This window comes from Brachybacterium sp. SW0106-09 (genome assembly GCF_001293905.1).
Taxonomy (GTDB): Bacteria; Actinomycetota; Actinomycetes; order Actinomycetales; family Dermabacteraceae; genus Brachybacterium; species Brachybacterium conglomeratum.
This window is the reverse complement of record NZ_BCAK01000001.1, coordinates 226,503-283,455: the sequence shown is the minus strand read 5'-3', so window position 1 is coordinate 283,455 and position 56,953 is coordinate 226,503. Positions and strand designations below refer to the sequence as shown.

Genomic DNA, 56,953 nt, shown 5'->3' with positions numbered 1-56,953 from the left:
TCCTACGTGGACCAGGACCGGTGGGCGCTGCCCGGCGGACGCTACCGGTCTACCCGGGAGACCCCCTCCGACGCGGCGCGCCGCGAGGTGCACGAGGAGCTCGGCCTCCGCATCCGGGACGATCTCGCGGAGCTGAGGACCCTCGAGGCGAGGACCGAGGGCAAGCGCGACACCCTCACGCTCCTGTCGGGCAGCGCCGACGGGGTCGAGGCGCGCGCCTCCCTCGAGCTGCGCGAGGTCCGCTGGCTGCGCACCGACCTCGCCGACGTGCCGGCCGGGGACCCGGTCTCCCGCTGGCTCCGCCTTGCGCTCGAGGTCGGCACCGACCGGGCCGACGACGGGACACCGGGACCGGACTGAGCCTCACCCCTCCAGCTGCGCGCGACGGGGTCGACATGTCGCAGCGGCGGGCCCAGGCGGGGCGCCGCCTCGTCAGCGCTGCGGATCCTCGGCGCGCTCCCAGCTCTCGACCGGCCCGGGGACCACCTCGAACAGCGGATGCGCCGTCGGCCCCGCGAGCGAGTTCGCGCACTCCCAGCGCTCCGGACTGCGCTCCTCGAGCTTGTGGAGCAGATGCCGCCACTCGAGGTCGAGCTGCCCGCTGGTGACCGGGATCCTCGGCACCTCGACCCTGCTGACGACCGCGCCGGCAGAGGCGCCGGGGGCCGCCTCTGCGCTGGCTGCTCCGTCCTTGACCGACCGGGCGGGCCGGTGGTCGATGCGCGAGCGGTCGAAGCGGTACCCGCGCGTCGACGCCTCCTCGGCGAGGACCTCGAGATACGCGCCGACCGATACGAGGGGATCGGCCTGCGCGCGGAAGCGCTCGAGCTGGGGATGGGATCGGTAGCCTCGCGTGCGCCCGGCCAGCACCGCCTGGGCCAGCAGCGACTCGCGCCAGCAGCCCGTGAGGCCCTGGCGGTCGAGGTGGCGGGGGTGCAGTGACCACAGACGCATCGGGCCATCCTCCCTCATCCGCCGAGCCGAGGCGAAGGTCGTGCGCCGAGCGCGACGATCGTCTCCCCGCACGCACAGGAACCCCCGATAGCGTCGTGAGCACGCCGCACGCCGCGGCGCGCGACGCATCCCGCCGCGAGAGAAGGAGGACCCCGTGCCCCAGTCCCAGCGCTCCCGGTTCGTGTCCCTGGCCGTCGGCACCGCCGCCGCGTCCGGCCTCGGGATGATCCCGGTGCACCGCCTCCCGCGCCCGGTGCGCGCCGGCTATGTCGCGCTCCCCGCGGTGCTGACCACCGGCGTCAGCCTCCTGGCGCAGCAAGGGCGCCTGGACCTGTCGGCCGAGGACGAGCCGAGTGCTCACGGCCTGCGGCCGCCGACGGGGCTCGAGACCGCGATCTCGCTCGCCCTCGGCGGCCTGATGGTCGGGGCGGGTGTGGCGGGTCTGCGTCTGGACCGCGGGGCAGAGAGCTTCCTCCGGCGCCGCGGCGTACCCGCCCCGCGCGTCTGGATCGGCCTCGCCACCGGCGCGGTGACCCTGGCCTCGACCCTGCTCGAGGAGCGAGGCTCCGCGCCGGGCACCACGTCGACGCAGGAGCGAGTCCTCGCCCTCCTGACCCGCGAGGATCCGATGGGCCTCGCCCCGGGCACGAACGGCATGCCCGAGGACGAGTACGGGCCCGAGGCGGAGGCGATCGCGGAGCTGCTGGACACCGGCGCCGTGCCCACGGCCGCACAGCTCGACGAGGTCTGGGAGCAGTGGTTCTCCCAGCCGCTCAGCCCGCTCCTCGGCGCCGGCCGCATGGACTCCCTGCTCGCGGCGCTCTCCGCACTGGCCCCTGAGGATCCCGGCGCGTAGTGCCCGCGGCGAACTGCGGAGGTCTGCCAGGATCGGGCGATGACGAACCTTCGCAGCGCGCCGCCGTTCGTCGTCGTGCGCGGCAACTCCGCCTCGGGGAAGTCGACGGTCGCACGCCGGGTCCAGCGCGCCCTGCCGCGCGGGGAGGTCGCGGTGATCGGGCAGGATCATGTGCGCCGGGAGCTGCTGTGGGAGCGCGACAGCGGCCAGGGCGACACGATCGGCCTGCTCGAGTCGATGGTCCGGCACTGCCTCGGGATCGGGCGCCTCACGCTTCTCGAGGGCATCTTCGGCGCCGAGCGATACCATTGCATGTTCGCGCGGATGCTGCGTGATGCCCCTGGTCCGACCCTGGTGTACTACCTCGACGTGAGCCTGCCGGAGACCCTGCGGCGCCACGCCGGCAAGCCGATCGCGGGGCATGTGGCCCCTGAAGAGGTCGCGTCCTGGTACCGGCCCCACGACGTGCTCGGCGTCCCCGGGGAGCAGGTCCTCGCCGAGGCGCTCGACGAGGACCAGATGGTCGCGCGGGTCCTCGGGGACCTCCCGATGCTCCGCACCGGCCCCGGAGAGCGTGGGGGCCCGGCCCTGTCAGCTCCTGAGGAGTTCACTTCTCCGCCGAGCGCTCCGTGATCGCGAGATCCAGCGGGAAGTCGATCGAGCTGCCGGGGAAGAGCAGCCGCCCGGCGGCGTCGGCGCTCTCGCGGATCGCGGCGGCCGCGGCCTGCGCCTGGTCGGCCGGGGCGTGGACGATCACCTCGTCGTGGAGGAAGAACGCCAGATGCGCGCGGCGGGAGAACACCGGTCCCGAGGCGTCGGCCCGCTCGTCGGGGGCGACCTCCGGGAGCTGCGCGAGCCGAAGGCGTAGCGCCGCCATCCAGGACAGCGCCCATTCCGCCGCGGTGCCCTGCACCACGAAGTTGCGGGTGAACCGGCCGCGGTCGCGGGCCGAGCGACGGGCCCGCTCCTGCTCGCCGCTGGCCGCCTCGGGGCCGTTCGCCGAGCGCTGCGCCTGCACCCAGCCGGGCTCGGGAGAGGGGGAGGAGCGGCCGAGCCAGGTCGTGACCGTCCCGCCGCGCTCCCCGGTCGCAGCCGCGCCGTCCACGAGCGCCATCGCGTCGGGGAACGTCCGGCGCAGCCGCGGGACGACGCGCCCGCTGTCCCCGGTGGTCCCGCCGTACAGGGCGCCGAGCACCCCGACCTTCGCCTCCTGCCGGCTCGCGACCACGCCCGCCTCGACGATGCCGGAATAGAGGTCCTTCCCGGCCCCTGCCGCGATCATCTCCCCGTCGTGCGACATCGCCGCGAGCACCCGCGGCTCGAGCTGGGAGACGTCGGCGCTGACCAGCCGCCAGCCAGGATCGGCACGGAGCGCGGGCCGCAGCCGGCGCGGGATCTGCAGCGCCCCGCCGCCGCTGGAGGCCCAGCGCCCGGTGACCACGCCGCCCGGCACGTAGACGGGCCGGTAGCGGCCCTCCCGCACCCACTCGTCCAGCCACGTCCAGCCGTTGGCGGTCAGCAGGCGGGACATCTTCTTGTACCGCAGCAGCGGCTCGATCGCCGGATGCTCGTGCTCCTGCAGCTCCCACTGGGAGGTGGAGGAGACGTCGATGCCGGCGCGGTGCAGGGCGCGCAGCAGCTTCGGCGGCGAGTCCAGCGACACGGTCGGGTCCCCGAGAGCGGTGCGCACCTCGGCGGCGACCTGCACCATCTGCGCGGGGAGCGTCCCGGGGGAGGGGCGCGGCCCCAGGGCCTCGGTGAGGATCCGGTCGTGCTCGGCCACGTCCCAGGGGATGCCCGCCGTCTGCAGCTCGGCCGCGATCAGCGCGCCGGCGGACTCCGCCGCCAGCAGCAGGCGCAGCCGCGTCGGGTCCTCGGCGCCCGCGATCGCCGAGAGCTGTCGCTCGAGCTCCGCACAGGTCTCCTCGATCCCGTCGGGCACGCCGTGGGCGGCAGACGGCCGGGCATCGAGGTCGAAGAGGGTCGCGCCGAGGTCGCGTCGCGGCTCCTCCGGCTCGAGCGGGGTGTCCCATCCCGTCGCCTCGCGCAGAGGACCGGGCTCCGTCACCAGGTCGGAATGGCGCAGGATCCGGTGCACCAGGCGCAGGTCGTGGCAGCGCTCGAGGGTCACCCCGGCCGCGAGCAGACGCGGGTACCAGGCGGCGGCGTCGCTCCAGACCCAGCGCGGCCGGTGCGCGGCCTCGAGCTCGGCGACGAGGGAGGGGAGCTCCTGGACGGCACGGGTCCGCTCCTCGAGGACGGAGCCGTCGGCCGCGAGCTCGCGCAGCACGACCGCTCCGCCCGCCCCGCGACCGAGCACGCACCTCGCCGGGACGGGCGCGGCGGTGCCCGGCGGGGGAGAGGTCACCAGCCCCGCTCGCGCCAGGCCGGCAGGGAGGCCCGCTCGGCCCCGAGCGTGGTGTCGTCGCCGTGGCCCGGGTACACCCAGGTCGCATCGTCCAGCCGGTCGAAGATCCGCTGTTCGACGTCGTCGATCAGCTGCGCGAAGCGCTGCGGGTCCCGGTCGGTGTTGCCCACCCCGCCGGGGAAGAGGGAGTCGCCGGTGAAGAGGTGGTCGCCCTCCTCGCCGCCGCGCCACAGCACCGCGACGGAGCCGGGGGTGTGGCCGCTCAGGTGGATGATCTCCACCCGCTGCTCGCCGAACTCGATCACGTCGCCGTGGGCGAGGGGGAGGTCGATCTTCTCCGCGATCTCCTTCGCGTCCTCCGCCCCGGCGGCGGTGCGGGCGCCGGTCGCCGCGATCATCTCCGCCAGCGCGCCCACGTGGTCGTGGTGGCTGTGGGTGGTGAGGATGACGTCCAGCCAGTTGTGCTCGGCGCCCGCCGCGATCATCCGGCGCAGGGCGTCCGGCTCCGCCGCCGCGTCGATCAGCAGCTGGGCGCCGGTCGACCGACAGGTCAGCAGGTAGGCGTTGTTGTCCATCGTCCCGACGGACAGCTTGCGGATCTGCAGGTGCTCGAGGTCTCGCACGGCGGGCTCGCCGCCCGGCTCGACATGTCCGGTGTACTCGTGATCAGCCATGGGGACAGTATGTCGTCCTTATCTCCCCCGAACAACTGTTCGAAGGTCGGTGTGCGCCCCTAGAATGCCGGGGTGACTGATTCCCTGGTCGTCCGTGGTGCGCGCGAGCACAACCTCAAGAACATCGACATCGACATCCCCCGCGACAAGCTGGTGGTGTTCTCCGGCCTGTCCGGCTCCGGCAAGAGCTCCCTGGCCTTCGACACCATCTTCGCCGAGGGGCAGCGGCGCTACGTCGAGTCGCTCTCCAGCTATGCGAGGCAGTTCCTAGGACAGATGGACAAGCCCAGCGTCGACCTCATCGAGGGGCTCTCCCCGGCGGTCTCGATCGACCAGAAGTCCACCAACCGCAACCCGCGCTCCACCGTCGGCACGATCACCGAGATCTACGACTACCTGCGCCTGCTGTTCTCCCGCACCGGCGAGCAGCACTGCCCCGTCTGCGGCGAGCTGGTCACCTCCTCCTCGGCCGAGCAGATCGTGGACACCCTCCTCGAGGAGGAGGCCGGCACCCGCTTCCAGCTGCTGGCACCCGTGGTGCAGGGGCGCAAGGGGGAGCACCAGGACCTGCTCAGCTCCCTGCGCTCCCAGGGCTACGCCCGCGCGCGCATCGACGGGGACAACCGCCGCCTGGACGAGGAGATCAGCCTCGACAAGCGCTACAAGCACACGATCGAGGTGGTCGTCGACCGCCTCGCGGCGAAGCCCGACGCGCGCCGTCGCCTCACCGACTCGGTCGAGACCGCCCTGCGGCTGGCCGAGGGGATCCTGCTGGTCGACTACGTGGACCGCGACGACGAGGACCCGCAGCGCACCCGCCGCTTCTCCGAGAAGCGCGCCTGCCCGAACGACCACCCCCTCGCGATCGACGACATCGAGCCGCGCACCTTCTCCTTCAACGCCCCCTACGGCGCCTGCCCCGAGTGCACGGGCCTGGGGCAGCGGCTCGAGGTCGATCCCGAGCTCGTGATCCCAGACGACGACCTCTCCCTCGCAGGCGGCGCGATCGCCCCGTGGACCATGGGCTCCTCCGACCACCACCAGGAGGTCATGTCCGGCCTCGCCGAGGAGCTCGCCTTCTCGATGGACACCCCCTGGCGCGCGCTGCCCGAGCGCGCGAAGGAGGCGCTGCTGCACGGCAAGGACTTCAAGGTCCACGTGAAGTACCGCAACCGCTTCGGCCGCGAGCGCACCTACTCCACGGGCTTCGAGGGCGTCATGCACTTCCTCGAGCGTCGCCACAGCGACACCGAGTCCGACTGGGCCAAGGAGCGCTACGAGCAGTTCATGCGCGAGGTGCCCTGCCCCGCCTGCCAGGGCGCGCGCCTGCGCCCCGAGGTACTCGCCGTGACCGTCGGCGGGAAGTCCATCGCCGAGGTCTGCGAGATGTCGATCGGCGACGCGCTCGCCTTCCACCAGGGCCTCGAGCTCGGGGTGCGGGAGGCCGCGATCGCCGACGAGGTGCTGCGGGAGATCCGCTCCCGCCTGGGCTTCCTGCTCGACGTGGGCCTGGACTACCTCTCCCTCGCCCGCGCGGCCGGCACCCTCTCCGGCGGCGAGGCGCAGCGCATCCGCCTGGCCACCCAGATCGGCTCGGGGCTCGTGGGCGTGCTCTACGTCCTCGACGAGCCCTCCATCGGCCTGCACCAGCGCGACAACGAGCGCCTCATCGCGACCCTCGAGCGCCTGCGCGACCTCGGCAACACCCTCATCGTCGTCGAGCACGACGAGGACACGCTCAACTCGGCCGACTGGGTCGTGGACATCGGCCCGCTCGCCGGCGAGCACGGCGGGAAGGTGGTCCACTCCGGCCCCGTCGAGGGCCTGAAGCAGAACCCCGACTCCCTCACCGGCCGCTATCTCTCCGGCGAGCTGGAGATCCCCGTGCCCGCGGTGCGCCGCCCCGTGGACAAGGAGCGGATGCTGAAGGTCGTCGCGCCCCGCGCGAACAACCTCACCGGGCAGGACGTCTCCTTCCCGCTCGGCGTGCTCACCGCCGTCACCGGCGTCTCCGGCTCGGGCAAGTCCTCCCTGGTCAACGACATCCTGTACTCGGTCCTGGCCAAGGAGCTCAACCGCTCCCGCGTCGTGCCCGGGCGGCACAAGCGCGTCACCGGTCTCGAGCACCTCGACAAGGTCGTGCACGTGGACCAGTCGCCGATCGGCCGCACCCCGCGCTCGAACCCCGCCACCTACACCGGGGTGTGGGACCGGGTGCGCACCCTCTTCGCCCAGACCAACGAGGCGAAGATCCGCGGGTACACCGCCGGGCGCTTCTCCTTCAACGTCAAGGGCGGGCGCTGCGAGGCCTGCTCCGGCGACGGCACGCTGAAGATCGAGATGAACTTCCTGCCCGACGTGTACGTGCAGTGCGAGGTCTGCAAGGGCCAGCGCTACAACCGCGAGACGCTCGAGGTGAAGTTCAAGGACAAGAACGTCGCCGAGGTGCTGGGCATGTCCATCGCCGAGGCGCTCGAGTTCTTCGACGCCGTCCCCGCGATCCGCCGCCAGATGCAGACCCTGGTCGACGTGGGCCTCGGCTACGTGAAGCTCGGCCAGTCCGCGACCACCCTCTCGGGCGGCGAGGCGCAGCGCGTGAAGCTCTCCTCCGAGCTGCACAAGCGCTCCAACGGCCGCACGATCTACGTGCTCGACGAGCCGACGACGGGCCTCCACTTCGAGGACGTGCGCAAGCTGCTCGAGGTGCTGCAGGGCCTCGTGGACAAGGGCAACTCCGTGATCGTCATCGAGCACAACCTCGACGTCATCAAGACCGCCGACCATGTCATCGACCTCGGCCCCGAGGGCGGCGCCGGCGGCGGGAGGATCGTCGCCACCGGCACCCCCGAGAAGGTGGCGAAGGTCGAGGGCTCCTACACCGGTCGCTTCCTCGCCCCGATGCTCGAGGGCGGACGAGCGGGCGCGGCCGCGGCCCGCTGAGCAGGCGGAGCCATGGCTGATCCGGCGACCTACCGCCCCGCGACCGGCACGATCCCCACGAGGCCGGGGGTCTACCGGTTCCGGGACGAGCACGGCCGCGTCATCTACGTCGGCAAGGCGAAGAACCTCCGTCAGCGCCTGGTGAACTACTTCCAGGACCTCGCCGTCCTGCACGAGCGCACCCGGCGCATGGTCACCACCGCCGCGAGCGTCGAGTGGACCGTGGTGGGCACCGAGGTCGAGGCGCTCACCCTCGAGTACACGTGGATCAAGGAGTTCGATCCGCGGTTCAACGTCAAGTTCCGCGACGACAAGTCCTACCCCTATCTCGTGATCACGATGGGGGAGAAGGTGCCGCGGGTGCACATCACCCGTCGGCCGCGCGCCAAGGGCGACCGCACCTTCGGGCCCTACCCGCAGGTCGGCGCGATCCGCGAGACCCTCGACCTGATGCTGCGGGTGTTCCCGATCCGCTCCTGCACCGCCGGGGTGTACCGGCGGGCCGAGCGGTCCGGACGGCCCTGCCTGCTCGGCTTCATCGGCAAGTGCGCGGCGCCCTGCGTCGGCGACATCTCCGAGGACGAGCACCGGCGGCTCGCCGAGCAGTTCGCGGACTTCATGGCCGGGAACACCTCGAAGTACACCCGTCGCATCGAGCAGCGGATGAGGGCCGCGGCCGCGGCGATGGACTACGAGACCGCCGCGAGCCTGCGCGACGATCTCCAGGCGCTCGAGAAGGTGATGGAGAAGAACTCCGTGGTCCTCTCCGACGCGACCGACGCCGACCTGATCGGCCTCGCCCAGGACGAGCTCGAGGCGTCCGTGCAGGTCTTCCACGTGCGCGGCGGGCGGATCCGCGGCCAGCGCGGCTGGACCGCGGAGATCCTCGACGAGTCGACCGCGCCGGACCTGGTCGAGCGCGCCCTGACCACCCTGTACACCGAGGGGAGCGCCCCGAAGGAGGTGCTCGTCCCGATCCTGCCCACCAACCTCGGCCAGGTGCGCGAGCTGATGGGCCGCACCGTCGACCTGCGCGTCCCGCAGCGCGGCGAGAAGAAGGACCTGCTGATCACCGTCGGCGAGAACGCGACCGAGGCGCTGCGCCTGCACCGCCTGAAGCGCACCGGCGACCTCACCGCGCGCACCAAGGCGCTCGAGGACCTGGGGGAGGCGCTCGACCTCGCCGAGCCGCCGCTGCGGATCGAGTGCTTCGACATCTCCCACTCCCAGGGCACCAACGTCGTCGGCTCGCAGGTGGTGTTCGAGGACGGGCTGCCTAAGAAGAGCGAGTACCGCCGCTACTCGGTCACCGGCGCCGCCGCTCGCGACGACACCGCCTCCATGCACGACGTGATCACGCGCCGGCTGAAGCACCACCTCGACCCGCCCGAGCCGACGGAGGACGAGGAGACCGGCCGTTTCAAGCGCTTCGCGTACCCGCCCTCGCTGATCCTCGTCGACGGCGGCCCGCCCCAGGTCGCCGCCGCGCAGCGCGCCTTCGACGAGCTCGGCATCACCGACATCGCCCTGGCCGGGATCGCCAAGCGGCTCGAGGAGATCTGGCTGCCGGGGGAGGAGTACCCCGTCATCCTGCCCCGCACCTCCGAGGCTCTGTTCCTGGTGCAGCGCCTGCGCGACGAGGCGCACCGCTTCGCCATCACCTACCACCGCTCCAAGCGGGGCCGGGCCATGCAGGCCAGCGCCCTGGACGGCATCCCCGGCCTCGGCCCGGCCCGGCGGCGCGCCCTGCTGGACCGGTTCGTGACGGTCTCGGCGATCCGCGAGGCGAGCGAGGAACAGCTCACGGAGGTCGACGGGATCGGTCCCGCGTTGGCCGCGCAGATCACCGCCGCGCTAACATCCGAGCAGGGAACCGCCTCGGACGCCGACACTGCGGACGACGCCCTCGGCGTCACCGTCGACATGGCGACCGGCGAGATCCTCGAGGGCTGAGCGCGAGGCCCGTCCACCCCGATCCGGAAGGAGCACCCGTGACCGAGGAGTCCATCCCGAGCCCGACCACGGACACCCGAGGCGACGTGGTCATCATCACCGGGCTCGCCGGGGCCGGACGGGAGACTGCCGCCCACGCCCTGGAGGACATGGGCTGGTACGTGGTCTACAACATCGCCCCGCAGCTGATCGGCACGCTCTACGAGCTGCAGGCCTCCGCCGTCGGCCGCGAGAACCGCTTCGCGGTCGTGGTCGACCCGCGCTCCGGCCCCTTCTTCACCGAGCTCGGCGAGGTCGTCGACGAGCTGCGCAAGGCCGATCTGCGCCTGCGCCTGCTCTTCCTCACGGCCGACGAGTCCACCCTCGTGCGGCGCTTCGACTCGGTGCGTCGCCCCCACCCGCTGCAGGGCGAGGAGGGCGTGCTCGAGGGCATCCGCCGCGAGCGCGAGATGCTCGCCCGCTACCGGCGCACCGCCGACCTCGTCATCGACACCTCGCCGCTGAACGTGCACGAGCTGACGATGAAGATGCGCTCGCTCTTCGGCACCGGCGAGGAGCAGCGCCTGACCGTGACGATGCTGTCCTTCGGCTTCAAGTACGGGATCCCGCTGGAGGCCGACCACGTCAGCGACGTGCGCTTCATCCCCAACCCGTACTGGGTGCCGGAGCTGCGTCCCAAGCGGGGCACCGACGCCGACGTCGCCGAGTTCGTGCTCGGCGACGCGAACGCCGCCGAGTTCGTCGAGCGGTACATCGAGATGATCACCCCGGTGCTGCGCGGCTACAGCACCGAGAACAAGCACTTCACCACCCTCGCGATCGGCTGCACGGGCGGCAAGCACCGCTCCGTCGCGGTCTCGGAGCGGATCGGCGACGAGCTGCGCACCGCCGGGCACGCGGTGCGGATCCGCCACCGGGATCTGGGGCGGGAATGAGCATCGCCTCCCGCAGCCGACGTCTCCGGCTCCGCGGCGCCGACCGCTCCGCGAGCGCCCAGCGGGGCGGCCGCGGCGCCCCGCAGCGGCCCGTGCGCGTGGTCGCCCTCGGCGGCGGCCACGGCCTCGCCGCGAACCTCCGCGCCCTGCGCCTGCTCACCGACGACATCACCGCCGTGGTCACCGTCGCCGACAACGGCGGCTCCTCGGGCCGGATCCGCACCGAGATGCCCGTGCTGCCCCCTGGGGACCTGCGGATGGCGCTCGCGGCCCTGTGCGAGGACTCCGAATGGGGGTCCATCTGGGGCGACGTGATCCAGCACCGCTTCGCCACCGACGGCGAGCTCGACGGCCACGCGCTCGGGAACCTGATGATCGTCGCGCTGTGGCAGATCCTCGAGGACCCCGTCGAGGGCCTGGACCAGATGGCCGAGCTGCTCGGCGCGCGCGGACGCGTGCTGCCGATGGCGCTGGACCCGCTGGACATCGAGGCGCGAGTGGTCGGCGCCGACGGCAGCGCCCGCACCGTCTCGGGCCAGTACCAGGTCGCGACCGCGGAGGGCCGCGTCGAGGACGTGCGCCTGATCCCGCCGCGGCCCCGCGTCCCCATCGACGTGCTCGAGGCGATCGCGCGCGCGGACTGGATCATCCTCGGCCCCGGCTCCTGGTACACCTCGGTGCTGCCGCATCTGATGATCCCCGAGATCGCCGAGGCGATCGCGACGAGCCCGGCGCGGAAGGGGATCATCACGAACCTCTCCGTCGGCGCGCAGGAGGCCGAGGGGATGACGAGCCTGGACATGCTGGACGTGCTGCTCGCCCGCGCGGGGGACTGCCGCTTCGACGCCCTCGTCGCCGACCCGACCACTCTGGAGGACGTCCTCGAGCTCGCCGAGGCGGCGCAGCAGAGAGGGCTGCGCACCCTGCTGCGCCAGGTCAGCGTCGGCGACGGGACGCCGCGGCACGACCCGGTGCGCCTGGCCGCCGCGTACCGTGATCTGTTCGACGACGCCTACGGGGATGTGGAGCACGGCGACGACCGCTCCGCGTCGCGCCGGAAGCGACCCCACCGCACCACGAGGGGCACGGACCCCCGCACCGAGGAGGACACGCATGGCGCTGACGGGTGACGCGAAGGAGGAGCTCAGCCACCTCGAGGTGACCCGGCCCTCCGCCCGCAAGGCCGAGGCGGCTGCGATGCTGCGCTTCGCCGGGGGCCTGCACCTGGTCGCGGGGCGCGTAGTGGTCGAGGCGGAGCTGGACTCGGCGGCGGTCGCGCGGCGTCTGCACGGCATCATCGCCGACATGTACGGCCACCGCGCCGAGCTCGCGGTGCTGGCCCCCTCCGGGATCCGCCGCACCACCCGCTACCTGGTGCGGGTGGAGCGCGAGGGCGGGATGCTGGCCCGCCAGGCCGGACTCCTGGACGCGCGCGGCCGTCCAGTGCGCGGGATGCCGCCCTTCGTCGTCGGCGGGGCGCTGGTGGACGCGGAGGCCGCGTGGCGCGGGGCGTTCCTCGCCCGCGGCACCCTCACCGAGCCGGGCCGCTCCTCGGCCCTGGAGCTGTCCTGCCCCGGCCCCGAGGTGGCGCTGGCGATGGTCGGCGCGGCCCGGCGGCTCGGCGTCGCCTCGAAGGCCCGGGAGGCGCGGGGCGCGGACCGGGTGGTGCTGCGCGACGGCGACGCGATCTCCGCCCTGCTGTCCCGGATGGGCGCCCACGAGACGGTGCGCACCTGGGAGCAGCGCCGCACCACCCGCGAGGTGAAGGCGACCGCGCACCGGCTCGCGAACTTCGACGACGCGAACCTGCGCCGCTCCGCGCGGGCCGCAGTCGCCGCGGGCCAGCGCGTCCAGCGCGCGCTGGAGATCCTCGGCGAGGACGTGCCCGAGCACCTGCAGGCCGCCGGTCGCCTCCGTCTGGAGCACCGCCAGGCGAGCCTCGAGGAGCTCGGCCGACTCGCCGATCCGCCGCTCACGAAGGACGCCGTCGCCGGTCGGATCCGACGCCTGCTCGCCACCGCGGACAAGCGCGCGGAGGAGCTCGGCATCCCCGGGACCGACCACGGAGTGGACGAGGACCATCTTCCTTCGTCCCCTGATGCCGGTCGTTGATAGGATCGTCACGGTCGTCGGTCACACGCCGGCGTCGCCCGAGCGTACGAGGGCGTGCGCGCCATGTCAGTACTCGAACGTCGCGGACTCACCGCGACACTAGGAGGAACCCTTGACCGTCAAGGTTGGTATCAACGGATTCGGCCGCATCGGCCGCAACTTCCTGCGCGCCGCTCTCGAGCAGCAGGCGGACATCCAGATCGTCGGTGTGAACGACCTCACCGACAACGCCACGCTCGCGAACCTCATCAAGTACGACTCGATCGGCGGGGTGCTTCCCTACGACGTCTCGCACGACGAGGACTCGATCACCGTCGGCGACAACACCTTCAAGGCGTACGCCGAGCGCGATCCGAAGAACATCCCGTGGGGGGAGATCGGCGCGGACGTCGTCATCGAGTCCACCGGCATCTTCACCGACGCCGAGAAGGCCAAGGCCCACATCGAGGCCGGCGCCAAGAAGGTCATCATCTCCGCTCCGGCGAAGAACGAGGACGCGACCTTCGTGATCGGCGTGAACGAGGGCGACTACGACCCCGCGAAGCACGACATCATCTCCAACGCCTCCTGCACCACCAACAGCCTCGCTCCGGTGGCGAAGGTGCTGAACGACGAGTTCGGCATCGTCAAGGGCCTGATGACCACGATCCACGCCTACACCTCGGACCAGGTGCTGCAGGACGGCCCGCACAAGGACCCGCGCCGTGCACGCGCCGCCGCCCTGAACATCGTCCCGACCACCACCGGTGCGGCCAAGGCCGTGGCGCTGGTGCTCCCCGAGCTCAAGGGAAAGCTCGACGGCTACTCGCTGCGCGTGCCGGTCCCCACCGGCTCGATCACCGACCTCACCTTCGAGGCTTCCCGCGAGGTCACGATCGAGGAGATCAACGCCGCGATCAAGAAGGCCGCCGAGGGCCCGCTCAAGGGCGTCCTGCGCTACACCGAGGACCCGATCGTCTCCAAGGACATCGAGGGCGACCCGCACTCCTCGATCTTCGACGCGCAGCTCACCAAGGTGAACGGCAACCAGGTCAAGATCTTCTCCTGGTACGACAACGAGTGGGGCTTCTCCAACCGCCTCGTCGAGCTCTCGCAGCTGGTCGGCAAGTCCCTCTGATCCTCGCGTCGTCCCGCTGACGACCGGGACAGCCCCGGAGCCCGCCGGTCGCCACCCCGAGGGGTCGGCGTCCGGCGGGCTCCGCTCGTCCCCCGTCCCGACGGGCCGCTCCGGCGTCCCGCGGTCGAACACCTGAAGGAGCACCACAGTGCTGAAGACCATCGATTCGCTCGGAGAGCTGCGCGGTAAGCGCGTGCTCGTCCGCGCCGATCTGAACGTGCCGCTGGACGGCACCACGATCACCGACGACGGCCGCATCCGCGCCGCGCTGCCCACCCTCACCCGGCTCGTCGAGGCCGGTGCCCGGGTCGCGGTGATCTCCCACCTCGGCCGCCCCAAGGGCGAGCCCGAGGAGAAGTACTCCCTCCGCCCGGTCGTGGGCCGCCTCGGCGAGCTGCTCGGCCAGGAGGTCGCCTTCGCGACCGACACCGTCGGCCCCTCCGCCCAGGAGACCGTCGCCGCGCTCGGCGACGGCCAGGTCGCCGTGCTCGAGAACCTGCGCTTCAACGCGGGCGAGACCGCGAAGACCGACGAGGAGCGGCTCGCCTTCGCCCGCGAGCTCGCCGCCCTCGGCGACGCCTTCGTCTCCGACGGCTTCGGCGTCGTCCACCGCAAGCAGGCCTCCGTGTACGAGCTCGCCACCCTGCTCCCCGCCGCCGCGGGCGAGCTGGTGCTGCGCGAGGTCGACTCCCTGCGCAAGGTCACCGACGAGCCCGAGCGCCCCTTCGTGGTCGTCCTCGGCGGCGCGAAGATCGCCGACAAGCTCGGCGTGATCGACGCGTTGCTCGGCAGGGCCGACCGCATCCTCATCGGCGGCGGCATGGCGTACACCTTCCAGAAGGCGCTCGGCCACGAGGTCGGCCTGTCGCTGCTGGACGAGTCGAAGATCGACGTGGTGCGCGAGTACATGGAGCGCGCGAAGGCGAACGGCGTCGAGCTGGTCCTGCCCGTCGACACCGTCGTGGCGCCGGAGTTCTCCGCCGACGCGCCCGCCACCGTGGTGGGCGTCGACGGGATCCCCGCGGACCAGGAGGGCATGGACATCGGCCCCGAGACCGCGAAGCTCTTCGGCGAGAAGATCGCCGATGCGGCGACCGTGTTCTGGAACGGCCCGATGGGCGTGTTCGAGTTCCCGGCCTTCGCCGAGGGCACGAAGGCCGTCGCCGAGAAGCTCGGCGCGGCCTCCGGCTACACCGTGGTCGGCGGCGGAGACTCCGCCGCGGCGGTGCGCAACCTGGGCTTCGACGAGACGCTCTTCTCCCACATCTCCACCGGCGGCGGTGCCAGCCTCGAGCTCATCGAGGGCAAGGACCTGCCCGGAATCTCCATCCTCGAGGAGGACCAGAAGTGACCACCCGCACCCCGCTCATGGCGGGCAACTGGAAGATGAACCTCGACTGGAAGCAGGGCCTCGCCCTGGTCGAGGAGCTCGGCGAGCAGCTCAAGGAGGTCGACACCACCAAGGTCGAGACCGTCGTGCTGCCTCCCTTCGTGGACCTGCGCACCGTGCAGGTCGCGGTCGACGCCGGCAAGCTCCCGATCGCCTACGGCTCCCAGGACATCTCCGCGCACGAGTCCGGCGCATACACCGGCGAGGTCTCCGGCGCGATGCTCTCGGCGCTGGGCTGCACCTACGCCGCGGTCGGCCACTCCGAGCGCCGCCAGTACCACGGCGAGACCGAGGAGGTCACGAACGCCAAGGTGAAGGCAGCCTTCGCCGCGGGCCTCGTGCCGATCCTCTGCGTCGGCGAGCCGCTCGAGGAGCGCAAGGCCGGCAAGCACGTCGAGTACACCCTCGCGCAGCTCGAGGGCGGCATCGAGGGCATCACCGCCGAGCAGGCCGCGAAGATCGTCATCGCCTACGAGCCCGTCTGGGCGATCGGCACCGGCGAGGTCGCGACCCCGGACGACGCGCAGGAGGTGTGCTCCGCGATCCGGGAGGCGCTGCGCGCGATGCACGGCGACACGGTCGCCGACGCGGTCCGCGTCCTGTACGGCGGGAGCGTGAAGTCCGCGAACGTGGGCGAGCTCATGCAGCGCGCCGACGTCGACGGGGCCCTCGTCGGCGGCGCCTCGCTGAAGGCCGAGGAGTTCGCCAAGATCGCCGGATTCCAGGGTTGAGCCGAGCGGAGGGCTGAAGGTAAGCCTCCCCACGCGGGCCGGGTCCTCGACGGACCCGGCCCGTGCCGTATGCTGGATCGGTCCGTCCGTCTCCGTGGAAGGGTGATCCCCTCGTGGACCTGTCCCTGCTGAAGCTCGTCCTCCAGATCCTCCTGGCGGTGTTCGGGCTGCTGACGATCCTGCTGGTGCTCCTGCACAAGGGGCGCGGCGGCGGCCTGTCGGACATGTTCGGCGGCGGCGTCTCCTCCTCCGCGAGCGCCTCGGGCGTCGCCGAGCGGAACCTGAACCGCCTCACGGTGACCGTCGCCGTCCTCTGGGGCGCGAGCGCCGTCGGCCTCGGCATCATCGAGACGATGCTCTGACACCCTCGTGCGGCGACCGCCGCACCTCTGCTCTGCGAACGGGCCGTCCCCTCGGGGACGGCCCGTTCTGCGTCGCCGGACCTCGGGGCCCCGATAGCCCGAAGGGCCGGTCACCTCGCGGTGACCGGCCCTTCGGGCGTCCTGCGTGCTCCCGGACGAGCCGGGGCTCAGCGGGCGCTGCGCCCGGCGGCCGCCTCGTCGAGCACCCAGGTGGTGGACTCGAGGCCGCGCACCGCCGAGGCGGGCACCTCCCACGGGTCCACGCCGTCGCGCGCGGTGCGCACCGCCTCGGCCTTCTCCGCGCCGGCCACGAGCAGCGCCACGTGGCGGGCCGAGTTCAGCACCGGCCAGGTCAGCGAGATCCGCTGCGAGGGCGGCTTCGGGGAGCCGGTCACCGCGACGGCGCTGCCGAGCACCTTCTCCTGGGCGGGGTGCTGCGGGAACAGCGAGGCGATGTGACCGTCGGGGCCGACCCCGAGCAGCAGCACGTCGAAGAACGCCTGCCCGCGGGTGCGGAAGGGCTCGTCGCCGCCCGTCTGGTCCAGCTGCTGCCCGTACCAGGCGGCGGCGTCCTCGAGGGACATGCCGTCGGCGGGGGAGGGCATGACATGGACGTTGCGGGCAGGGAGCCCGTGCTCCTCGCGCAGCACGTCCAGCAGCGAGGCACGCACGCCCACCTCGTTGCGCTCCTCGGAGTCCGGCTCGACGAACCGCTCGTCGCCCCACCACAGGTGCAGGCGGGCGGCGTCCACGCCGGCCTCCTCCAGCGCGGCCGGCAGGGCCGCGGCGGTGAGGGTGCCGACGGTGCCGCCGGTGAGCACCAGGTGCGCGACGGGGCGCTTCTCGAGCGCGGCGGCGAGCTGCTCCGCGGTGGCCGTGGCGGCGGCCTGCGCGACCGCCTCCGCATCGGCGACCACGACGTCCTGCGGGGCGGGCTTGCCGCTCGCGAAGGTCGCCGTGTCGGAGATTCCGGAGAAGGCGGCGCCGAGCACCTCGCCGTAGACCTCGTCGGGGTCCAGGCGGCGCAGCTCCTCGGTGACGAGCTCCGCGAGGGTGCGGCGGGGCATCGTCACGTGCTGGCCGGAGTCGTCGCCCGGCAGCTTCATGACGATCGAGTCGTCGCTGACGCGGGTGAGCTCGATCGTGCCGTCCTCGCGCACCAGCCGCACGCCGTGCACCCCGGCGAAGTCGGGATCGTCCGAGGGCGGCGGGAGGATCGACGCCTCGACGCCGAGGGTGTGCTGCAGCCAGCTCGCCATCAGCAGCACCGAGGGGTTGCCCTCGGTGCCGAGGACCTCGACGGAGCTGGGCACGGAGACCGGCGGCACCTCGTAGGCGCTCGCGACCAGGCCGCGCCAGCGGGTCAGCCGCGCCCAGGCGAAGTCCGAGTCGCCGCTGGCGTAGCCGCGGCGCAGGCGCTTCAGCGTCCCCAGCGGGTCCGCGCAGGCGGCGGAGTCGGTGATGCGGCGCTGCGACATGGAGCCGAGCACGTCGTGGACGGGGGAGGACGGAGCGTTCTCCGGCCACCAGGTCACGATCGGCGCATCCGGCAGCAGCAGCGCCATCACCAGCGTGTCCAGCGACCACAGCACGTCGCCGCGGGCGTGGAGGATCACGATCTCGCCGGCGCCGGCGTCACGGCCCACGCGGATCTCGGCGTCGAGCCCGGAGGTCTCCGCCTCGGGATCGGCGTCGACCACGAGCACCCGAGCGGGATGCTCGTGGCTCGCGGCGATCGCCGCCTCCAGCGGCTCCTCGATCTCGCCGGTGGCGATGATGATGAGCGTGAGGACCCGGCCGATGGTGTTCTCGCCGAAGGTCTCCCGCATCTCGGTCATGGTCTTGTCGACCGCCGACGCGGTGGTGTCGGTCAGGGTGGTGATCACGGTCGCCTCCAGGTGCGCCCGTCACGGGCGAGCATGTCGTGTGCGGTGTCGGGACCCCAGGAGCCCGGCCGGTAGGGCGCGGGGTCGAGGTTCTCGGCCCAGAACTCGGTGATGGGGTCGAGGATCTTCCAGGAGAGCTCGACCTCCTTCTGCCGCGGGAACAGCGGCGGGTCGCCGAGCAGCATGTCCAGGATCAGCCGCTCGTACGCCTCGGGGGACTCCTCGGTGAAGTTCATGCCGTAGGCGAAGTCCATCGTCACGTCCCGCACCTCCATCTGGGTGCCGGGGACCTTCGAGCCGAAGCGCATGGTCACGCCCTCGTCCGGCTGGACGCGGATGACGATCGCGTTCTGGCCCAGGTCCGCGGTGTCCGTGGAGTGGAAGGGCAGGAAGGGCGCACGCTTGAACACGACCGCGATCTCGGTGACGCGGCGTCCCAGGCGCTTGCCGGCGCGCAGGTAGAAGGGCACCCCGGCCCAGCGGCGGGTCGCGATGTCCAGGCGCATCGCGGCGAAGGTCTCGGTGGTGGAGTCGGCGGGGATGCCGTCCTCCTCGAGATAGGGGCGCACCTCCTCGCCGCCCTGCCAGCCGCCGACGTACTGGCCGCGCGCGGTGTGCGCGGCGAGGTCCTCCGGCAGCTCGACGGCGGCGAGGACCTTCTCCTTCTCCGCGCGCAGGTCGCTGGCGCGGAAGGTGACCGGCTCCTCCATCGCGGTGAGCGCGAGGAGCTGCAGGAGGTGGTTCTGGATGACGTCGCGGGCGGTGCCGATGCCGTCGTAGTAGCCGGCGCGCGAGCCGATGCCGATGTCCTCGGCCATCGTGATCTGCACGTGGTCGACGTAGCCGGAGTTCCAGATCGGCTCGAACATCTGGTTCGCGAAGCGCAGCGCGAGGATGTTCTGGACCGTCTCCTTGCCCAGGTAGTGGTCGATGCGGAAGACGTCCTCGGGACGGAACGCCTTCTCCACCACGTCGTTGAGCTCGCGCGCGGAGGCGAGGTCGTGGCCGAAGGGCTTCTCGATGACGACGCGGCGCCAGGAGCCGTCCTGCGGGGTGTTCAGGCCCGACTCGGCCAGCTGCCCGCACACCTGCGGGAAGGCGTCCGGGGGGATCGAGAGGTAGAAGGCGTGGTTGCCGCCGGTGCCGCGCGTGCGGTCCAGCTCGCCGACGACCTCGGTGAGGCGCTCGAAGGCGGCCTTGTCGTCGAAGGTGCCGGTGACGAAGCGGAGGCCGCCGCGCAGCTGCTCGAAGACGCTCTCGTCGAAGCCGGTGCGGGAGTGCTCGGAGACGGACTTCTTCACGTACTCGGCGAAGTCGTCGTCGGACCACTCGCGGCGGCCGTAGCCGACCAGGCCGAAGCTCGGCGGGAGGAGACCGCGGTGGGTGAGGTCGTAGATCGCCGGCAGCAGCTTCTTGCGGGCGAGGTCGCCGGTGACGCCGAACATCACCATGGAGCTGGGCCCGGCGATCAGCGGCAGCCGTCGGTCACGGGGATCGCGCAGCGGGTTCGGCGCACCGGCTGCTGCGGAGGGAGCGGGGGAGTCGGTCACGATGGTCCTTTCTCGGACACGGACGGCGGGAGCACGGGACCGCACCGCGGCGGACCCGTGCTCACCGGGAGGGATCAGGCGCGGGCGGCCTCGACGGACGCCGAGACGGTCTCGAGCAGCTCGTTCCAGGCCTTCTCGAACTTCTCCACGCCCTCGCGCTCGAGCACCGCGAACACGTCGGCCAGATCCACCCCGGCCTCGGCCACGCGCTCGAGTGCGGCCTCGCCGGCGGCGGCGGTCTCGGCGGACAGCGCGGCCTTGGGCTCGGAGTGGTCGGCGGCGGCCTCGAGGGTCTTCTCCGGCATCGTGTTCACGGTCGGGTCGGCGACCAGGTTGTCCACGTAGAGGGTGTCGGAGTAGTCGGGGTTCTTCACGCCGGTCGACGCCCACAGGGCGCGCTGCACGTTCGCGCCCTTGTCGGCGAGGGCCGTGAAGCGCTCGGAGCCGAAGGCGGTGAGGTACACGCCGAAGGCGGCCTGGGCGTTGGCGACGCCGGCCTGGCCCTTGAGGGAGACGGCGTCGCCGCCGAGGGCGTCCAGGCGCGCGTCGATCTCGGTGTCCACGCGGGAGACGAAGAAGGAGGCGACCGAGTGGATGGTCGAGAGGTCCTTGTCGGCCTCCGCGGCCTTCTCCAGGCCGGCGAGGTAGGCGTCGATGACGGCCTCGTAGCGCTCGACGGAGAAGATCAGGGTGACGTTGACGCTGATGCCGGCGGCGATCACGGCGGTGATCGCGGGCAGGCCCGCCTCGGTCGCGGGGATCTTGATCATCACGTTCTCGCGGCCGACGACCTCGAAGAGGTGCTCGGCCTGCGCGATGGTCTTCTCGGTCTCGTGCGCGAGGCGGGGATCGACCTCGATGCTGACGCGGCCGTCGAAGCCCTTGGAGGAGGCGTAGGTGTCGGCGAGCAGGTCGGCGGCGTTCCGGACGTCATCGGTGGTGAGCACCTCGATGACCTGGTCGACGTCCTTGCCCTCGCCGGCGAGGCGGGCGATGTCGGCGTCGTACTCGTCGGAGCCGGAGATCGCGGCCTGGAAGATCGAGGGGTTCGTGGTCACGCCCACGACGTTGCGGGTGGCGAGCAGCTCTGCGAGGTTGCCCGTCTGCAGGCGCTTGCGCGAGAGGTCGTCGAGCCAGATGGAGACTCCGGCATCGGAGAGGGCCTGGGTGGAGGGGTTCTGGGTCATGACGTTCCTTCCGGGCGCGACGCGCCCTGGGTCGACGCTGGTGTCATCGGGTGCAACGGGGACCGGCGGGCGCGGATTCCAGGAGGTGTCCGACGGAACATCGCAGGTCCCAGGGGTGGCAGGGGAGAGAGACGCGGGGGCGGGACCCTGGGGTCCCGCCCCCGCGGCGGATCAGGCGCCGGCGGCGGCCAGGGACTCCTCGGCGGCCTCGACGACGGCCTCCGGGGTGAAGCCGTACTCGCGGAACAGCGTCTTCGCATCGGCGGAGGCGCCGTAGTGCTCGAGCGACACGGCCCGGCCGTGCGCGCCGAGGAAGCGGTACCAGGGCATGGCGATGCCGGCCTCGACCGTGACGCGGGCGGTCACGGAGGAGGGGAGCACCGACTCCTTGTACTCCTCGTCCTGCTCGTCGAACCACTCGACCGACGGCATGGAGACCAGGCGGGTCGGGGTGCCCGCGGCCTCGAGGCGCTTCTGCGCCTCGGCCGCGTACTGCACCTCGGAGCCGGTCGCGATGAGGATCACCTTCGGCTCGCCGGTGGAGGCGTCCTTCATGACGTACCCGCCCTTGGCGACGTTCTCCGCACCGGCGTACTCGCTGCGGTCGAAGGTGGGCAGCGCCTGGCGGGACAGGAGCAGGCCGACGGGGCCGTTGTCCCGCTCCAGCAGCACCTTCCACGCCTGCGCGGTCTCGTTCGCATCCGCCGGGCGGACGATCGAGAGGTTCGGGATCGCGCGGTAGGCGGCGAAGTGCTCGACCGGCTGGTGGGTCGGGCCGTCCTCGCCCAGGCCGATGGAGTCGTGGGTCCACACGTAGGTGACCGGGGTCTTCATCAGCGAGGCCAGGCGCACGGAGCCGCGCATGTAGTCCGCGAACTGGAAGAAGGTGCCGCCGTAGGGGCGGGTCAGTCCGTGCAGGGAGATCCCGGAGAGGATCGCGCCCATGCCGTGCTCGCGGATGCCGAAGTGGAGCGTGCGGCCGTACTGGTCGCCCGCGAACTCGGAGGAGCTGAGCTCGGCGGGGAGGAAGGACGGCTCGCCCTTCATGGTGGTGTTGTTCGAGCCGGCGAGGTCGGCGGAGCCGCCCCACAGCTCGGGCATGACCTCGGCGAGCTCGCCGAGGACCTTGCCGGAGGCGGCGCGGGTGGCGACGCCCTTCTCGTCGGCCTCGAAGGTCGGGATCGCCTCGGCGAAGCCGCCCGGCAGCTCGCGCGCGACGAGGCGGTCCAGCAGCGCGGCCTTCTCCGCGTTCGCGGAGCGCCAGGCCTGGTAGCCCTTGTCCCACTCGGCCTTCTTCTCCGCGGCGCGGTCCGCGAGGCCGCGGGTGTGGGCCAGCACGTCCTCGTCGACCTGGAAGGTCTGCTCGGGATCGAAGCCGACGGCCTCCTTGAGACCCTTCACGCCCTCGGCGCCGAGCTTGGCGCCGTGCACGGAGTGCGAGCCGGCCAGCTCCGGGATCGGCCAGCCGATGACGGTGCGCAGGCGGATGAAGGTGGGCTTGTCGGCGACCTTCTGGCCCTCGAGGATCGCGTCCTTGAGCGCGGCGACGTCCTCGCCGTACTCCGTCCCCCCGTGGGTCCAGTCCACGGTGCGCACGTCCCAGCCGTAGGCCTCGTAGCGCGCGGCGGTGTCCTCGGTGAAGGCGATGGAGGTGTCGCCCTCGATGGAGATCTCGTTGTCGTCCCAGAGCACGATCAGGTTGCCGAGCTGCTGGGTGCCCGCGAGGGAGCTGGCCTCGGAGGAGACGCCCTCCTGCAGGTCGCCGTCGGAGGCGATGACGTAGGTGAAGTGGTCGAAGGGGCTGGTGCCGGGCGCCGCCTCGGGATCCAGCAGGCCGCGCTCGCGGCGCTGGGCCATGGCCATGCCGACGGCGGAGGAGATGCCCTGGCCCAGGGGACCGGTGGTGATCTCCACGCCCTCGGTGTGGAAGTTCTCGGGGTGGCCGGGGGTCTTCGAGCCCCAGGTGCGCAGCTCCTCGATGTCCTTCTTCTCGAGGCCGAAGCCGCCGAGGAAGAGCTGGATGTACTGGGTCAGGCTCGAGTGGCCCGCCGAGAGCACGAAGCGGTCGCGGCCGAGCCACGCGTGGTCGGTCGGATCGTGGCGCATCACGTCCTGGTAGAGCAGGTACGCGGCCGGGGCGAGGCTGACGGCGGTGCCGGGGTGGCCGTTGCCGACCTTCTCGACCGCGTCGGCGGCCAGCACGCGGACGGTGTCGACCGCCCGCTTGTCGAGCTCGGTCCAGCCCTCGGGGGCCGTGAAGTTCTCCGTCATGTCGTGGACATCCTTTCGCCGGGATGCGGCCTGGACGGCCGCTCGGAAAGACGGGCCTCTCCGCGCGACGCCGGATGACCGGCTGCGACATGCGCGTTCCGCACGGGAGGCAACAGGGTCCACCTTAGTCCGGGCCGTGCGACGAGGTCATGTGCGTCCAGGCTGTTGCCGTGGCGGACGGTGCCCACTCTCACCCCGCGCCTCGCCCCGCCGCCGCGGGCGAACGCCTAGACTGGGGTGGTTCGTCGGCCGCGTGCCGTGACCAGGAGGAAGGACGGTGGGCGGTGACCGCCACCCAGGGAGCTCAGCTGCGGGGCGCAGGCCAGGACGGCGGGCGCGGTCCGCGGACCGTCGGCTCCACCCTCCGCGCCTACGTCGCGCTGACCAAGCCGCGGATCATCGAGCTGCTGCTCATCACGACGATCCCCACGATGTTCCTCGCCGCCGGCGGGTTCCCCTCGCTGTGGCTGATCATCGCCACCATGGTCGGCGGCTATCTCGCCGCGGGCGGCGCGAACGCGCTGAACATGTACCTCGAGCGCGACATCGACGCGAAGATGAAGCGCACCCGGAAGCGTCCGATCCCCTCCGGCGCCGTCACCCCGCGCGCCGCGCTGATCTTCGGCCTGACCATCTCCGCGGTCTCCGCGCTGTGGCTGGGCCTGCTGGTGAACTGGGTCTCCGCTGCGCTCGCGGTCGGCGCGATCCTGCTGTACGTCGTCTTCTACACGATGATCCTCAAGCGCCGCACCAGCCAGAACATCGTCTGGGGCGGCATCGCCGGCTGCATGCCGGTGCTGATCGGCTGGTCGGCGGTCACGGGCACCGTCTCCTGGACCGCGGTGCTGCTGTTCCTGGTGATCTTCTTCTGGACGCCGCCGCACTACTGGCCGCTGGCAGAGAAGTTCCAGGAAGACTACGCCAACGCGGGCGTGCCGATGCTGCCGGTGGTGTCCTCGCGCTCGAACGTCGCGCGCCAGATGCTGCTGCACACTGCGCTGATGATCGCCTCGAGCCTCGCGATCATCCCGCTGGGCGAGACCGGCTGGGTGTACGGCGTCGCCGCCGCCGCCTCCGGCGCCTGGTTCGGCTTCCTCGTGGTGCGCTACGCGCTGCGGGTCCGCCAGGGGCTCTCCGGGAAGGCCCTCGCCCCGATGAAGGTCTTCCACGGCTCGATCACCTACCTCACGGTGCTCTTCGTCGCCCTCGCGATCGACCCCTTCGTCACCCTCTGACCCCATGAGCTCCGGGGAGGCCCCGCGCCCGACGGGCGAGGAGGACCCCCTGCGCCCGGGCGACCGGCGGATCCTCGAGCAGTACCTCGGCCACCTGCGCATCGAGCGGGGCCTGTCCGAGAACACCCTGGCGGCCTACCGGCGTGATCTGCGCCGCTACCTCGTCGACCTCGCGCGCCGCGAGGTCGACCCCGCCGCGGTGGACCCCGAGCAGCTGGGGGAGTGGTTGCAGTCCCTGCGCACCGGGGCCGACGGGGGGACCCCGCTCTCCGCCGCCTCGGCCGCCCGCTCCCTCGCCGCGGTGCGCGGGCTGCACTCCTTCCTCGACGCCGAGCGAGTCTCCACCACCGGCGACCCCTCCCGTCTGGTCCCGACCCCGACCCTGCCGCGACGCCTCCCGCACCCGCTGACCCTCGACCAGGTCGAGGCGCTGCTCGAGGCCGCCGGACGCCCCGGCACCGGACGGGACGCGACCGAGCGCGCCCTGCGCGACCGCGCCCTGCTCGAGCTGCTCTACGGCATCGGCGCACGGATCTCCGAGGTCACGGGCCTGGACCTCGACGACGTGGACCTGCCGGGGCGCTCCGCCGTGCTGCGCGGCAAGGGGGACAAGCACCGGGTGGTGCCCGTCGGCCGCTTCGCCGTCGAGGCGCTCGGGGCATATCTCACGCGGGGACGCCCGGCCCTCGCCGCGCGCGGCCGCGGCACGCCGGCGATCTTCCTCGGCGCCCGCGGCACCCGCCTGACCCGCCAGGCCGCCTGGCAGGTGGTGCAGCGCTGCGCCCGCGACGCCGAGCTGGAGGACCTCCCCGAGCCGATCAGCCCGCACACCCTGCGCCACTCCTATGCCACCCATCTGCTGCACGGCGGGGCCGACGTGCGCTCCGTGCAGGAGCTGCTGGGCCACGCCTCGGTCACCACGACCCAGCTCTACACGCAGGTGACGGTCGACTCCCTCCGCGAGACGCACGCCGGCGCCCACCCCCGCGCCCGGCGGGGGGCTTAGACTTGGGCGGCACGACGCCCCCGACCGGCCCCGGCCGCCGGGGGCTCGCCGCGGATGGCGCGGGGACCGACGCGCAGCCGTCCCTCCCTGGGCTGGGACCGGAGCACCTCCGGAGCCCGCTCGCCCCGCGGCGTGCACGCACCAGACCACGACGCCGACGACAGGACAACGACGTGAGCCCGACCTCCCCCCAGCAGCTGGACATCGATCTCGGCCCGACCGGCCGGCCGATGCCGGAGCTCCCGGAGCCGGCCGCGCTCGACTCCCACGGGCCGGCCCGGATCATCTCGATGGTCAACCAGAAGGGCGGGGTCGGGAAGACCACGAGCGTCATCAACCTCGGCGCGGCCCTCGCGGAGCTCGGCCGCAAGGTCCTGCTGGTGGACCTCGACCCCCAGGGCGCGCTGAGCGCCGGCCTGGGCGTGAACCCCTACGACCTCGACGTGACCGTCTACAACCTGCTCATGGAGCGGGGCCACGACGTGCGCACGGTGATCCAGGAGACCGACACCGAGGACCTCGACGTCCTCCCGGCGAACATCGACCTCTCCGCCGCCGAGGTCACCCTCGTCAACGAGGTCGCCCGCGAGATGGCGCTGGCCCGCGTGCTGCGCCCCGTGGCCGACGACTACGACGTGATCATCATCGACTGCCAGCCCTCGCTGGGTCTGCTCACCGTCAACGCCCTCGCGGCGAGCCACGGCGTGATCATTCCGCTGGAGGCCGAGTACTTCGCGCTGCGCGGCGTGGCGCTGCTGGTGGAGACGATCGAGAAGGTGCAGGACCGCATCAATCCCCGCCTCGAGCTCGACGGCATCCTGATCACGATGTTCGACCCGCGCACGCTGCACGCCCGCGAGGTGTGCCAGCGCGTGGTCGAGGCGTTCCCCGACAAGGTCTTCCACACCACCATCAACCGCACCGTGAAGTTCCCCGACGCCTCCGTCGCCGCGGAGCCGATCATCTCCTTCGCCACCTCGAACAAGGGCGCCGCCGCCTACCGGCAGCTCGCACGCGAGCTGATCTCGCGCGGCGCCGCGGCCTGATGGCCGGGCAGCGGCCGCGCCGCGGCAGCGGCAGCGGCGGGGGAGCAGGACGCGACGGCGCGGGGAAGCCGGCCCGCCGGCGCAGCGCCTTCACCCCGCCCAGACAGGTCCGGCTGCGCGACGACCAGGGCACGCGCCTGCCCGCGGCGGACGGCGAGGAGGCCGAGGTCCACCGCGAGGACGGCGAGCGGCTGCAGAAGGTCCTCGCCCGCGCCGGCTTCGGCTCCCGCCGCGCCTGCGAGGCGCTGATCTCGTCCGGACGGGTCCGCGTGGACGGCGCCGTCGTCCACGAGCAGGGCGTGCGCATCGACCCCGCGTCCCAGGTGGTCCACGTCGACGGGCGCCGGCTCCAGCTCGACGACGCGAAGCTCACCGTCGTGCTGAACAAGCCCCGCCGCGTCGTCTCCGCGATGAGCGATCCCGAGGGGCGCCGCGACCTCACCGAGTTCACCGCCGCCTACTCCCAGCGTCTCTACCACGTGGGCCGCCTGGACTACGAGACCGAGGGGCTGCTGCTGCTGACCAACGACGGCGAGCTCGCCCATCGGCTGACCCACCCCAGCTTCGAGGTCGACAAGACCTACGTGTGCCGCTTCGACGCGCCGGGCGGCCCGCCGCGCGGGCTCGTGAAGGCGCTGCGGGAGGGCGTCGAGCTCGAGGACGGCCCGGCCCGCGCCGACCGCGCCCGGGTGCTCGCCCAGGACGGCCGCGAGGCCGTGGTCGAGGTGACCCTGCACGAGGGGCGCAACCGGATCGTGCGCCGCATGTTCGCCTCGCAGGGCTTCGAGCTCACCGCGCTGGTCCGCACGCGGATCGGTCCCGTGCTGCTCGGCGAGCTCGCCCCGGGCGAGACCCGCGAGCTCACCGATCGCGAGCTCGGCACCCTGATGGCGGAGGTCGGGCTGTGAGGACCCTCGTCCCCTCGCCCGTGCGGATCATCGGCACCGGGCTGATCGGCGGCTCCCTCGGCATGGCGCTGCGCCGCGCCGGGGTGCAGGTCCAGGTCGAGGACGTCTCCCCGGGCACCGCCGCCCTCGCGGTCGAGCTCGGCGTGGGGGAGCTGCCCGCCGCCGGGGACCGCCACCCGGAGCTCGTGCTCGTCGCCGCACCGCCCGACGTCGCCGCGTCCCTCGTCGACGGGGCGCTGCGCCGCTGGCCGGACGCGCTGGTCGCCGATGTCGCGAGCGTGAAGACCACCGTCCTCGAGGGGGTGCGCCGGCTCGCCCGGCCCGAGGACCTGCCGCGCTACATCGGTGCCCACCCCATGGCGGGCCGCGAGGTCTCCGGCGTGATCGCCGCCCGCGCCGACCTGTTCCAGGGCCGGCCCTTCGTCGTCGTCCCCCATGAGGAGACGCTCCCCGACGCGGTCAGCGTGCTGAAGGGTCTGGCGACGGAGATCGGCTCCGTGCCGATCGTGCTGGACGCCGCGGCGCACGACACCGCCGTCGCGCACGTCTCCCATGTGCCGCAGGTGATCTCGAGCCTGCTGGCCACGACCCTGCTGGAGCCCTCCGAGCAGGCGCTGGGCCTGGCCGGGCAGGGGCTGCGGGACACGACCCGGATCGCGGACTCCGATCCGCGGCTCTGGGTCGAGATCCTCGGCGCGAACGCCGGGGCCGTCGGCGAGGTGCTCTCCTCCGTCGCGGACCGCCTGGAGGCGGTGCGCGGGGCGCTCGCGACCCTCGAGGGCGACCCCGACCCGGGCACCGGGTCGCGACGGGCCCTGGCCGACCTGATCGCCGAGGGCAATCGCGGTGTGCGCCGCATCCCGGGCAAGCACGGCGGGGCGACCGACGCCTTCACGACCCTCGTGGTGCTGGTGCCGGACAGGCCCGGCGAGCTCGCGCGTCTGCTCACCGAGATCGGGCAGATCGGCGTGAACCTCGAGGACCTCCGCCTCGAGCACGAGCTGGGGCGCGAAGTCGGCCTCGCCCACGTCGCGATCGACGCCGCCCGTGAGGACCTGCTCACGCGGGAGCTCACGGTGCGCGGCTGGAGGGTCGCAGGGGCCTGAGCGCCCCGTATCCTTCTGGAATGCACACCAGCGCGCTGCACGACCCCGCCGAGGGCATCACCATCGCGATCGACGGCCCGGCCGGCTCCGGGAAGTCGACCGTCTCCCGCCTCGTCGCCGAGGCGCTGGACGGAGGCTTCCTCGACACCGGCGCGATGTACCGGGCGATCGCCTGGGCCTGCCTCGAGGACGGCGTCGACCTCGCCGACCGCGAGGCCGTCGCCCGCGTCGCCGAGGGGATCGACCTCGACCTCGGCACCGACCCGGCCGGGGCCACCGTGGTCGTCGCCGGCACCGACATCACCGCCGCGATCCGCGAGCAGCGCATCTCCCAGCAGGTCTCGGCCGTCGCGACCAACACCCTGGTGCGCCCGATCCTCCAGCGCCGCCAGCGCCAGGTGCTCTTCTCCACCGCCGCCGAGCGCGGCTTCTGCGTCGCCGAGGGCCGTGACACCACCACCGTCGTCGCCCCCGACGCCCGGGTGCGGGTGCTGCTGACCGCCTCGGACGAGGAGCGGATGCGCCGCCGCGCCGCGGAGCTCGGCCTCGAGGACACCGAGGAGACGCGCGAGCGCATGGCCGACCAGGTGCTGCGTCGCGACCGCGACGACTCCTCCGTCTCCGAGTTCCTCACCGCCGCCGAGGGCGTCGAGCAGATCGACACCACCGGCCTCGGCATCGAGGACGTCGTCGAGAAGGTGCTGATGCTGGTCGCGGCGGCGGAGGCCGCCGACGAGACCGCCGAGCACGGCCCGGCCGTGCCCGCCCCCGCCGCGCCCGTCGCGGTCGAGGCAGGGGCCGACGGCCCGAGCGACGAGGACATCGAGGCGGCGCTGCGCGCGGGCCTGTCCGACTACGAGCTCGACGAGGAGGATCTCGCCCTGCTCGGCGGCGGCGAGGAGGCGCAGCTGCAGCCCGAGGCGCGGCGGAACCTGCCCGTCGTCGCCGTGGTCGGTCGCCCCAACGTCGGCAAGTCCACACTGGTGAACCGCATCCTCGGCCGCCGAGAGGCCGTCGTCGAGGACCGTCCCGGCGTGACCCGCGACCGTGTCTTCTACGAGGCGGAGTGGTCCGGCAAGGACTTCTGGCTCGTGGACACCGGCGGCTGGGAGGACAGGGTCCAGGGCATCGCCTATCGCGTCGCGGAGCAGGCCGAGGTCGCCGTCTCCCTCGCGGACGTGGTCATGTTCGTCGTCGATGCGAACGTCGGCATCACCACCACCGACGAGCAGCTGCTGAAGGTGCTGCGCAAGGCGCGGGTGCCGCTGGTGCTGGTCGCCAACAAGGTCGACGACCAGCGCGGCGAGCTCGAGGCCGCGGCGCTGTGGAACCTCGGCCTCGGCGAGCCGTACCCGGTCTCCGCCCTGCACGGCCGCGGCTCCGGCGACCTGCTGGACGCGGTCGTCGCCGCCATGCCGGAGGAGGGCCGGGGAGCGCCGGTCGACCACGGCCCGCGGCGCGTGGCCCTCGTCGGCCGCCCCAACGTCGGCAAGTCCTCGCTGCTGAACCGGCTCGCGAAGGAGCAGCGCGTCGTCGTCGACGACATCGCCGGCACCACCCGCGACCCCGTGGACGAGAAGATCATCCTCGGCGGCAAGGAGTGGACCTTCGTGGACACCGCGGGGATCCGCCGCCGCATCGCGCAGTCCCAGGGCGCGGACTACTACGCCTCGCTGCGCACGCACGCGGCGCTGGACCGCGCCGAGGTCGCCGTCGTGCTGCTGGAGGCCAACGAGCCGATCTCCACCCAGGACCTCAAGATCATCGACATGGTCCTGGAGTCCGGGCGCGCCCTCGTGCTCGCCTTCAACAAGTGGGACCTGCTGGACGAGGAGCGGCACAAGGCGCTGGAGCGGGAGATCGAGCGGGACCTCGGCCATGTCGCCTGGGCACCGCGCGTGAACATCTCCGCAGCCACCGGCCGCCACTCCGAGAAGCTCGTGCCGGCGCTCGAGAAGGCGCTCGAGTCCTGGGACCGCCGCATCCCGACGGGCCGGCTCAACGCCTTCCTGGGCCAGCTCGTCGCCGCGCACCCCCATCCGCTGCGCGGAGGGAAGCAGTCCCGGATCCTCTTCGCGACGCAGGCCCGCACCCGTCCGCCGCGGTTCGTGGTCTTCGCCAGCGGCTTCCTCGAGCACGGCTACCGCCGCTTCATCGAGCGACGGCTGCGGGAGGACTTCGAGTTCACTGGCTCCCCGATCGTCATCGGCGTGCGGATCCGCGAGAAGCGCCGCCGCTGAGCGGCCCCGTCGAGCGGCGCCGTCGACGCCCCGTTCCCGCTGCGGCGGGGACGGGGCGCTGTCGTCGGAGGGGCCTGCGCCGAGTGCCCCGGGGGCCCAGCGCGCCGAGATGCAGGGCCCCGCCGGCGGCACGTATCGTGGCGCCCATGAGCAACACCGGTGACGACGGCTCCTGGACCCCGCAGCACGACCCCTTCGCCCCGCAGGACCCCTCCGGGCAGCAGGCGCCCGGCGCAGGCCAGGACCCCTACGCCGCGCCGAGCGGCGGCCAGGATCCGTGGGCGCAGCCCCCGGCGGAGCAGCCCGCGCCGGGACAGGGCGCGCAGGGCCCCTTCGCCGCCTCCGCGGGGCAGGACTCGTTCGGGCAGGCCGCCGCACAGGAGGCCTACGGCCAGCAGGATCCGTACGGCCAGCCGGGCGGCTCCGGCGACGCCTCGCCCTACGGCCAGGCCTCGCCCTACGGCCAGGCCTCGCCCTACGGCCAGCCGTCGCCCTACGGCCAGCCGTCGCCCTACGGCCCCGCCTCCGGGGCGTCGGCCTCCGATCCCCACGCCGACGCCTCCGGCGAGGAGCGGTGGTCGCCCGCGACGGGATCCGCCGCCGATCCCTACGGCCAGGCGCCCGGCTCCGACCCCTACGGCCAGGCCTCCCCGTACGGACCGGGCACTCCCTATGGCGCCCCCGCGGGCGCCCAGGGCTTCCCTCAGGACGGCGCGCGGGGCGCCGCCCACGCCGCCCAGCCGGGTGGGGCGCCCGTGCAGGGCGAGGCGCAGAGCCGCGTGCTCGTCGGGGTCCTGGGGATCTTCTTCGGCGCCTTCGGCGTGCACCGCTTCCTCATGGGGTACACGGCCATCGGCCTGGTGCAGGTCCTGGTCACCGTGCTCAGCTGCTTCACGCTGTCCCCGATCACGGCCATCTGGGGTCTCGTCGAGGGCATCATGGTCCTCGCCAAGTCCCCCTCCTTCGAGCGGGACGCCCATGGCCGCCCGCTGAGGGACTGATCCCACCCGTCCCGGAAGGACGCCCATGACGCTCCCGCCCGCTCCCGATCGCGGCTCGATCCAGACCAGTGCGATCCTGCTGATCGTGCTCGGCGTCCTGTGCGGAGGGTGGATCCCCACGATCTTCGGGATCACCGCAAGCAGCGCCTGACCCCGGGACCCATCCCCGCCGCCGTCACCCGCCGCGCCGCGGCCGCACCCCGCCGACCCCTTCCAGGAGGAGCATCATCGCCACCCCGGACTTCGTCCTCTCGCTGCGCGAGAGGATCGGCAACGAGCTGCTGTGGATGCCGGGCGTCACGGCCGTCGTCCTGAACCCCGCACGCACCCGCCTGCTCGTGGTGCGCCGCGCCGACGACGGCCGCTGGACCCCGGTCACCGGGATCGTCGACCCGGGGGAGGAGCCCGCCCGCGCCGCCGAGCGCGAGGTCGCCGAGGAGGCGGGCATCGCGTGCACCGCCCTGCGCCTGCTGGACATGCGCGCCCTGCCGGAGATCACCTACCCCAACGGGGACCGCGCCCAGTACCTCGACATCTGCTTCCTGTGCGAGGCCGACGACTCCCAGCGGCCCTTCCCGGCCGACGGGGAGAACACCGAGGCGCTCTGGTGCCCCGTCGAGGACCTGCCGCCGATGAACGACCGCTTCCGCGAGCAGCTCGCCCTCGCCCTCGAGGACCGGGCCGAGGCGAGGTTCCGCCGATGAGCACGGGCAACCCCCTCCCCGGCACGCGCGTGCGTATCCCGCTGACCGACCGGCCGGGAGACCACGCCGTGGTGCGGGTGATCGCCGCACCGCGCCGGGACCTCGCCCGCGCGGGACGGCTCAGCGAGGCGCTGCGCCCCTTCGCCGAGGCGCTGCTGGTCGACGTCCACGTGGGCGAGAAGCTCCTGCTGCCCGGCGCCTGGGTGCAGCACGAGGTGCTGCAGCGGGGCGAGCCCCTCGCGCCCACCCCGGTCGCCGCCGCGGACCTGCGCCCGCCGGGCGTCATCGCCGGCACCCCCGAGCGGGCGGAGCTGCACTGGGGCGAGACGGTGTGGCCGCTCGACCTCGGCGGAGCGGTCGCGATCCCCGAGGCGGCCCGCGCCGACCCCCATCCGCTCTCCCGCCTGCGACGGCTGCTGCTGGTCGCCGCCGGACGCCGCGCGGAGATCGCGCTCACCCTCTGGCAGGCGCCCGACTTCGAGATCCCCTGGCAGGACGTGCGCCTCCTCCCGCGCGCCGCGTCCTGGTTCGAGCTCGCACAGGTCCCGGCCGGGATGCGCTACGCCGACGCGGAGCGCGCGCAGGGCGTCGGCCGCGCCCGCGGCTGAGGGCACCGCCGGGGAGGACGGGACAGGGGAGGGGAGGACGCAGGACGTGCGACGCGCCGGGGCGCACGGTCTTCCCGGCGTGACGGGTCTCACCCGCTACTCTCAGGGCCTGAGAGACGTCGACGAGGAGGTCTTCGTGGCCCCGAACCCTTCCCCACGGACAGGCACCGACCGCCGGTCCTTCCTGCGCTTCACCGCGGGTGCCGCCGCCCTGCTGCCGCTGGCCTCGCTGGCCGGCTGCTCCGGAGGAGGGCGTGACGCGGGCACCCTGCGCATCGCCTTCCAGCAGTTCGGCTCCAACACGATCAAGCAGGAGTGGATCGAGCGCGCCGCGGAGACGTTCTCCGCGCAGAACCCGGAGCTGGTGATCGACCTGGTGCCGATCGTCGCCTCGGAGAACGACTACTTCACCAAGAACGAGCTGCTGATGAGCTCCCCGAGGACCAGCCCGGACCTCGTCTACGAGGACTCCTTCATCCTCCTGTCCGACGTCGGGGCCGGATACCTCCAGCCCATGACCGACCTGGTCGAGGGCTGGGACCACTGGGACGACATCGCCGAGGCGTCCAAGCTGGCCGTCACCGGCGAGGACGGGGAGGTCTACGGGGTGCCGATCACCACCGACACCCGTGCGATCTGGTTCCACCGCGGGGTGTTCGAGCAGGCGGGCCTGCCCGCCGACTGGCAGCCCACCTCCTGGGAGGACATCCTCGAGGCGGCCCGCGCGATCAAGGACTCGGGCTCCGAGGCGATTCCGTTCTTCATGTTCGCCGGCACCCCGCAGGGCGAGAAGGCCTCGATGCAGGGCTTCGAGATGCTGCTGTACGGCACGGGCGACGGCACCGGCCTGTACGACGAGGACACGAAGAAGTGGGTGCTGGGCTCGCAGGGGTTCATCGACTCCCTCGCCTTCCTCAAGACCGTCGTGGACGAGGAGCTGACCGCCTCCCTCGGCCAGCTGCTGGACCCCAACATCTCCGAGCAGATCTACACCTCCCTGCTGCCCGACGCGAAGCTCGGCATGCTGATCGACGGCTCCTGGATCTCGCAGAACTGGACCGAGACCGCCGGCCGGCCCTGGCCCGAATGGCCCGAGGTGGTGGGGCTCGCGGACATGCCCACCCAGGACGGCGGCGGCACCGGCACCGTCACCCTCGCCGGCGGCTGGGGCCTGTCCATCCCGCAGTACGTCACCGACCGCGAGACGGCCTTCCGCTTCCTCGAGACGCTGGTCTCCACCGAGACCCTCGTGGACTACGCGATCGCGGACAACCACATCACCGTCCGCAACGACGTCGCCGAGGTGGAGGAGTACCTCAGCTACTCCCCGGCGGTCGAGTACTTCACGAACCTGTTGGACACCGCTTACTACCGGCCGGCGCTGCCCGCCTATCCGGAGGTCTCCTCCGCGCTCCAGGAGGCGATGGAGGCCGTGCTCACCGGGAGCGATCCCGAGGCGGCGGCCGCCGCCTACGACGCGACGGTGCGCGACATCGTCGGCCCCGAGAACGTGCAGGAGGCCCAGGGATGACCGCGACCGACACCACCACCCGCCCCGCCGCAGGGGCCGGCGCCCCGCGCCGCGGGGGCCGACGCACCCGGCTCGGGGACGGGCTCTCGCCGATGCGCGCCGTGCCGATGCTCCCGGCCGCGCTGCTGTTGCTCGGCTTCATGCTCGGCCCGATCCTGTACTCGCTCTACCTCGCCTTCACCGACTCCGCGATCCGCGGCGACGGTGCCTCCGACACGAGCTTCGTCGGCGTCCAGAACTTCACTGACGCCTTCGCCGACGGCGACTTCTGGAACTCGGTCGTCCTCACCCTGGTGTTCACGCTGATCTCCGCGGTGCTCGGACAGAACCTGCTCGGCATGGGCCTGGCCCTGCTGATGGAGCGCTCGCACCGGCTGGTCACCTTCGCGGTCACCTCGATCGTGATCGCCGCGTGGATCCTGCCCGAGGTGGTCGCCGGCTACCTGCTCTACACCTTCTTCGCCGACGAGGGCAGCCTGAACACCCTGCTCACCTCGATCGGCCTGCCCGGGCAGGAGCTGCTGTTCAGCGCCCCGATCATCGCGGTCTCCTTCGCGAACATCTGGCGCGGCGCGGCGTTCTCGATGCTGGTCTACTCCGCGGCGCTGAGCTCCGTGCCCGGGGACGTGTACGAGTCCGCGGCGCTGGACGGCGCCGGGCCCGTGCGCCGCTTCGTCTCGGTGACCGTGCCGCTGCTGCGGCCCGCGATCGCGACGAACCTGATGCTGACCACCCTGCAGACCCTGTCGGTCTTCGGACTGATCTTCATCATGACCGGCGGCGGCCCCGCCCGGCAGAGCCAGACCCTGCCGCTGTACATGTACGAGCAGGCGTTCTCCTACGGGCAGCTCGGCTACGGCACCGCTGTCGCCCTGCTGCTCCTGCTGATCGGGGCGCTGGCCTCGATCGCCTACCTGCGCCTGCTGCCCGAGGAGGACAAGCGATGACCGCCGCTCCCACGACCACGACCGCCCCCGCGGGCGGTGCGTCGGCCGCTCGTCCCGCACCCCGGAAGGGACGTTCCCGCGCCGCCGGCACGAAGCTCGCCAGCAACCTCGTCATGGCCGCGATCGGCATCGCGTTCCTGGTGCCGCTGCTGTGGGTGGTGCTGGCCTCCTTCGACACCGAGGCCTCGCTGTCGGTGGCCTGGCCGGAGCGCTGGAGCCTGGACAACTACGCGGCGATCTGGAACGAGGAGACGACCTTCCGGCCGCTGGGGAACTCGCTGATCCTGTGCGGCGGCGCGACGATCCTCACCATGGTCTCCGCGGTGCTGTGCGCCTATCCGCTCTCCCGCTACCGCTTCCGCGCCAAGCGTCCGCTGCTGCTGACGATCATCTTCTCGACCGGTCTGCCGATCACCGCGATCATGATCCCGGTCTATTCGATGTTCGTGCAGGTCAACCTCATCGACTCGATGGGCGGGGCGATCCTGTTCCTCGGGGCGAGCTCCCTGCCCTACGCCATCTTCCTCACCAAGGGGTTCATGGACGGGGTGCCGCTGGAGATCGAGGAGTCCGCGTGGACCGAGGGAGCGGGGGTGCTGCGCACCCTGTGGTCGGTGGTGCTGCCGCTGATGCGCTCGGGCCTGTCGGTGGCGACGATCTTCACCTTCGTCTCCATGTGGGGGAACTTCTTCGTCCCCTTCATGCTGCTGCTCAGCCCGGACAAGCTCCCCGCCGCGGTGACGCTGTACACCTTCTCCTCCCAGTACGGGCAGGTCGCCTACGGCCAGCTCGCCGCGTTCTCGATCTTCTACTCGTTGCCGGTGGTGGTGCTGTACCTGTTCCTGGGCCGGAACCTCGGACAGGGCTTCGCCGCCGCGGGCGGCGTGAAGGGCTGAGCCGGCCCGGTCCGGGACCGACCGGGCGTTCGGGCCCTCGGCGGCCGGGGCCCGTGGTGGGTAGCGTGGGCGTCCCGCATCCGTCCCACCGCCCCAGGAGGCTCCCGTGACCGAGCAGGACCCGTCCCAGGACCGCGTGCTCTCCCGAGTGGCAGAGCGCGCCGAGCAGCTCTCGACCTCCGGCGGCGAGCCGGCCTTCTCCCCGCAGGACCAGGAGCCGCCCGGACTGACGGGACCGATGAGCCCCGTGCCCGATCACGGCGAGCGCAGCTACGTCGGACACGCACGACTCGAGGGGATGGCCGCCCTGATCACCGGGGGTGATTCGGGCATCGGCCGGGCCGTCGCGATCGCCTACGCCCGCGAGGGCGCCGACGTGGCGATCGCCTACCTCCCCGAGGAGCAGGAGGACGCGGAGGAGACCCGGCGGTGGATCGAGGACGCCGGACGGCGTGCCCTGCTGCTGCCCGGCGATCTCCGCGACGAGGAGCATGCGCGCTCCCTCGTTCGTCGAACTGTCGAGGAGCTCGGCCGTCTCGACGTGCTCGTGAACAACGCGGCCTTCCAATGGGGCAGGGCCGAGCCGAAGGGCCTGGAGGGGATCACCTCCGAACGGCTGCGCCGCACCCTCACCACGAACCTCGAGGTGCTGTTCTGGCTCACCCAGGAGGCGGCCCCGCACCTCCGACCCGGAGCGAGCGTCATCAACTCCTCCTCGATCCAGAGCTACGACCCGTCCGTGCCGCTCATGGACTACGCCGCGACCAAGGCCGCGATCAACAACCTGACCGTCAACCTCGCCGGGGATCTCGGGCCTCGCGGTATCCGCGTCAACGCCGTGGCCCCGGGGCCGATCTGGACCCCGCTGAACGTCGCGACGCGCGTGCCGGACGACTACGTCGCCTTCGGGGCGAACACGCCCCTGGGCCGTGCAGGGCAGCCCGCCGAGTGCGCAGGGGCCTACGTGTTCCTGGCCAGCCCCGAGGAGGCGAGCTACGTCTCCGGCACCGTGCTCGGGGTCACCGGAGGCCGCCCCGTGTTCTGAGCGGCGCGCCGCGCTTGACGGGGAGCCTCTCCGCCTGTGAGGGTCATCACACCGGGCCGCACAGGACATGAGAGGCGATCTCAGCTCTCGCCCGGGCACGGAGATCGGATCGCCTCCTGAGCAGGAAGAGGTCTCCCATGGACACCGTCGTCTTCGAGAACCACGAATCCGAGATCCGCGGCTACTGCCGCAATTACCCGACGGTCTTCGCCTCCGCCTCCGGCGCGCGTCAGGTGGACGAGCAGGGTCGCAGCTACATCGACTTCTTCGCCGGGGCCGGGGTGCTGAACTTCGGCCACAACCATCCCGCGATGAAGAAGGCGCTGATCGAGTTCCTCGAGGCCGACGGGGTCGCGCACTCGCTCGACACCTACACCACCACCAAGCGCGACTTCGTCGAGCGCTTCCACGAGGTGGTCCTCGCGCCGCGCGGCATGGACCACCGCCTGCAGTTCATGGGGCCGACGGGCTCGAACGCCGTGGAGGCCGCGATGAAGCTCGCCCGCGCCGCCACCGGCCGGCGTGAGATCGTCGCGTTCAGCCACGGCTTCCACGGCATGACCCTGGGCTCGCTCGCCGCGACCGCGAACGACGCCTTCCGCCGCTGGGCCGGGGTGCCGCTGGAGAACATCCTGCGCCTGCCGTTCGAGACCGCGCCCGGCGGGGACACGGCGCTGGCCGAGTACGCCGCGGCGCTGAAGGACCCCTCGAGCGGGCTGCTGCCCCCGGCCGCCTTCCTCGTCGAGGTCGTGCAGGCCGAGGGCGGGGTCAACGTCGCGAGCCCGGACTGGCTCCACCAGGTCCAGGACCTCGCCCGCGAGCACGGGGCGCTCTTCGTCATCGACGACATCCAGGCGGGGATCGGCCGCACCGGCAGCTACTTCTCGTTCGACGGGATGGGCCTGGACCCCGACATCATCACCCTGGCCAAGGGCCTCGGCGGATTCGGCACCCCTATCGCGATGAACCTCAACAAGCCCGAGGTGGATCGGCACTGGAGCCCCGGCGCCCACACCGGCACCTTCCGCGGACAGGGCCTCTCCTTCGTCGCCGGGAAGGTGGCGCTGGACTTCTTCACCGACGACGCGTTCCTCGAGGGGGTCCTCGAGAAGGGCGAGCAGATGCGCGCCCGCCTCCAGGCGATCGCCGACGCCCACCCGGACCGCGGCTGGGAGGTGCGCGGACGCGGCATGATGCAGGCCCTGGACACCGGCGACGGGGCCCTGAACGCGCGCCTGCAGCGGGAGTGCTTCGACCGCGGCCTGCTGTTCGGCCCCTGTGGCAGCGGCGGGCGGGTCATCAAGCTGATCCCGCCGCTGATCATCGAGCCGGACGACCTCGCCGAGGGCCTGGGCATCCTCGAGGCGGCGATCGCCGCCGCGCTGGAGGAGGCGTGATGCGCCGCCGCGAGGACATGACCTTCGCCCCGGAGGAGTACGAGCGGAGGGTCCGGGAGCTGCGGGAGCGGATGGCGGCCCGGGAGCTGGACGCGGTGATCATCAGCGACCCCGAGAACCTGATGTACCTCACCGACCACCAGACCACCGGGTACTCCTTCTTCCAGGCCCTGATCGTGCCGCTGGAGGCTGAGCCGGTGATGATCACCCGCGCGCTCGAGGAGTCCAACGTCGTCTCCCGCACCTGGCTAGAGCACTCCCGCGCCTATCCCGACTCGGGCGACGCGATCCTCGAGCTGGTCTCCACCCTGCGCGACCTGCGCCTGGCGGACTCCCGGGTGGGCTACGAGCGAAACAGCTACTACTTCCCCGCCCACCAGCAGGACCGCTTCCACGACGCCTTCGGCGAGGGCCTCGTGGACTGCTTCGGCATCGTCGAGGAGGGGCGGATCCGCAAGTCCCCGGCGGAGATCGAGGTGATGCAGCTGGCCGCCTACGCGGGAGAGGCCGGCATGGCCGCCGGCCTGCACACCGCCATGTCCGGCGCCACCGAGAACGAGGTCGCCGCCGCGATCGCCTCGGCGATGTTCCGCGCGGGCGGGGAGTTCCCGGCGGTGATGCCCTATGTCGCCTCCGGCCCCCGCTCGATGATCGGCCACTCCACCTGGGAGGGGCGCATGATCCGCCCCGGGGAGCACGTCTTCCTCGAGGTGGGCGGCTGCTACCGCCGCTATCACGCCGCGATGATGCGCACCGTCGTCAACGGCGCGCTCTCGGACTCGATGCGCTCCGCGCAGGACCTCATGAAGCACACCCTGGCCGAGCTGCGCTCGCTGATGAGGCCGGGGGTGACGGTCTCCGAGGTGGACCGGCTGACCCGACGGATGATCGAGAGCAACGACGTCGGCGCGAGCCTCGCCACCCGCGCCGGCTACTCGATCGGCATCGCCTTCCCGCCTTCCTGGGACGAGGGGTACATCCTCTCCCTCCTCGAGGGCGACGAGCGGCCGCTCGAGGAGGGGATGACATTCCACCTCATCCCCTGGATGTGGGGCGTCGACGGGGACAAGACCGTCGGGATCTCCGACACCGTCCGGATCACCGCCGACGGCTGCGCCTCCTTCCTCACGCTCCCGGAGGACTTCACCGTCCACGAGAGCTCCGCCCGATCCTTCCCGGCCGCGGCCGGCACGCCCCGGCCCTGAGAGGAGCAGCACCATGACCACGCAGAGCACACAGGCCTCGCCCCGGACGGCGCTCACCGCCGTCGACCCCTCGACCGGCGCCGTCGTCCGCGAGGTGCCCGCCGCCACGCCCGCACAGATCGACGCCGTCCTCGACCGCGCCCGCAGCGCCTTCCTCGCCTGGCGCGAGACCTCCTTCGAGGAGCGGGCCGCGCTGCTGGAGGCCGTCGCCGCCCACCTGCGCGAGCACGTCGAGGAGCTTGCGCCGCTGATGACCGAGGAGATGGGCAAGCCGATCGGCGAGGCCCGCGGCGAGGTGGCCAAGGCGGCATGGGCGGCCGAGCACTACGCCGCCCACGGCGCCGACTATCTCGCCGACGAGCACATCGCCTCCGACGCGAGCTCCTCCTACGTCCAGCACCTGCCGCTGGGGACCGTGCTGGGGGTGCTGCCGTGGAACGCCCCGTTCTGGCTCGCCTTCCGCTTCGCCGCCCCCGCGCTCATGGCCGGGAACACGGCGGTGATGAAGCACGATCCCCACGTCCCCGGCTGCGCGGCCGCGATCGAGGAGGCGTTCCGCGCCGTCGGCGCCCCGGAGGGAGTGTTCCAGACGCTCCACGCCGCGACCGCCGACGTCGAGCAGGTGATCCGCGACCCGCGCATCCAGGCGGTGTCCTTCACCGGCTCGGACCGGGCCGGCGCCGTCGTCGCCTCGATCGCGGCGAGCGAGATCAAGCCCGCCGTGCTCGAGCTCGGCGGCTCGGACCCTTGCCTCGTCCTGGCGGACGCCGACCTCGAGGAGGCCGCGCGGGTCGCCGCGCTCTCCCGCATCATCAACGCCGGCCAGTCCTGCATCGCCGCGAAGCGGGTCATCGTCGAGCGGCCCGTCCACGACCGCTACGTCGAGCTGCTCGCCGCGCAGCTCGCGGCGCTCGTCGTCGGCGACCCGCGCGAGGAGACCACGCAGGTGGGCCCGATCGCCCGCGCCGAGCTGCGGGAGAACCTCCACCGCCAGGTCACCACCTCCGTCGAGGCGGGGGCGGAGCTCGTCCTGGGCGGCGAGATGCCGACGGGGGAGGGCTTCTACTATCCCGTCACGTTGCTGACCGGGGTCGAGGCCGGGATGAGCGCCTGCACCGAGGAGACCTTCGGCCCGGTCGCCTCCGTGATGGTCGCCGAGGACGCCGAGCACGCCCTCTCCCTCGCCAACGACACCCCGTACGGGCTCGGCGCGAGCATCTGGACCGAGACCTCCCGCGGTGAGGCGATGGCGCGCCGGATCGAGGCGGGGCAGGTGAGCGTCAACGGGATCGTCAAGACCGATCCGCGCCTGCCCTCCGGCGGCATCAAGCGCTCCGGCTACGGGCGGGAGCTGGGCCCGCATGGTATCCGCGAGTTCGTCAACGCCCAGCAGGTCTGGGTGGGGCCGGCCCGGAGCTGAGGGACCTGGACCGCGAAGGGGCCGCACCGCTCGCGCGGTGCGGCCCCTTCGAGATGTCACGTGCGGCGGATCCCGTCGTGCTCTGCGGTGCGGCGGAGATCCGTGCCGAGCCGCTCAGCGGAAGACGATGGTGCGCGAGCCGTCCAGCAGGACCCGACGCTGCGCGAACAGCCCCACGGCCTCGCGCAGGGTGCGCACCTCGGTGTCCTGACCGATCGCCATCAGCTCCTGCGGGGAGCGGGTGTGGTCCACGCGGATGACCTCCTGCTCGATGATCGGGCCCTCGTCGAGGTCGTCGGTGACGAAGTGGGCGGTCGCCCCGATCTGCTTCACGCCGCGCGCGTAGGCCTGGCGGTACGGGTTCGCGCCCTTGAACCCGGGCAGGAAGGAGTGGTGGATGTTGATGCAGCGCCCGGAGAGCTCGGCGCTCAGCTCGGGGGAGAGGATCTGCATGTAGCGGGCCAGGACCACGAGCTCGATGTCGTGCTCGACGACCGCCTCGCGCACCCGGTCCTCGAAGGCGGCCTTCTCCTCGGCGGAGGTCACGGGACGGTGCTCGAAGGGGACGCCGTGGAACTCGGCGTACCGGGCCGGGGTGTCGTGGTTGGCGATCACGAGCGGCACCTCGATCGGGAGGTTCCCGATCGAGGTCTGGAACAGCAGGTCGTTCAGGCAGTGCGTCGACTTCGAGGTAAGCACGAGGGTGCGCACCGGGCGGCCCACCTCGTCGACCTCCGCCTCGATCCCGAAGCTCTCGATCGGTGCGGCGAGCGCGGCGCGCACCTCGTCCAGGGACGCGTCGGTGAGGATCTCGACGCGCATGTAGAAGCGGTGGGAGTCGCCGCTCTCGAACTGGCGGCTCTCGACGATGTTGCCGCCGGCCTCGACGATCGCTCCGGTGATCGCGTGCACGATGCCGGGGCGGTCCTCGCACGCGAAGGTCATCACGTAGCGGCGGGCAGGGGAGGGGGAGTGATGCGCTGAGGTCATGGCCCGAGTGTAGGAGAGCGCTGCGGGGAGTGCGGCGCACGGGTCCGCCACGGCGAGCGGCACCGGGTGGATAGGCTGGTCAGCGCACCGACGAGGACCGGACGGGCGAGCATGGCAGTGCTGTGCGCCGCGACGATGCACGACGCCGCCGCCGACACGGCCGGCACGACGGCGGGCGTGGGGCTCGGCCTGGTCGCCGGAGCGACCTACGCGCTCTACTCCCGGAGCGCGCACCGCCTGATGGGCCGAGGTGTCGGTCGCGCCGCGGCGATGGGCTCCGTGTTCGGGCTCGGCGGACTGGCGCTCCTGCCCGTGCTCGCGCTCACCGGCGCCCCGCTGCTCGCCTCCCCGCAGGCGTTCGCCGTCGGCGCCTACATGGCGCTCGTGCCGATGTTCCTCGGCTACGTGCTGTTCGGCCTCGGCCTGACCCGGATCTCCGCGAGCACGGCGACGACCCTCACCCTCGCCGAGCCGGCGGTCGCGGCCGTGCTGGCCGTGCTCGTCGTCGGGGAGAGGCTGCCGCTGCTCGGCTGGCTCGGGATCGCCGGGATCGGCCTCTCGCTGCTGATCCTCGCCCTTGCGCCCTCGGGACGGGAGGTCGAGCCCCTGGCGGTGCCCGACGTCGCGACCACCACATGACAGCCGGCGCCTCGAGGGCCGGACACGACGAAGGCCGCCGACCGGTGTTCCCACTGGTCGGCGGCCTTCTCTCGGTCGGGCTGACAGGATTTGAACCTGCGACCCCTTGACCCCCAGTCAAGTGCGCTACCAAGCTGCGCCACAGCCCGAGACCCTCCGTCACCGGAGGACCGAGGAATACAGTACCCCGCTCCGAGCGCTGGAGCGAATCGAGAGGGGCGTGACCTGCGGCACCCGTGGCGGAGCGCGGATCCGCGGCGTCCATGGGATAGACACGCCGGGCGGTGGTCGTCGGGCGCGTCGGCCCCGCCCAGCTCCTACACTCCAGGCATGGCTGAGCGACGGATGCGACGGGGGGAGGGGCGCGCGACTCCCCACGGCGAGACCCCGTACTCGCCGACCTCCCTCCTGCGCGCTCTCACCGCGGATCCCTACTCGGTCGACCCGCTTCGGCAGGACGAGCATCCGCTGGAGTCGGCCACGCCGCCCGACAATCGTCGGATGCGCGCCGTCACCCTGCTGCTGGCCGTGCTGCTCGGCTTCGCGGTCGCCGTCTCCGTGGTCGACCTGCGGCAGGAGGCCGCCGGCGCCGACAGCCCCCGCGCGCTGCTCGAGGAGGAGGTGCGCGAGGTGCACGCCGAGACCGACCTGCTCGAGGATCGTCGCACCCTCCTCGAGCAGGAGATCCTCGAGGCGCAGGAGGAGGTCCTCGACACCGCCGACGGCAGCTCCGCGGAGCGGATCGGCGAGTACGAGCGCGCGGGCTACGGCGTGTCGCTGACCGGCCCGGGCGTGCAGCTGACCCTCGACGACTCCGCTCCGCTGCCCTCCCGCCCCGGCGTGGGTCCGGGCACCGTGAACCGGGTGACCGACGGCGACCTGCAGATCGCCGTGAACGGCCTCTGGGCCGCCGGTGCCGAGGCGATCTCCGTCAACGGCCAGCGCGTCACCGAGACCACCGCGATCCGCACCGCCGGCTCCGCGGTGCTCGTCGACTTCCGCCCGCTCTCCCCGCCCTACGAGATCACCGCGCTCGGCGATCCCGAGCAGCTGCGCGCCGGGGTCGAGGAGGCGGAGGCGGGCGAGTACCTCTCCGAGATCTCGACCCGCTACGGCATCGGCCTGACCTGGACGGCGGGGGAGGAGCTCTCCACCCCCGCCCGTGCCCAGGGCACCCTGCGCGAGGCCTCCGTGCTCGAGGACCCCGCCGGGTCCGCGCCCGCGGACGTCCGCGACCCGACCCCCGACAGCGCCGCCGAGGGCGGCGAGGACCAGGAGGACACCCCGTGATCGCCATCCTCGGCCTGGTGGTGGGCATCGTGCTGGGCGTCGTCGTCCAGCCCGACGTCCCCGCCGGCCTGCAGCCCTATCTCCCGATCGCCGTGGTGGCGGCGCTGGACACCCTCGCGGGTGGTCTGCGCGCGAGCCTCGACGGCGCCTTCGACGCCCACGTGTTCATCACCTCGTTCCTGTTCAACGTGCTGATCGCCGCGTTCCTGGTGTTCCTCGGGGACCAGCTCGGGGTCGGCTCCCAGCTCTCCACCGCCGTGATCGTCGTGCTCGGCATCCGGATCTTCTCCAACGCGGCCGCGATCCGGCGGCTCCTGTTCCGGTCATGAGCGACGGCACCCGCACCCCGACCAGCCGCGACCAGCAGCGGATCGTGTGGCACAGGCTGAAGGACACCCTCCGGCCGCAGGCCACCGTCGCACAGGTGATCGTGGGACTGCTGTGCCTCCTGCTCGGCGTGTCGATCGCCGCGCAGATGGGCCGCAACGACGAGTCCCTCGAGGGGGCCACGCAGCAGGAGCTGGTGCGACTGCTGGACGAGTCCGGCCGCCACGCCTCGGACCTCGAGCTCGAGAATGCCGAGCTCGAGCGCACCCTGGAGACCCTCCGCTCGGGACGCGAGGGCGACGTCGCCGCGCAGGACGCTGCCGAGCAGCGGCTCGCCGACCTCGAGATCCTGGCCGGCACCGCCCCCGCCCAGGGGCGCGGGATCGTCGTCTCGATCGCGGACCCGGAGCAGGGCGTGCGCGCCTCGACCCTGCTGGGCGTGCTGCAGGAGCTGCGCAACGCCGGCGCCGAGGTGGTGCAGATAGGCGACGTGCGCGTGGTCGCCTCCACCTCGATCACCACCGCGCCCGACGGGGGTCTGCTCGTGGACGGCCGGGCGATCCGTGCGCCCTACACGCTGAAGGCGATCGGCGATCCCGCCGTGATGGAGCCCGCGCTGCGGATCCCCGGCGGCGCGGCCGACTCGGTCTCGGGCGACGGCGGGACGCTCTCCGCGGCCGCCGAGGACGAGGTACGGATCGAGGCGACCGTGGACCTCAGCGCCCCCGAGCACTCCCGGGTGGTCAAGTGATCGTCAAATCCTGACGTGCTGGAGGGAAGGAACCCCCGGTGGGCGCCATGGACGTGCGAGAATGGATCAGCGGCGGCCTGCACCGCCACGACGCAGGGTCGCAGCAGGCCAGGAAGGGGTGTGAGGTGTCAGGGAACACCGAGTGGAACGACGCCAATCTCGACCACACGTCGAAGCTGAGCGCGATCTCTCCCAGCGACCCCCTCGAGGACGCCGAGCCCGGCCTGTCCTCGCAGGATCGTCGGGCGATCGAGAACCTCCCCCCGCGCAGTGCGCTGCTGATCGTGCGGAAGGGCCCGAACCTCGGCGCCCGCTTCCTGCTGGACTCCGAGACCACGGTCGCGGGGCGCCACCCCAAGAGCGAGATCTTCCTCGACGACGTCACGGTCTCCCGCAAGCATGCTGCCTTCGTGCGTGACGGAGACGGCTTCCTGGTGCGCGACCTCGGCTCGCTCAACGGCACCTACGTGGGCAAGGACCGCGTCGACGAGGCGCGGCTCCACGCCGGCCAGGACGTGCAGATCGGCAAGTACCGCCTGACGTACCACCCGTTCCCCGGGGCGGTCTGACCCGATGCCGGCCGCCGCCTCGCGCAGGCCGGGCGCCACCGCCGCCGCACGCATGAGCATCGGCCAGGTGCTCGAGATGCTGCGGGACGAGTTCCCCGACCTCGCCCACTCCAAGCTCCACTACCTGGAGTCCGAGGGCCTCATCGCGCCCGCACGCACCCCCGCCGGCTATCGCAAGTACAGCCGCGAGGACGTGGACCGACTGCGGTTCGTGCTGCGCGTGCAGCGGGACCGGTTCTGGCCGCTGAAGGTCATCAAGGAGCATCTGCTCGAGCACGGCGTCGACTCCGAGGTCACCTCGATCGCCTCCCGGCCCGGCCCCAGCTCCACCCTCCAGCCGGTGCGGCTGGACCGGCGCGGCCTCGTCCGTGAGGCGGGGGTGGAGGAGGACTTCCTCGCCGAGCTGGAGCAGTACGGCTTCCTGACGGACGACGTGCTCTTCTACGGCACCACCGAGCTCGAGATCGTCACCGCCGCCCGCGACCTCGCCGACGAGGGCCTGCACCCGCGCCACCTGGTGATGCTGCGCACCGCCGCCGAGCGGGAGGCGCACATGATCCGCTCCGTGGCCCGGCCCCGCTCCCGGGCGGGGGACGCCGCGGCGCGCGGCGAGGCGGAGGACTTCGCCCGCGACCTCGGCGAGTCGATGATCGCCCTGCACGGCGCGATGCTGCGCACGAAGCTGCGGGAGGTCTGAGCGCACCGGGCCCCTGGCACCTCACTCGTCACCTCTCCGTGACCTTCGCGCGGCGCGTTGGTACCGGAGAGGGGGCACTTCGCGCTACTCTGGGCGGGCGCTCTCATCCTTCCCCCTCTGAGAGCCGGAACCCGGAGGTAGACGTGAACGCCACCCGAGGCGATGATCGCACTGAGCAGTCCACCGTCCCCGCAGAGCCCGCCCAGGGCGTGCTCTTCGACGACGTGGTGGACACCCCTGGCGAGCTCGGCTATCGCGGCCCCGCCGCGTGCAAGGCCGCCGGCATCACCTATCGCCAGCTGGACTACTGGGCCCGCACCGGCCTGGTCGAGCCCGGCGTGCGCGCGGCCCACGGCTCCGGCAGCCAGCGCCTCTACGGCTTCCGCGACATCCTCGTGCTCAAAGTCGTCAAGCGCCTCCTCGACACGGGCGTCTCCCTCCAGCAGATCCGCATCGCCGTCGCGGCGCTGCGTGAGCGCGGCATCGACGACCTCGCCGGCATCACCCTGATGAGCGACGGCGCCTCCGTCTACGAGTGCACCTCCGCCGAGGACGTCTTCGACCTGGTCCAGGGCGGCCAGGGCGTGTTCGGCATCGCCGTCGGCCGCGTGTGGCGCGAGGTCGAGAACGATCTCGCGGTGCTGCCCGGCGTCGACCCGGCCGACGATGCGGCGCTCGCCCTCCAGGACGAGCTCGCGGCGCGTCGCCGCTCCCGCCAGGCCGGCTGAGCGCCGCCCGCACCACCACCGACGAGAACGGCGGGACCCTCGGGGAAGGGGGCCCGCCGTTCTCTCGTGCGGTGATCGTGTCACTCGTGCGCTGATCGTGCTGGGGTTGCGCGACGCCGAGCTCACGGGGGCCCGGGGAGCCCGGCGAGGGCGCCGAGCTCCGCGGCCGACGGGTCCCGCGCAGTCCTCGGGGCCGCGTGGGGGAGGAGCGCTCAGGAGTTCTGGCGCGAGTCCATCACGGTGCGCAGCAGCGCGTCGAAGTCCTCGGTGAGGCGCGCGCCGGAGGCGCCCTCATAGCGGTGCAGCGGGACCGCGCCGCCCTGCGCCTGCTGCAGGCCCACCCGCTCCTCGATGACCGGGTCCAGGACCGAGTCCCCGAAGAGGTCGCGCAGCTCGGCCAGGCGGTACTGGTGCTCCACGGAGCGCGGACGGTAGCGGTTCACCACGAGCCCCAGGGGCTGCAGCCGCGGGGCGATGCCCTCCTCGTGCATCTCGGCGGCGAGCTTGAGCGCGCGGTCCGCGGCGGTGACCGCGAAGAAGCCCGGCTCGGCCACCACGAGGGAGCGGTCCGAGGCGGCCAGCGCCATCTGCGTGAGCCCGTTGAGGGAGGGCGGGCAGTCGATGATGACCAGGTCGTACTGGTGGGTGCGCTTGTCCAGCGCCTGGTGCAGCCGCCCCACGTCCTTCTGGTTCAGCGCGGGCGAGTCCATCACCGCAGATCGGCTGGTGCCAGGGATGATGTCGAGATGGGAGGCGGCGTCCTTCGACCACGGCGTGGGGATGATCGCGCGATCGATCGTCTCCGTGCGCGGGGAGGAGAGCACCTCGGCGATGTCGAGCGTGGAGGCCGGCTCCCCGAGCAGACCCAGCGTCGAGTCGCCCTGGGGGTCGAGATCGATGACGAGCGCGTTCACCCCCTGGTGCAGGGCGGCAGAGGCCAGGCCCAGGGTCACGGACGTCTTGCCGACGCCGCCCTTCAGGGAACACACACTCACGATGAACACCCCCGCAGTCTACCGACCCGGGCGGGCACCTCGGTGCCGCGACGAGCGGTAACCTGCCGTGGCCACCCGCACCCCGCCCCCGGAGGGACCCCGATGACGCAGCTGACCCACGACCTCGTGCTCGAGGTGCTCGAGGGATGCGCCGCCAGCGCCCTCGCCGAGGCTCGCGAGCTCGGCCCCGTGCGCACCGTCTCCGCGACGGAGCTGGCGCTGCGCACCGACGATCTCGACGCCATCCGCTCCCTGCGCCGCGTCGTCGCCGCCTCGACCTCGCTCACGGTCCCCGCGCGCCGCCCCCGGGAGCTGCTGGAGACCTCCGTGCAGCAGCGCCTCGCCGAGCTGCTCGAGGACCTGCGCCGACAGCGGCCCCACCAGGTGTTCCACGGTCTGCGCCTGGAGGCGGCGGGCGCCGGGACGCCGGAGATGCGACGCCTGGCCACCGCCCTCGCCGAGCTCGCCGATCTCCCGATCGACGACGCCGACGGGGACCTCGTCGCCCGGGTGCGCCGCGGCGCCGCGCCCGGGACCTGGCAGGTGCTGCTGCGCACCACGCCGCGTCCGCTCGCGACCCGGGCATGGCGCGAGGTCGACTACCCCGGCGCCGTCAACGCCACCATCGCCGCGACCGTCCTGGACCTCCTGGACGTCGGCGCGCAGGATTCCCTCCTGGACATGACCTGCGGCTCGGGCACCTTCCTCGTCGAGCAGCTGCACCGGGCGGCACCGGCCCGCGCCGTGGGCGTGGACCTCGATCCCGCGGCGCTGGACGCGGCACGCCGGCACCAGCGCGCGGCCCGGCGCAGAGGCCGCATCGACTGGGTCGAGGGCGACGTGCTGACCGCGGAGCTCGAGGGAGGCTTCACCCGCCTGGTCACCAACCCGCCCTGGGGCACCCTCCACGGCGAGCACGAGAGCAACGAGGGCCTCCTCGCGGCGCTGCTCGAGCGCGCCGCGGAGCTCGCCGCGCCCAGCGCCCGGCTCGGGGTGCTGACCCACGAGATCACCCGCATGCAGCGCGTCCTCGAGCAGCGCGCCGCGGGCTGGCGGCGCGTCGGCGAGCACCGCTTCTTCCAGAAGGGCCACCACCCGCGACTGTTCCTGCTCGAGCGCTGAGCGTCTGACCGACGGGTATCTCGTGACTTGACACACCGTTTAATGCCGCGTCGTAGGAACTGAACCGAATGATGCTTAGGACGCACGCCCTTGCGACGATTCGGCCTACTGACCAACAGCGTCTGGCTATGTGAAGGTGCGACACCTGGAGCATGTAGCCCCGGCGAGCCACGCAGTGATGTTCGGGAGGTGGCGCATGATCTGTCGCGTTGGAGAGTGTCGCAGGGAACGATACGCACCTTGCCGTTAGGTATTTCTGAGAATTTGGTGACGGCGTCGTCCGTACGGCAAGGCGATGTGAACCTGTCCAGAGACTCTTGAAGCTACCGAAAGAGTTCCGGGATTATATTGTCGTGATTGACGCGCCAAATGAACCAGCCGTGCGTCGAAGAGGGTTTCCACCAAGGCGAGATCCAAGAAGAGGCTACCGAGCTCGTGACCAGTGTCGTGAGAACTGGCTACCTGAGCGGCTAAACGGCGTTCTTACTCGGATTGCCGTCTTTCTTTCGCGGCCAAAAGCGGCGCAAAACCGCTGTACCGATACGCAAGTGAAGTCCTCGCCATTGGCATTCCCGCATCTCGAATATCAAAGAGTGCCGAATCTCTACCGTCAACTCTAGCAGCGGTGGCGCAAACGGAGGACCTTAGGTCTTGAGGTGCAAATTCGACCACAACAGAGCCGTGCGCACTGGACCGTGATCCCCTACTCGGGTCCATGGGAAGGGCCGGTGTTGCCATACGCGGTGCGTCAATGGAGCGCCCTCCTCCCTCCTGCGCGGATGAACCCCAGGACGGCATGCAATGGCGGGCCCGCTCGGACCTGCCGATCGCGAAGCTTACCTGGGCCGTGCGGGCTACCGCCGATGCCGCGTTTCAGCCGCGGATGGGACTGTTGACTACCGCCGGGTACGAGACCATGATGAACCTGATCGGCAGTTTGGCGACCTGAAGCTCGGCCGGAAACTACCAATACATTTCTACCGGCCATGTATCGACAACTCGAGAAAATTCGTGGGGCTACAAATGAGCAACGATAGGAATGAATACCCTCTTCGCACATCGAATCATGTCACCGAAGCAAGGTCTCGGCGCCGGTTTGAGCAAGAGCTTCCCTCGTACTGGGAAACAAGAGAAAGTACTGGCGTCGACTATGGAGTGGATCTTCGCGTTGAGATATTCGACAAGGATGATCACCCCGAAGGGTCCGAAGACTGGTTAGCAACGGGAGACACGTTTGCAGTACAATTGAAAGGTACTGCGGTGGCGAAGAACGCTGACGGGTCAATTTCGGTGCAGATGAGGACTGCGACTCTTCAGCATCTCGCTAATCTTTTTGAGCCCGTCCTCCTTGTTGTAGTGCACTTCACCTCAGATGATTCGAAGGGAGAGGTGCGAGCCAAATGGTTGCATTCGTTTGATTTTCCTGCCCCATCTGATTTGCAAGCCACGTTTACGGTCAATTGGGCACCCCAAGATGCTTTAAGAAGTAATGATTTCCAAAGGGTGCGACAGGAAGTTGAACGATTTCGTCGCGTTTCCATTCGACACCGGCTCGATTCGTTGGGAATCCACTGCGAAACTGACGCCTCACCGAAGCATCGAATGGTGGTAAGTTTTCTAAAGAGCGCAATACATTCCGCTGGAGCCCCCCTCTATTGGTGTGACGATCATGAGTCTGCAATAATGCACGTGAAACTCACTGACGTCGAGGTGTCTGTGGATCTTTCGATCTCGACTGCAAGATCCCGTCTGGCCCATCTCTCTGAAGCTGACTCCAGAACCGTCGCCGATTTTGTTCTCACACTTGTAAGCAGGACACTGGCGCGCTGCGGAATTGATGCACCAGCGATCACTCTCGCGCGCACGACGTCTTATAACTGGAATGAGACGGACTATGAACTGATTCAGCCGCTTATCCGTGCGGCGGCACGTCTTGGCGATTGCGGATTCTTTCCAGAAATTGTTCGCGATCTGGATCCCGGTAAGTCTTTGCATGAGTTTTTCTACATCAGTCTAATGATTTCGTCCGAAGGGAGCGTCCATAGACCCCTGGATGACAGGTCTCTTCTGGCGTTAAGTGACGCCGTGGATCGACAATCTAAGGTCGACTCCGTTGGGGCGGCCACTATGGCCTATACTCTCGGTAACTTCCTGTTAAATGTGCGGTCCGACTACCCCGGCGCTTTAGAGGCATATGAGAAGGCAAAGCTGCTTCGAGCCGCCTATGAAACTGAATCGTACTTTCAAGCCGAACTCGCTGGTGCCCAATTCGAAGCTAAACTGTATTCCCGATCTGCGGCATCGTATCGCAGAGCCGCTGATTTGATGAAGCAGGATTCGATTCCCGCTGACTTGCAGCGGGTTAACGCTCGCCGCGCAGACGCGCTGGCTTTCGGGGGGAATTGTTCGGAGTCGATCACGCTCCTCAGAGGAGCCGTGTCCGAACTTGAACCTCTAGAGCGAGCCCCCTGGGCACTCAAGCTGTGGTCGCTAGAGTTGCTGGAGGCCGAAGGGGTGGAACTAATTCAGGCTGAGCAGGTAGGTGAATTCCTAGAGGAAATCGATGGTGGACGTTTCGATGCTCGCCACTTTTCGACCCTTGTAGCGCTAGTCGCCTTTCATACTGAGCATGCCAATCCCATATGGATCCTCGTGGCTTTAACGCTAGTTCGCGAGCATATGGAGGCTGAGCTGATTTCGCTAATCATCAGTGTGCTGAATTTTCATCGCAGTGACACCCAAGCGGCCATGGAGGATTTTAGAGTGTTGTTCACGGAGGGCGAGTATGAGTATCTATTCTCCGTGTTTGAGGATTGCTTCTCGCGAGTCTTGCAGAGGGAAGAGGTTCTTACGTTGCGCGGCGTGGACGCGCACAATGTACTGCATTCTGAAACGATTGATAGAAATTGGCCCCCGAGGGAGAGTTGATTCGGTGAGTTCCTCTGTGCTATTCACGATGGGTATTTTGTTGGCGAGTTTGTAGCGGAGTGAGGGGCTCGTATTGTGCCCTTCATACTTTCCGGCGCCCCGCCGCCAGCGCCCGCCTGCCGCCGGAGTCCCCGTGGATCCGCACCCGCGCGACCTCGTCGCGGCCCGTCACCCACAGCAGCAGCTCGAGCGGCTCGCCGTGCACGCGCAGGCTCCCCTCGGCGCCGCGGGAGCGCAGCCGCCGCCCGCCCAGCGGGGAGACGAGCGTGACATCGGCCCGGATCCGCATCGCCAGCGGCGCCATCAGGCCCACGGCCCGCCACGCCGCCCGATCCCGCTCCGCATCCGGCCGGCGCGGCTCCCAGCCATGCCGGCCCCGGCGCAGGTCCTCGTGGTGGATGAGCAGCTCGGCCTGGCCGCTCAGCCGGTCCATCCGTCCGGCGAAGGAGAGCGGGCCGGGGCCCCTCCGGAAGTCCTCGACCCTTTCCGTCCACGGGCGATCCCGCCGGCTCTCCCGCGCCTCGCGGGCCCGTCGGCCGAGCGGCCCGGGCAGGCGCGGCCCGATGATCAGGTGCGGGGCGGACTCCCGCAGCACGAGATGCTCCAGGAGGTCCTCCGCGTCCCAGCCGGGCAGGATCGTCGGCGCCTCGGGGCCGAGCGCGGCGAAGCTCGCCGCGAGGGCCTCGCGCTCATCGCACTCGCGGTCTCCGCCGGCGCTACCCCCGGCTCTGCGCACGCGGCTCATGCCTGGTTGCTGAAGGCCGCGTCGAAGGACTGCTCCGAGACCGGGTAGTCCAGGCTGCGCAGAAGCTCGAGCGCCTCCTTCGCGCCGTGCAGACGGTCCATCCCGGCGTCCTCCCACTCGATGGAGATCGGGCCATCGTAGCCGATCGAGCGCAGCGCCCGGAACGCCGCGTCCCACGGCACGTCCCCGCGGCCGAAGGAGACGAAGTCCCAGCCGCGCCGCGGATCGCCCCACGGCAGGTGCGAGCCGAGACGGGTGTTGCGCCCGGTGGTGCGCACCCGGATGTCCTTGCAGTCCACGTGGTAGATCCGGTCGGCGAAGTCGGTGATGAAGGAGACCGGGTCGATCTCCTGCCACATGAAGTGGGAGGGGTCCCAGTTCAGGCCGAAGGACTCCCGGTGCCCGATCGCCTCGAGGGTGCGCTTCGTGGTCCAGTAGTCGTAGGCGATCTCGGAGGGATGGACCTCGTGCGCGAAGCGGACCCCGCACTCCTCGAAGACGTCGAGGATCGGGTTCCAGCGGTCGGCGAAATCCTGGTAGCCCTCGTCGATGACGTCCTGGCCGACGGGCGGGAACATCGCCACGTACTTCCAGATCTTCGAGCCGGTGAAGCCGACGACCGTGTCCACGCCGAGCTTCTGCGCGAGGCGGGCGGTGTTCCTCATGTCCTCGGCGGCGCGCTGCCGCACCCCCTCCGGATCGCCGTCGCCCCACACGGCGGGGCCGACGATCGCCTGGTGGCGGAAGTCGATCGGGTCGTCGCAGATCGCCTGGCCCTTGAGGTGGTTGGAGATCGTCCAGACCTTCAGCCCGTGCTTCTCCAGGATCCCGAGCCGCTCGGCGATGTAGGCCTCGTCGTCCCAGCGGCTCGCGTCGAGGTGCTCGCCGGAGACGGCGATCTCGAGTCCGTCGTAGCCCCAGCCGGCCGCGCGCTCCGCGACCTCCTCGAGCGTGAGATCGGCCCACTGGCCGGTGAACAGGGTGTGGGGGTGCGCCATGGCGGCGTGGCTCCTTCTCGTCGGTGAGGGTGGCGTGCGAGGGGTCAGAGGCGGACGGTCGCGCCGTCGGCCCGGTGGGAGGCGATGACGGCCTCGAGGATCCGCTGGAGGGCGAGCCCGTCCTCGAAGTCGGGGGAGTAGGCGGCGGGGTCGCGGTCCCGGACGGCCAGCAGCAGGTCGCGGGCCTGGTTCGTGAAGGCGTTCTCCCAGCCCAGGATGTGGCCCTGCGGCCACCAGCCCTCGAGATAGGGGTGCTCGGGCTCGGTGACGAGCACCCTGGCGAAGCCCTGCTCGGCGACCGGTGCGGTGGCGTCGAGGAACCACAGCTCGTCGAGGCGCTCGAGGTCGAAGCGCAGCGCGCCCCTCGTGCCGTACACCTCCACGGACAGCTCGTTCTTCGCACCGGTGGCCATGCGGCTGGCCTCGACGGACGCGATCGCCCCGCCGTCGAGGTCGAGGGTGGCCCAGGCGGCATCGTCGACCGTGACGGGCTCGGGCCCGTCGGGGCCCGGACGCTCGGGGACCATCGTCGCGAGCCGGCCGCGCACCGCGGTGACCTGCTGCCCGGTGATGAACTGGATCTGGTCGATCGCATGGGAGCCGATGTCGCCGAGCGCGCCGGAGCCCGCGGTCTCCTTCCGCAGCCGCCAGGTCATCCCGGCCTCCGAGTCGACGAGCCAGTCCTGCAGGTAGGACGCGCGGATCTGGCGGATCTCGCCGAGCCGGCCGGCGGCGACGAGGTCGCGGGCGTGGGCGAGGGCGGGCACGCGCCGGTAGGTGTGGCCGAGGGCCGCGACCTGTCCGCGCTCGCGCGCGGCGCGGGCGGCCTCGACCATGCGCTCCGCCTCGGCCGGGTCGTTCGCCAGCGGCTTCTCGCACAGCACGTGCTTGCCGGCCTCGAGCGCTGCGATCGCGATCTCGGCGTGGAGGAAGCCGGGGGTGCAGATGTCGACGATGTCGACGTCGTCCCTCGTGATCGCCTCGCGCCAGTCGGTGGCGTGCTCCTCCCAGTCCAGGCGGCGGGCCGCCTCCGCGACGGCCTGCTCGTCCCGGCCCACGAGCACGCGGCGTGCGATCGGCGGCACGTCGAAGGCGGCGCCGACGGTGCGCCAGGCCTGGGAGTGGGCGCGCCCCATGAAGGCGTAGCCGATCAGGGCGACGCCGAGCGGACGGGCGGGGGACTCGGGCACGGGGGCTCCTTCGGACGACGGGTCGTGGCCGGCGGGCAGGGGCCCGCGAGGGCGCGGTGTGCTCGGCGTGGCCGCCGGGCCCGGGTCGACCTCGCCCCGACCGCGCGGCGCTCGGGCAACGATGACGCGCCGCTGACCACCCTATGCCGCTGATCACATCCGGGCAAAGGCGCCGGCCGCCCGCCGGACATCCGCTGATGCCGGAGACTGGGGGCATGGAACGTCATGTGCGCGCGTGGATGAGGGCCGAGGTCCAGGAGGGGACGGACGTCGCTCTGCTGGTCGCGGTCTCGGACGCCCCGGCGGCGGAGGAGACGCTGAGCGTGCGCGCGGGCGGGGCCGAGCATCCGGTGACGGAGACCCGGGACCGCTTCGGCAGCCGCCTCCACCTCCTGCACGGCCTGCCCGGCGGAGAGGTGGAGATCGTCTACGACGCGCGCGGCATCGGCGAGGCGCCCGCGCCGCGGGTGCTCGAGGCGGACTCGGTGCTGCACCTGCGCCCCTCCCGCTACTGCGAGGTCGACGAGCTCACCCGCAGCGCCCGGGAGATCGTGGGGCAGCGGGAGGGGATCGAGGCCCTCGACGCGGTCGTGGACTGGGTGCACGGCCACCTGGACTACGTGCCCGGGTCGAGCACGATCACCGATTCGGCGCGCAGCACCTTCGTCGCCCGGCGCGGAGTGTGCCGGGACTTCGCCCATCTCACCGCGACGCTGCTGCGCGCGGCGGGCATCCCGGCGCGCTGCGCCTCGGTGTACGCGCCGGGTCTGAGCCCGATGGACTTCCACCTCGTGGTCGAGGCGCTGGTCGACGGGGAGTGGCTGGTGGTCGACGCGACGCGTCTCGCGCCGCGCGCCTCCATGGTGCGCATCGCCACCGGTCAGGACGCCGCGGACACGGCCTTCATGACCACCCTCGCCGGGGATGTCGCACTCACCGGCATCCAGGTCACCGCCGTCGTCGATCCGGAGCTGCCGCGGGAGCGGCCGGGGGAGCGGCGAGCGCTGCGCTGAGCACAGGGCCCGCCGCTGCGCCGCTCAGGCCTGCGGCGCCTCGGGGCCGGAGGGGTCCTCGGGATCCGTCGGTCCGTCGATCCCCGTCGGCCCCTCGGAACCCGCGCTCCCCTCGGAGCCGGTCGAGCCCTCGCCGTCCGTCGGCCCGGCCGTGTCCTGCGGCGACTGCCCGGCGGAGCCCTCGGGCGCCTGCCCGCCCTCGGCCTCGAAGCTCGCAAGGTACTCCTCGACCTCGGCGGCGATGTCCTCGGCGCTCGGGACGACGGAGCCTGCCCCGGAGGTGATCATCCTGTCGTAGCGCTGCTCGAACCCGGCGACCATCTCCTGCAGCGCCGGCTGGGCCTCGATCTGCGCGGCGATCGCCTCGCGCACGGAAAGCGCCTGCGCCTC

53 protein-coding genes and 1 tRNA gene (2 of these 54 only partly in view) are annotated in these 56,953 nt (G+C 71.7%); 40 read left to right on the top strand and 14 right to left on the bottom strand.

The window, feature by feature from the left end; all coding sequences use genetic code 11:
- Positions 1–360: the 3' portion of an NUDIX hydrolase gene (locus Y09_RS01270; protein ID WP_053915839.1), read on the top strand. It extends 156 nt beyond the left edge of the window; only the last 360 of its 516 coding nucleotides appear in the window; its start codon lies off the left edge, out of view; it ends in the stop codon at positions 358–360.
- 72 nt (positions 361–432) lie between these two features.
- On the opposite strand, the gene Y09_RS01265 is transcribed toward Y09_RS01270, so the two are convergent.
- Positions 433–954: a pyrimidine dimer DNA glycosylase/endonuclease V gene (locus tag Y09_RS01265; RefSeq protein WP_053915838.1), complete on the bottom strand. Its 522-nt coding sequence runs from the start codon at positions 952–954 to the stop codon at positions 433–435.
- A gap of 154 nt (positions 955–1,108) precedes the next feature.
- Between Y09_RS01265 and Y09_RS01260 the strand changes: the two genes are divergently transcribed.
- The gene (locus Y09_RS01260) at positions 1,109–1,810 is read left to right on the top strand and encodes a hypothetical protein (protein ID WP_053915837.1); all 702 of its coding nucleotides are present in this window, start codon (positions 1,109–1,111) and stop codon (positions 1,808–1,810) included.
- A 39-nt stretch (positions 1,811–1,849) separates the two neighbouring features.
- Positions 1,850–2,443, top strand: coding sequence for an AAA family ATPase (locus tag Y09_RS01255; RefSeq protein ID WP_053915836.1), 594 nt, complete (start codon positions 1,850–1,852; stop codon positions 2,441–2,443).
- On the opposite strand, the gene Y09_RS01250 is transcribed toward Y09_RS01255, so the two are convergent.
- Together Y09_RS01250 and Y09_RS01245 are read right to left on the bottom strand one after the other, a co-directional pair.
- Complete coding sequence (locus tag Y09_RS01250) at positions 2,418–4,178, bottom strand: bifunctional 3'-5' exonuclease/DNA polymerase (protein ID WP_082358566.1); 1,761 nt, start codon at positions 4,176–4,178, stop codon at positions 2,418–2,420. The two genes, Y09_RS01255 and Y09_RS01250, sit on opposite strands and share 26 nt — an antisense overlap.
- Entirely contained in the window at positions 4,175–4,852 is a 678-nt protein-coding gene (locus Y09_RS01245) for an MBL fold metallo-hydrolase (protein ID WP_053915834.1), read from the bottom strand. The genes Y09_RS01250 and Y09_RS01245 overlap by 4 nt, the downstream gene beginning before the upstream one ends.
- Positions 4,853–4,924: 72 nt before the next feature.
- Between Y09_RS01245 and uvrA the strand changes: the two genes are divergently transcribed.
- From uvrA to secG, 9 genes are all read left to right on the top strand, one after another.
- Positions 4,925–7,792, top strand: coding sequence for an excinuclease ABC subunit UvrA (uvrA, locus tag Y09_RS01240; RefSeq protein ID WP_053915833.1), 2,868 nt, complete (start codon positions 4,925–4,927; stop codon positions 7,790–7,792).
- A gap of 12 nt (positions 7,793–7,804) precedes the next feature.
- A complete protein-coding gene (gene uvrC / locus Y09_RS01235) occupies positions 7,805–9,745 on the top strand; it encodes an excinuclease ABC subunit UvrC (protein ID WP_053915832.1) in 1,941 nt (646 codons plus the stop codon).
- A gap of 38 nt (positions 9,746–9,783) precedes the next feature.
- Entirely contained in the window at positions 9,784–10,680 is an 897-nt protein-coding gene (rapZ, locus tag Y09_RS01230; protein WP_053915831.1) for an RNase adapter RapZ, read from the top strand.
- Positions 10,677–11,810, top strand: a complete 1,134-nt coding sequence (yvcK, locus tag Y09_RS01225) for a uridine diphosphate-N-acetylglucosamine-binding protein YvcK (protein WP_053915830.1) — start codon at positions 10,677–10,679, stop codon at positions 11,808–11,810. The genes rapZ and yvcK overlap by 4 nt, the downstream gene beginning before the upstream one ends.
- On the top strand, positions 11,794–12,792 hold the full coding sequence (gene whiA, locus Y09_RS01220) for a DNA-binding protein WhiA (protein WP_053915829.1): 999 nt from the start codon (positions 11,794–11,796) through the stop codon (positions 12,790–12,792). Before yvcK ends, whiA begins: the two co-directional genes overlap by 17 nt.
- A 112-nt stretch (positions 12,793–12,904) precedes the next feature.
- A complete protein-coding gene (gap, locus tag Y09_RS01215; RefSeq protein WP_010551492.1) occupies positions 12,905–13,909 on the top strand; it encodes a type I glyceraldehyde-3-phosphate dehydrogenase in 1,005 nt (334 codons plus the stop codon).
- 151 nt (positions 13,910–14,060) lie between these two features.
- Positions 14,061–15,260 (top strand): phosphoglycerate kinase, encoded by a 1,200-nt coding sequence (pgk, locus tag Y09_RS01210; RefSeq protein ID WP_053915885.1) that lies wholly within the window; start codon positions 14,061–14,063, stop codon positions 15,258–15,260.
- On the top strand, positions 15,257–16,030 hold the full coding sequence (gene tpiA / locus Y09_RS01205) for a triose-phosphate isomerase (RefSeq protein WP_053915828.1): 774 nt from the start codon (positions 15,257–15,259) through the stop codon (positions 16,028–16,030). The genes pgk and tpiA overlap by 4 nt, the downstream gene beginning before the upstream one ends.
- A gap of 119 nt (positions 16,031–16,149) precedes the next feature.
- Positions 16,150–16,392, top strand: a complete 243-nt coding sequence (secG, locus tag Y09_RS01200; RefSeq protein WP_029360751.1) for a preprotein translocase subunit SecG — start codon at positions 16,150–16,152, stop codon at positions 16,390–16,392.
- A 167-nt stretch (positions 16,393–16,559) separates the two neighbouring features.
- Here secG and pgl read toward each other — a convergent pair whose 3' ends face one another.
- The 4 genes from pgl to tkt form a co-directional block, all read right to left on the bottom strand.
- Entirely contained in the window at positions 16,560–18,278 is a 1,719-nt protein-coding gene (gene pgl / locus Y09_RS01195; RefSeq protein ID WP_053915827.1) for a 6-phosphogluconolactonase, read from the bottom strand.
- Entirely contained in the window at positions 18,275–19,828 is a 1,554-nt protein-coding gene (gene zwf / locus Y09_RS01190) for a glucose-6-phosphate dehydrogenase (RefSeq protein WP_010551497.1), read from the bottom strand. Before zwf ends, pgl begins: the two co-directional genes overlap by 4 nt.
- 74 nt (positions 19,829–19,902) lie before the next feature.
- On the bottom strand, positions 19,903–21,015 hold the full coding sequence (gene tal, locus Y09_RS01185) for a transaldolase (protein ID WP_053915826.1): 1,113 nt from the start codon (positions 21,013–21,015) through the stop codon (positions 19,903–19,905).
- 171 nt (positions 21,016–21,186) lie between these two features.
- A complete protein-coding gene (gene tkt / locus Y09_RS01180) occupies positions 21,187–23,286 on the bottom strand; it encodes a transketolase (RefSeq protein WP_053915825.1) in 2,100 nt (699 codons plus the stop codon).
- A gap of 284 nt (positions 23,287–23,570) precedes the next feature.
- Here tkt and Y09_RS01175 point away from each other — a divergent pair, with 284 nt between their 5' ends.
- From Y09_RS01175 to Y09_RS01100, 17 genes are all read left to right on the top strand, one after another.
- Positions 23,571–24,521: a heme o synthase gene (locus Y09_RS01175; protein WP_053915824.1), complete on the top strand. Its 951-nt coding sequence runs from the start codon at positions 23,571–23,573 to the stop codon at positions 24,519–24,521.
- A 4-nt stretch (positions 24,522–24,525) separates the two neighbouring features.
- Positions 24,526–25,527: a site-specific tyrosine recombinase XerD gene (locus Y09_RS01170; protein WP_082358565.1), complete on the top strand. Its 1,002-nt coding sequence runs from the start codon at positions 24,526–24,528 to the stop codon at positions 25,525–25,527.
- 173 nt (positions 25,528–25,700) lie between these two features.
- Entirely contained in the window at positions 25,701–26,573 is an 873-nt protein-coding gene (locus tag Y09_RS01165; protein ID WP_010551502.1) for a ParA family protein, read from the top strand.
- Positions 26,573–27,481: a pseudouridine synthase gene (locus tag Y09_RS01160; protein ID WP_053915823.1), complete on the top strand. Its 909-nt coding sequence runs from the start codon at positions 26,573–26,575 to the stop codon at positions 27,479–27,481. The genes Y09_RS01165 and Y09_RS01160 overlap by 1 nt, the downstream gene beginning before the upstream one ends.
- Positions 27,478–28,587: a prephenate dehydrogenase gene (locus Y09_RS01155; RefSeq protein WP_053915822.1), complete on the top strand. Its 1,110-nt coding sequence runs from the start codon at positions 27,478–27,480 to the stop codon at positions 28,585–28,587. The genes Y09_RS01160 and Y09_RS01155 overlap by 4 nt, the downstream gene beginning before the upstream one ends.
- A gap of 20 nt (positions 28,588–28,607) precedes the next feature.
- The gene (gene der, locus Y09_RS01150) at positions 28,608–30,827 is read left to right on the top strand and encodes a bifunctional cytidylate kinase/GTPase Der (RefSeq protein ID WP_053915821.1); all 2,220 of its coding nucleotides are present in this window, start codon (positions 28,608–28,610) and stop codon (positions 30,825–30,827) included.
- A 146-nt stretch (positions 30,828–30,973) separates the two neighbouring features.
- On the top strand, positions 30,974–31,828 hold the full coding sequence (locus tag Y09_RS01145; RefSeq protein ID WP_053915820.1) for a TM2 domain-containing protein: 855 nt from the start codon (positions 30,974–30,976) through the stop codon (positions 31,826–31,828).
- A gap of 25 nt (positions 31,829–31,853) precedes the next feature.
- Positions 31,854–31,979, top strand: a complete 126-nt coding sequence (locus Y09_RS18055; protein ID WP_255351619.1) for a hypothetical protein — start codon at positions 31,854–31,856, stop codon at positions 31,977–31,979.
- 136 nt (positions 31,980–32,115) lie between these two features.
- Complete coding sequence (locus Y09_RS01140; protein WP_082358564.1) at positions 32,116–32,532, top strand: NUDIX domain-containing protein; 417 nt, start codon at positions 32,116–32,118, stop codon at positions 32,530–32,532.
- On the top strand, positions 32,529–33,140 hold the full coding sequence (locus tag Y09_RS01135) for a hypothetical protein (RefSeq protein ID WP_053915818.1): 612 nt from the start codon (positions 32,529–32,531) through the stop codon (positions 33,138–33,140). The genes Y09_RS01140 and Y09_RS01135 overlap by 4 nt, the downstream gene beginning before the upstream one ends.
- A 136-nt stretch (positions 33,141–33,276) precedes the next feature.
- Positions 33,277–34,671 carry an extracellular solute-binding protein gene (locus Y09_RS01130; RefSeq protein WP_053915883.1) on the top strand — a complete coding sequence of 465 codons (1,395 nt, stop codon included), beginning with the start codon at positions 33,277–33,279 and terminating at the stop codon, positions 34,669–34,671.
- The gene (locus Y09_RS01125) at positions 34,668–35,618 is read left to right on the top strand and encodes a carbohydrate ABC transporter permease (RefSeq protein ID WP_053915817.1); all 951 of its coding nucleotides are present in this window, start codon (positions 34,668–34,670) and stop codon (positions 35,616–35,618) included. The genes Y09_RS01130 and Y09_RS01125 overlap by 4 nt, the downstream gene beginning before the upstream one ends.
- Positions 35,615–36,514: a carbohydrate ABC transporter permease gene (locus Y09_RS01120; protein ID WP_053915816.1), complete on the top strand. Its 900-nt coding sequence runs from the start codon at positions 35,615–35,617 to the stop codon at positions 36,512–36,514. Before Y09_RS01125 ends, Y09_RS01120 begins: the two co-directional genes overlap by 4 nt.
- 106 nt (positions 36,515–36,620) lie before the next feature.
- Positions 36,621–37,559, top strand: a complete 939-nt coding sequence (locus tag Y09_RS01115; RefSeq protein ID WP_053915815.1) for an SDR family oxidoreductase — start codon at positions 36,621–36,623, stop codon at positions 37,557–37,559.
- 137 nt (positions 37,560–37,696) lie between these two features.
- A complete protein-coding gene (locus tag Y09_RS01110) occupies positions 37,697–38,956 on the top strand; it encodes an aspartate aminotransferase family protein (RefSeq protein ID WP_053915814.1) in 1,260 nt (419 codons plus the stop codon).
- Complete coding sequence (gene doeA / locus Y09_RS01105) at positions 38,956–40,161, top strand: ectoine hydrolase (RefSeq protein WP_053915813.1); 1,206 nt, start codon at positions 38,956–38,958, stop codon at positions 40,159–40,161. The genes Y09_RS01110 and doeA overlap by 1 nt, the downstream gene beginning before the upstream one ends.
- A 13-nt stretch (positions 40,162–40,174) precedes the next feature.
- Positions 40,175–41,581: an NAD-dependent succinate-semialdehyde dehydrogenase gene (locus tag Y09_RS01100; RefSeq protein WP_053915812.1), complete on the top strand. Its 1,407-nt coding sequence runs from the start codon at positions 40,175–40,177 to the stop codon at positions 41,579–41,581.
- Positions 41,582–41,695: 114 nt separating this feature from the next.
- On the opposite strand, the gene Y09_RS01095 is transcribed toward Y09_RS01100, so the two are convergent.
- A complete protein-coding gene (locus tag Y09_RS01095) occupies positions 41,696–42,571 on the bottom strand; it encodes a formyltetrahydrofolate deformylase (RefSeq protein ID WP_053915882.1) in 876 nt (291 codons plus the stop codon).
- Between the two features lie 111 nt (positions 42,572–42,682).
- On the opposite strand from Y09_RS01095, the gene Y09_RS01090 reads away from it, so the two are divergent.
- On the top strand, positions 42,683–43,210 hold the full coding sequence (locus Y09_RS01090; protein ID WP_053915811.1) for an EamA family transporter: 528 nt from the start codon (positions 42,683–42,685) through the stop codon (positions 43,208–43,210).
- 75 nt (positions 43,211–43,285) lie between these two features.
- Here the strand turns inward: Y09_RS01090 and Y09_RS01085 are convergent.
- Positions 43,286–43,359 (bottom strand) — tRNA-Pro (locus tag Y09_RS01085).
- Between the two features lie 181 nt (positions 43,360–43,540).
- Here Y09_RS01085 and Y09_RS01080 point away from each other — a divergent pair.
- The 6 genes from Y09_RS01080 to Y09_RS01055 all read left to right on the top strand — a co-directional run bounded on the left by Y09_RS01080 (position 43,541) and on the right by Y09_RS01055 (position 47,572).
- On the top strand, positions 43,541–44,500 hold the full coding sequence (locus tag Y09_RS01080; RefSeq protein ID WP_082358562.1) for a DUF881 domain-containing protein: 960 nt from the start codon (positions 43,541–43,543) through the stop codon (positions 44,498–44,500).
- A complete protein-coding gene (locus tag Y09_RS01075) occupies positions 44,497–44,829 on the top strand; it encodes a small basic family protein (protein ID WP_010551520.1) in 333 nt (110 codons plus the stop codon). Before Y09_RS01080 ends, Y09_RS01075 begins: the two co-directional genes overlap by 4 nt.
- On the top strand, positions 44,826–45,578 hold the full coding sequence (locus Y09_RS01070; protein WP_053915809.1) for a DUF881 domain-containing protein: 753 nt from the start codon (positions 44,826–44,828) through the stop codon (positions 45,576–45,578). The genes Y09_RS01075 and Y09_RS01070 overlap by 4 nt, the downstream gene beginning before the upstream one ends.
- Before the next feature lie 125 nt (positions 45,579–45,703).
- Positions 45,704–46,147, top strand: coding sequence for an FHA domain-containing protein (locus Y09_RS01065; RefSeq protein ID WP_053915881.1), 444 nt, complete (start codon positions 45,704–45,706; stop codon positions 46,145–46,147).
- 52 nt (positions 46,148–46,199) lie between these two features.
- On the top strand, positions 46,200–46,844 hold the full coding sequence (locus Y09_RS01060; RefSeq protein ID WP_234695592.1) for a MerR family transcriptional regulator: 645 nt from the start codon (positions 46,200–46,202) through the stop codon (positions 46,842–46,844).
- Between the two features lie 143 nt (positions 46,845–46,987).
- Entirely contained in the window at positions 46,988–47,572 is a 585-nt protein-coding gene (locus Y09_RS01055) for a MerR family transcriptional regulator (protein WP_010551524.1), read from the top strand.
- A 212-nt stretch (positions 47,573–47,784) separates the two neighbouring features.
- Here Y09_RS01055 and Y09_RS01050 read toward each other — a convergent pair whose 3' ends face one another.
- Positions 47,785–48,576: a ParA family protein gene (locus Y09_RS01050; RefSeq protein WP_010551525.1), complete on the bottom strand. Its 792-nt coding sequence runs from the start codon at positions 48,574–48,576 to the stop codon at positions 47,785–47,787.
- A 93-nt stretch (positions 48,577–48,669) separates the two neighbouring features.
- Between Y09_RS01050 and Y09_RS01045 the strand changes: the two genes are divergently transcribed.
- The 3 genes from Y09_RS01045 to Y09_RS16700 all read left to right on the top strand — a co-directional run bounded on the left by Y09_RS01045 (position 48,670) and on the right by Y09_RS16700 (position 52,617).
- Positions 48,670–49,689 (top strand): methyltransferase, encoded by a 1,020-nt coding sequence (locus Y09_RS01045; RefSeq protein WP_053915807.1) that lies wholly within the window; start codon positions 48,670–48,672, stop codon positions 49,687–49,689.
- Positions 49,690–50,485: 796 nt separating this feature from the next.
- Positions 50,486–50,638, top strand: coding sequence for a hypothetical protein (locus Y09_RS17405; protein WP_159419626.1), 153 nt, complete (start codon positions 50,486–50,488; stop codon positions 50,636–50,638).
- Positions 50,639–50,712: 74 nt separating this feature from the next.
- A complete protein-coding gene (locus tag Y09_RS16700) occupies positions 50,713–52,617 on the top strand; it encodes a DUF4365 domain-containing protein (RefSeq protein WP_159419625.1) in 1,905 nt (634 codons plus the stop codon).
- An 82-nt stretch (positions 52,618–52,699) separates the two neighbouring features.
- Here Y09_RS16700 and Y09_RS01035 read toward each other — a convergent pair whose 3' ends face one another.
- The 3 genes from Y09_RS01035 to Y09_RS01025 are packed head-to-tail and all read right to left on the bottom strand — an operon-like array spanning position 52,700 to position 55,550.
- Positions 52,700–53,362: a TIGR03085 family metal-binding protein gene (locus tag Y09_RS01035; RefSeq protein WP_053915805.1), complete on the bottom strand. Its 663-nt coding sequence runs from the start codon at positions 53,360–53,362 to the stop codon at positions 52,700–52,702.
- Positions 53,359–54,360, bottom strand: coding sequence for a sugar phosphate isomerase/epimerase (locus tag Y09_RS01030; RefSeq protein ID WP_053915804.1), 1,002 nt, complete (start codon positions 54,358–54,360; stop codon positions 53,359–53,361). Before Y09_RS01030 ends, Y09_RS01035 begins: the two co-directional genes overlap by 4 nt.
- Positions 54,361–54,404: 44 nt before the next feature.
- Positions 54,405–55,550 (bottom strand): Gfo/Idh/MocA family protein, encoded by a 1,146-nt coding sequence (locus tag Y09_RS01025; protein ID WP_053915803.1) that lies wholly within the window; start codon positions 55,548–55,550, stop codon positions 54,405–54,407.
- 215 nt (positions 55,551–55,765) lie between these two features.
- Between Y09_RS01025 and Y09_RS01020 the strand changes: the two genes are divergently transcribed.
- Positions 55,766–56,563, top strand: coding sequence for a transglutaminase family protein (locus Y09_RS01020; RefSeq protein WP_234695591.1), 798 nt, complete (start codon positions 55,766–55,768; stop codon positions 56,561–56,563).
- A gap of 24 nt (positions 56,564–56,587) precedes the next feature.
- Here Y09_RS01020 and Y09_RS01015 read toward each other — a convergent pair whose 3' ends face one another.
- Positions 56,588–56,953, bottom strand: partial view of a PAC2 family protein gene (locus Y09_RS01015; protein ID WP_234695590.1) — the 3' end only. It continues 690 nt past the right edge of the window; the window shows 366 of its 1,056 coding nt (coding positions 691–1,056); its start codon lies beyond the right edge, outside the window; the stop codon is at positions 56,588–56,590.

Excerpts from the sequence above, each read along its gene's own strand:
- Y09_RS01170 (WP_082358565.1), top strand. The coding sequence starts at position 24,526 with ATGAGCTCCGGGGAGGCCCCGCGCCCGACGGGCGAGGAGGACCCCCTG.
- tal (WP_053915826.1), bottom strand. The coding sequence starts at position 21,015 with ATGACCCAGAACCCCTCCACCCAGGCCCTCTCCGATGCCGGAGTCTCC.
- Y09_RS01020 (WP_234695591.1), top strand. The coding sequence starts at position 55,766 with ATGGAACGTCATGTGCGCGCGTGGATGAGGGCCGAGGTCCAGGAGGGG.
- Y09_RS01120 (WP_053915816.1), top strand. The coding sequence starts at position 35,615 with ATGACCGCCGCTCCCACGACCACGACCGCCCCCGCGGGCGGTGCGTCG.
- tkt (WP_053915825.1), bottom strand. The coding sequence starts at position 23,286 with ATGACGGAGAACTTCACGGCCCCCGAGGGCTGGACCGAGCTCGACAAG.
- yvcK (WP_053915830.1), top strand. The coding sequence starts at position 10,677 with ATGAGCATCGCCTCCCGCAGCCGACGTCTCCGGCTCCGCGGCGCCGAC.
- Y09_RS01255 (WP_053915836.1), top strand. The coding sequence starts at position 1,850 with ATGACGAACCTTCGCAGCGCGCCGCCGTTCGTCGTCGTGCGCGGCAAC.
- Y09_RS01080 (WP_082358562.1), top strand. The coding sequence starts at position 43,541 with ATGGCTGAGCGACGGATGCGACGGGGGGAGGGGCGCGCGACTCCCCAC.
- Y09_RS01100 (WP_053915812.1), top strand. The coding sequence starts at position 40,175 with ATGACCACGCAGAGCACACAGGCCTCGCCCCGGACGGCGCTCACCGCC.
- Y09_RS17405 (WP_159419626.1), top strand. The coding sequence starts at position 50,486 with ATGCAATGGCGGGCCCGCTCGGACCTGCCGATCGCGAAGCTTACCTGG.
- Y09_RS01140 (WP_082358564.1), top strand. The coding sequence starts at position 32,116 with ATGCCGGGCGTCACGGCCGTCGTCCTGAACCCCGCACGCACCCGCCTG.
- Y09_RS01060 (WP_234695592.1), top strand. The coding sequence starts at position 46,200 with ATGAGCATCGGCCAGGTGCTCGAGATGCTGCGGGACGAGTTCCCCGAC.
- Y09_RS01110 (WP_053915814.1), top strand. The coding sequence starts at position 37,697 with ATGGACACCGTCGTCTTCGAGAACCACGAATCCGAGATCCGCGGCTAC.
- Y09_RS01265 (WP_053915838.1), bottom strand. The coding sequence starts at position 954 with ATGCGTCTGTGGTCACTGCACCCCCGCCACCTCGACCGCCAGGGCCTC.
- Y09_RS16700 (WP_159419625.1), top strand. The coding sequence starts at position 50,713 with ATGAGCAACGATAGGAATGAATACCCTCTTCGCACATCGAATCATGTC.
- Y09_RS01035 (WP_053915805.1), bottom strand. The coding sequence starts at position 53,362 with ATGAGCCGCGTGCGCAGAGCCGGGGGTAGCGCCGGCGGAGACCGCGAG.
- whiA (WP_053915829.1), top strand. The coding sequence starts at position 11,794 with ATGGCGCTGACGGGTGACGCGAAGGAGGAGCTCAGCCACCTCGAGGTG.
- Y09_RS01070 (WP_053915809.1), top strand. The coding sequence starts at position 44,826 with ATGAGCGACGGCACCCGCACCCCGACCAGCCGCGACCAGCAGCGGATC.
- Y09_RS01090 (WP_053915811.1), top strand. The coding sequence starts at position 42,683 with ATGGCAGTGCTGTGCGCCGCGACGATGCACGACGCCGCCGCCGACACG.
- Y09_RS01245 (WP_053915834.1), bottom strand. The coding sequence starts at position 4,852 with ATGGCTGATCACGAGTACACCGGACATGTCGAGCCGGGCGGCGAGCCC.
- Y09_RS01135 (WP_053915818.1), top strand. The coding sequence starts at position 32,529 with ATGAGCACGGGCAACCCCCTCCCCGGCACGCGCGTGCGTATCCCGCTG.
- der (WP_053915821.1), top strand. The coding sequence starts at position 28,608 with ATGCACACCAGCGCGCTGCACGACCCCGCCGAGGGCATCACCATCGCG.
- Y09_RS01095 (WP_053915882.1), bottom strand. The coding sequence starts at position 42,571 with ATGACCTCAGCGCATCACTCCCCCTCCCCTGCCCGCCGCTACGTGATG.
- Y09_RS01045 (WP_053915807.1), top strand. The coding sequence starts at position 48,670 with ATGACGCAGCTGACCCACGACCTCGTGCTCGAGGTGCTCGAGGGATGC.
- Y09_RS01125 (WP_053915817.1), top strand. The coding sequence starts at position 34,668 with ATGACCGCGACCGACACCACCACCCGCCCCGCCGCAGGGGCCGGCGCC.
- uvrC (WP_053915832.1), top strand. The coding sequence starts at position 7,805 with ATGGCTGATCCGGCGACCTACCGCCCCGCGACCGGCACGATCCCCACG.
- Y09_RS01145 (WP_053915820.1), top strand. The coding sequence starts at position 30,974 with ATGAGCAACACCGGTGACGACGGCTCCTGGACCCCGCAGCACGACCCC.
- Y09_RS01160 (WP_053915823.1), top strand. The coding sequence starts at position 26,573 with ATGGCCGGGCAGCGGCCGCGCCGCGGCAGCGGCAGCGGCGGGGGAGCA.
- Y09_RS01030 (WP_053915804.1), bottom strand. The coding sequence starts at position 54,360 with ATGGCGCACCCCCACACCCTGTTCACCGGCCAGTGGGCCGATCTCACG.
- doeA (WP_053915813.1), top strand. The coding sequence starts at position 38,956 with ATGCGCCGCCGCGAGGACATGACCTTCGCCCCGGAGGAGTACGAGCGG.
- Y09_RS18055 (WP_255351619.1), top strand. The coding sequence starts at position 31,854 with ATGACGCTCCCGCCCGCTCCCGATCGCGGCTCGATCCAGACCAGTGCG.